Origin of the sequence: Gracilimonas sp. (assembly GCF_031581265.1) — a bacterium.
In the GTDB taxonomy this organism is placed as follows: Bacteria; Bacteroidota; Rhodothermia; order Balneolales; family Balneolaceae; genus Gracilimonas.
This window is the reverse complement of sequence record NZ_JAVLBQ010000001.1, coordinates 115344-173014: the sequence shown is the minus strand read 5'-3', so window position 1 is coordinate 173014 and position 57671 is coordinate 115344. Positions and strand designations below refer to the sequence as shown.

Annotated in this window: 56 protein-coding genes and 1 tRNA gene (2 of these 57 cut by a window edge); 38 read left to right on the top strand and 19 right to left on the bottom strand. The window is 39.6% G+C overall.

Features of this window, described 5'->3' with window-relative positions; all coding sequences use genetic code 11:
- The 3 genes in view from RI561_RS00700 to RI561_RS00690 are tightly spaced (at most 2 nt apart) and all read right to left on the bottom strand, a layout consistent with a single transcriptional unit that may run on beyond the window.
- Positions 1 to 206 carry the start of a class I adenylate-forming enzyme family protein gene (locus tag RI561_RS00700; RefSeq protein ID WP_395078286.1) on the bottom strand. 1300 nt of this gene lie to the left of the window's left edge, so 206 of the gene's 1506 nt are visible here — the first part of the coding sequence; the start codon lies at positions 204 to 206; its stop codon lies off the left edge, out of view.
- A gap of 2 nt (positions 207 to 208) precedes the next feature.
- Positions 209 to 1279 carry an o-succinylbenzoate synthase gene (menC, locus tag RI561_RS00695; protein ID WP_395078285.1) on the bottom strand — a complete coding sequence of 357 codons (1071 nt, stop codon included), beginning with the start codon at positions 1277 to 1279 and terminating at the stop codon, positions 209 to 211.
- Positions 1279 to 2166 (bottom strand): 1,4-dihydroxy-2-naphthoate polyprenyltransferase, encoded by an 888-nt coding sequence (locus RI561_RS00690; RefSeq protein WP_395078284.1) that lies wholly within the window; start codon positions 2164 to 2166, stop codon positions 1279 to 1281. Before RI561_RS00690 ends, menC begins: the two co-directional genes overlap by 1 nt.
- Before the next feature lie 280 nt (positions 2167 to 2446).
- Between RI561_RS00690 and RI561_RS00685 the strand changes: the two genes are divergently transcribed.
- The 3 genes from RI561_RS00685 to RI561_RS00675 all read left to right on the top strand — a co-directional run bounded on the left by RI561_RS00685 (position 2447) and on the right by RI561_RS00675 (position 5546).
- Positions 2447 to 4621, top strand: coding sequence for a glutamine synthetase III (locus RI561_RS00685; RefSeq protein ID WP_395078283.1), 2175 nt, complete (start codon positions 2447 to 2449; stop codon positions 4619 to 4621).
- A 70-nt stretch (positions 4622 to 4691) separates the two neighbouring features.
- On the top strand, positions 4692 to 5030 hold the full coding sequence (locus RI561_RS00680; RefSeq protein ID WP_395078282.1) for a tRNA-binding protein: 339 nt from the start codon (positions 4692 to 4694) through the stop codon (positions 5028 to 5030).
- Between the two features lie 63 nt (positions 5031 to 5093).
- Positions 5094 to 5546: a DUF2141 domain-containing protein gene (locus RI561_RS00675; protein WP_395078281.1), complete on the top strand. Its 453-nt coding sequence runs from the start codon at positions 5094 to 5096 to the stop codon at positions 5544 to 5546.
- Here the strand turns inward: RI561_RS00675 and RI561_RS00670 are convergent.
- From RI561_RS00670 to RI561_RS00660, 3 genes are read right to left on the bottom strand one after another with little or no spacing between them, the layout of a single operon-like run.
- Positions 5539 to 6915, bottom strand: coding sequence for a DUF4097 family beta strand repeat-containing protein (locus RI561_RS00670; protein WP_395078280.1), 1377 nt, complete (start codon positions 6913 to 6915; stop codon positions 5539 to 5541). The genes RI561_RS00675 and RI561_RS00670 overlap by 8 nt on opposite strands.
- Complete coding sequence (locus tag RI561_RS00665) at positions 6912 to 7406, bottom strand: hypothetical protein (protein ID WP_395078279.1); 495 nt, start codon at positions 7404 to 7406, stop codon at positions 6912 to 6914. Before RI561_RS00665 ends, RI561_RS00670 begins: the two co-directional genes overlap by 4 nt.
- Positions 7403 to 7927: an RNA polymerase sigma factor gene (locus RI561_RS00660; RefSeq protein ID WP_395078278.1), complete on the bottom strand. Its 525-nt coding sequence runs from the start codon at positions 7925 to 7927 to the stop codon at positions 7403 to 7405. Before RI561_RS00660 ends, RI561_RS00665 begins: the two co-directional genes overlap by 4 nt.
- 168 nt (positions 7928 to 8095) lie before the next feature.
- On the opposite strand from RI561_RS00660, the gene RI561_RS00655 reads away from it, so the two are divergent.
- On the top strand, positions 8096 to 9307 hold the full coding sequence (locus tag RI561_RS00655; protein ID WP_395078277.1) for an ABC transporter permease: 1212 nt from the start codon (positions 8096 to 8098) through the stop codon (positions 9305 to 9307).
- Between the two features lie 201 nt (positions 9308 to 9508).
- Here the strand turns inward: RI561_RS00655 and RI561_RS00650 are convergent, their stop codons facing one another.
- The gene (locus RI561_RS00650; RefSeq protein ID WP_395078346.1) at positions 9509 to 9820 is read right to left on the bottom strand and encodes a GNAT family N-acetyltransferase; all 312 of its coding nucleotides are present in this window, start codon (positions 9818 to 9820) and stop codon (positions 9509 to 9511) included.
- A gap of 34 nt (positions 9821 to 9854) precedes the next feature.
- Between RI561_RS00650 and RI561_RS00645 the strand changes: the two genes are divergently transcribed.
- Positions 9855 to 10748 (top strand): hypothetical protein, encoded by an 894-nt coding sequence (locus tag RI561_RS00645; protein ID WP_395078276.1) that lies wholly within the window; start codon positions 9855 to 9857, stop codon positions 10746 to 10748.
- Here RI561_RS00645 and RI561_RS00640 read toward each other — a convergent pair.
- The 3 genes from RI561_RS00640 to RI561_RS00630 all read right to left on the bottom strand — a co-directional run bounded on the left by RI561_RS00640 (position 10745) and on the right by RI561_RS00630 (position 14862).
- On the bottom strand, positions 10745 to 11581 hold the full coding sequence (locus tag RI561_RS00640) for a 1,4-dihydroxy-2-naphthoyl-CoA synthase (RefSeq protein WP_395078275.1): 837 nt from the start codon (positions 11579 to 11581) through the stop codon (positions 10745 to 10747). The two genes, RI561_RS00645 and RI561_RS00640, sit on opposite strands and share 4 nt — an antisense overlap.
- A gap of 322 nt (positions 11582 to 11903) precedes the next feature.
- The gene (locus RI561_RS00635; RefSeq protein ID WP_395078274.1) at positions 11904 to 14261 is read right to left on the bottom strand and encodes a DPP IV N-terminal domain-containing protein; all 2358 of its coding nucleotides are present in this window, start codon (positions 14259 to 14261) and stop codon (positions 11904 to 11906) included.
- Between the two features lie 88 nt (positions 14262 to 14349).
- Complete coding sequence (locus tag RI561_RS00630; RefSeq protein WP_395078273.1) at positions 14350 to 14862, bottom strand: hypothetical protein; 513 nt, start codon at positions 14860 to 14862, stop codon at positions 14350 to 14352.
- Positions 14863 to 14957: 95 nt separating this feature from the next.
- Between RI561_RS00630 and ccsA the strand changes: the two genes are divergently transcribed.
- The 6 genes from ccsA (at position 14958) to RI561_RS00600 (ending at position 20511) form a co-directional block, all read left to right on the top strand.
- A complete protein-coding gene (ccsA, locus tag RI561_RS00625; RefSeq protein WP_395078272.1) occupies positions 14958 to 15614 on the top strand; it encodes a cytochrome c biogenesis protein CcsA in 657 nt (218 codons plus the stop codon).
- Between the two features lie 51 nt (positions 15615 to 15665).
- Entirely contained in the window at positions 15666 to 15908 is a 243-nt protein-coding gene (locus RI561_RS00620; protein WP_395078271.1) for a CcmD family protein, read from the top strand.
- Complete coding sequence (locus RI561_RS00615) at positions 15905 to 16300, top strand: cytochrome c maturation protein CcmE (protein ID WP_395078270.1); 396 nt, start codon at positions 15905 to 15907, stop codon at positions 16298 to 16300. The genes RI561_RS00620 and RI561_RS00615 overlap by 4 nt, the downstream gene beginning before the upstream one ends.
- A gap of 72 nt (positions 16301 to 16372) precedes the next feature.
- The gene (locus tag RI561_RS00610; RefSeq protein ID WP_395078269.1) at positions 16373 to 18856 is read left to right on the top strand and encodes a heme lyase CcmF/NrfE family subunit; all 2484 of its coding nucleotides are present in this window, start codon (positions 16373 to 16375) and stop codon (positions 18854 to 18856) included.
- Between the two features lie 65 nt (positions 18857 to 18921).
- Positions 18922 to 19587 carry a hypothetical protein gene (locus tag RI561_RS00605; RefSeq protein ID WP_395078268.1) on the top strand — a complete coding sequence of 222 codons (666 nt, stop codon included), beginning with the start codon at positions 18922 to 18924 and terminating at the stop codon, positions 19585 to 19587.
- 69 nt (positions 19588 to 19656) lie between these two features.
- The gene (locus RI561_RS00600; RefSeq protein ID WP_395078267.1) at positions 19657 to 20511 is read left to right on the top strand and encodes a 3-hydroxyacyl-CoA dehydrogenase family protein; all 855 of its coding nucleotides are present in this window, start codon (positions 19657 to 19659) and stop codon (positions 20509 to 20511) included.
- Positions 20512 to 20577: 66 nt separating this feature from the next.
- Here RI561_RS00600 and RI561_RS00595 read toward each other — a convergent pair whose 3' ends face one another.
- Entirely contained in the window at positions 20578 to 21231 is a 654-nt protein-coding gene (locus RI561_RS00595; RefSeq protein WP_395078266.1) for a hypothetical protein, read from the bottom strand.
- Between the two features lie 30 nt (positions 21232 to 21261).
- Here RI561_RS00595 and RI561_RS00590 point away from each other — a divergent pair, with 30 nt between their 5' ends.
- The 6 genes from RI561_RS00590 to RI561_RS00565 are packed head-to-tail and all read left to right on the top strand — an operon-like array spanning position 21262 to position 34706.
- Positions 21262 to 22842 (top strand): NFACT RNA binding domain-containing protein, encoded by a 1581-nt coding sequence (locus RI561_RS00590; RefSeq protein ID WP_395078265.1) that lies wholly within the window; start codon positions 21262 to 21264, stop codon positions 22840 to 22842.
- 2 nt (positions 22843 to 22844) lie between these two features.
- Positions 22845 to 23408 carry a shikimate kinase gene (locus tag RI561_RS00585; protein ID WP_395078264.1) on the top strand — a complete coding sequence of 188 codons (564 nt, stop codon included), beginning with the start codon at positions 22845 to 22847 and terminating at the stop codon, positions 23406 to 23408.
- Positions 23401 to 24492, top strand: coding sequence for a 3-dehydroquinate synthase (gene aroB, locus RI561_RS00580; protein WP_395078263.1), 1092 nt, complete (start codon positions 23401 to 23403; stop codon positions 24490 to 24492). The genes RI561_RS00585 and aroB overlap by 8 nt, the downstream gene beginning before the upstream one ends.
- Positions 24493 to 24527: 35 nt before the next feature.
- A complete protein-coding gene (locus tag RI561_RS00575; RefSeq protein ID WP_395078262.1) occupies positions 24528 to 29183 on the top strand; it encodes a hypothetical protein in 4656 nt (1551 codons plus the stop codon).
- A gap of 24 nt (positions 29184 to 29207) precedes the next feature.
- Positions 29208 to 31373 carry a ribonuclease R gene (rnr, locus tag RI561_RS00570; RefSeq protein ID WP_395078261.1) on the top strand — a complete coding sequence of 722 codons (2166 nt, stop codon included), beginning with the start codon at positions 29208 to 29210 and terminating at the stop codon, positions 31371 to 31373.
- 18 nt (positions 31374 to 31391) lie between these two features.
- Positions 31392 to 34706 carry a peptidase MA family metallohydrolase gene (locus RI561_RS00565; RefSeq protein WP_395078260.1) on the top strand — a complete coding sequence of 1105 codons (3315 nt, stop codon included), beginning with the start codon at positions 31392 to 31394 and terminating at the stop codon, positions 34704 to 34706.
- A 2-nt stretch (positions 34707 to 34708) separates the two neighbouring features.
- On the opposite strand, the gene RI561_RS00560 is transcribed toward RI561_RS00565, so the two are convergent.
- Genes RI561_RS00560 through RI561_RS00545 form a run of 4 tightly spaced genes read right to left on the bottom strand, consistent with a single transcriptional unit; the run spans position 34709 to position 38672 of the window.
- Complete coding sequence (locus RI561_RS00560; protein ID WP_395078259.1) at positions 34709 to 36010, bottom strand: type IX secretion system plug protein domain-containing protein; 1302 nt, start codon at positions 36008 to 36010, stop codon at positions 34709 to 34711.
- A complete protein-coding gene (gene dapF / locus RI561_RS00555) occupies positions 36000 to 36824 on the bottom strand; it encodes a diaminopimelate epimerase (protein ID WP_395078258.1) in 825 nt (274 codons plus the stop codon). Before dapF ends, RI561_RS00560 begins: the two co-directional genes overlap by 11 nt.
- Positions 36821 to 38005, bottom strand: a complete 1185-nt coding sequence (locus RI561_RS00550; protein WP_395078257.1) for an ATP-binding protein — start codon at positions 38003 to 38005, stop codon at positions 36821 to 36823. Before RI561_RS00550 ends, dapF begins: the two co-directional genes overlap by 4 nt.
- A 1-nt stretch (position 38006) precedes the next feature.
- Positions 38007 to 38672 carry a heme exporter protein CcmB gene (locus tag RI561_RS00545; RefSeq protein WP_395078256.1) on the bottom strand — a complete coding sequence of 222 codons (666 nt, stop codon included), beginning with the start codon at positions 38670 to 38672 and terminating at the stop codon, positions 38007 to 38009.
- Positions 38673 to 38843: 171 nt separating this feature from the next.
- Here RI561_RS00545 and RI561_RS00540 point away from each other — a divergent pair, with 171 nt between their 5' ends.
- From RI561_RS00540 to folD, 4 genes are all read left to right on the top strand, one after another.
- Positions 38844 to 39317 carry a PTS sugar transporter subunit IIA gene (locus tag RI561_RS00540; RefSeq protein ID WP_395078255.1) on the top strand — a complete coding sequence of 158 codons (474 nt, stop codon included), beginning with the start codon at positions 38844 to 38846 and terminating at the stop codon, positions 39315 to 39317.
- Positions 39318 to 40754, top strand: coding sequence for a D-alanyl-D-alanine carboxypeptidase/D-alanyl-D-alanine-endopeptidase (gene dacB, locus RI561_RS00535; protein WP_395078254.1), 1437 nt, complete (start codon positions 39318 to 39320; stop codon positions 40752 to 40754). It begins immediately after the preceding gene.
- 66 nt (positions 40755 to 40820) lie between these two features.
- Positions 40821 to 42194 carry a sigma-54-dependent transcriptional regulator gene (locus RI561_RS00530; RefSeq protein WP_395078253.1) on the top strand — a complete coding sequence of 458 codons (1374 nt, stop codon included), beginning with the start codon at positions 40821 to 40823 and terminating at the stop codon, positions 42192 to 42194.
- Between the two features lies 1 nt (position 42195).
- On the top strand, positions 42196 to 43086 hold the full coding sequence (gene folD / locus RI561_RS00525) for a bifunctional methylenetetrahydrofolate dehydrogenase/methenyltetrahydrofolate cyclohydrolase FolD (RefSeq protein ID WP_395078252.1): 891 nt from the start codon (positions 42196 to 42198) through the stop codon (positions 43084 to 43086).
- 2 nt (positions 43087 to 43088) lie between these two features.
- On the opposite strand, the gene RI561_RS00520 is transcribed toward folD, so the two are convergent.
- Positions 43089 to 43532, bottom strand: coding sequence for a type II toxin-antitoxin system VapC family toxin (locus RI561_RS00520; RefSeq protein WP_395078251.1), 444 nt, complete (start codon positions 43530 to 43532; stop codon positions 43089 to 43091).
- The gene (locus tag RI561_RS00515) at positions 43507 to 43755 is read right to left on the bottom strand and encodes a type II toxin-antitoxin system Phd/YefM family antitoxin (RefSeq protein ID WP_395078250.1); all 249 of its coding nucleotides are present in this window, start codon (positions 43753 to 43755) and stop codon (positions 43507 to 43509) included. Before RI561_RS00515 ends, RI561_RS00520 begins: the two co-directional genes overlap by 26 nt.
- Before the next feature lie 297 nt (positions 43756 to 44052).
- Here RI561_RS00515 and RI561_RS00510 point away from each other — a divergent pair, with 297 nt between their 5' ends.
- The gene (locus RI561_RS00510; protein ID WP_395078249.1) at positions 44053 to 44394 is read left to right on the top strand and encodes a hypothetical protein; all 342 of its coding nucleotides are present in this window, start codon (positions 44053 to 44055) and stop codon (positions 44392 to 44394) included.
- Between the two features lie 26 nt (positions 44395 to 44420).
- Here the strand turns inward: RI561_RS00510 and RI561_RS00505 are convergent, their stop codons facing one another.
- Together RI561_RS00505 and RI561_RS00500 are read right to left on the bottom strand one after the other, a co-directional pair.
- Positions 44421 to 44843 (bottom strand): hypothetical protein, encoded by a 423-nt coding sequence (locus RI561_RS00505; protein WP_395078248.1) that lies wholly within the window; start codon positions 44841 to 44843, stop codon positions 44421 to 44423.
- A 123-nt stretch (positions 44844 to 44966) separates the two neighbouring features.
- Entirely contained in the window at positions 44967 to 45179 is a 213-nt protein-coding gene (locus tag RI561_RS00500; protein WP_395078247.1) for a hypothetical protein, read from the bottom strand.
- A gap of 142 nt (positions 45180 to 45321) precedes the next feature.
- Between RI561_RS00500 and guaB the strand changes: the two genes are divergently transcribed.
- The 16 genes from guaB to RI561_RS00420 form a co-directional block, all read left to right on the top strand.
- Complete coding sequence (gene guaB, locus RI561_RS00495) at positions 45322 to 46809, top strand: IMP dehydrogenase (protein ID WP_395078246.1); 1488 nt, start codon at positions 45322 to 45324, stop codon at positions 46807 to 46809.
- 17 nt (positions 46810 to 46826) lie between these two features.
- Positions 46827 to 48095 carry a glycosyltransferase gene (locus tag RI561_RS00490; RefSeq protein ID WP_395078245.1) on the top strand — a complete coding sequence of 423 codons (1269 nt, stop codon included), beginning with the start codon at positions 46827 to 46829 and terminating at the stop codon, positions 48093 to 48095.
- 30 nt (positions 48096 to 48125) lie between these two features.
- Entirely contained in the window at positions 48126 to 48983 is an 858-nt protein-coding gene (locus RI561_RS00485) for a M23 family metallopeptidase (protein WP_395078244.1), read from the top strand.
- 41 nt (positions 48984 to 49024) lie between these two features.
- A complete protein-coding gene (locus tag RI561_RS00480; RefSeq protein ID WP_395078243.1) occupies positions 49025 to 49417 on the top strand; it encodes a polymer-forming cytoskeletal protein in 393 nt (130 codons plus the stop codon).
- Between the two features lie 18 nt (positions 49418 to 49435).
- A complete protein-coding gene (locus RI561_RS00475) occupies positions 49436 to 49666 on the top strand; it encodes an AtpZ/AtpI family protein (RefSeq protein ID WP_395078242.1) in 231 nt (76 codons plus the stop codon).
- Entirely contained in the window at positions 49663 to 50031 is a 369-nt protein-coding gene (locus RI561_RS00470; protein WP_395078241.1) for a hypothetical protein, read from the top strand. Before RI561_RS00475 ends, RI561_RS00470 begins: the two co-directional genes overlap by 4 nt.
- An 8-nt stretch (positions 50032 to 50039) precedes the next feature.
- Positions 50040 to 51107 carry a F0F1 ATP synthase subunit A gene (gene atpB, locus RI561_RS00465; protein WP_395078240.1) on the top strand — a complete coding sequence of 356 codons (1068 nt, stop codon included), beginning with the start codon at positions 50040 to 50042 and terminating at the stop codon, positions 51105 to 51107.
- Positions 51108 to 51150: 43 nt separating this feature from the next.
- Complete coding sequence (gene atpE, locus RI561_RS00460) at positions 51151 to 51372, top strand: ATP synthase F0 subunit C (protein WP_082894083.1); 222 nt, start codon at positions 51151 to 51153, stop codon at positions 51370 to 51372.
- Between the two features lie 15 nt (positions 51373 to 51387).
- On the top strand, positions 51388 to 51903 hold the full coding sequence (gene atpF, locus RI561_RS00455) for a F0F1 ATP synthase subunit B (protein WP_395078239.1): 516 nt from the start codon (positions 51388 to 51390) through the stop codon (positions 51901 to 51903).
- 12 nt (positions 51904 to 51915) lie between these two features.
- Positions 51916 to 52464: an ATP synthase F1 subunit delta gene (gene atpH / locus RI561_RS00450; RefSeq protein WP_395078238.1), complete on the top strand. Its 549-nt coding sequence runs from the start codon at positions 51916 to 51918 to the stop codon at positions 52462 to 52464.
- A 30-nt stretch (positions 52465 to 52494) separates the two neighbouring features.
- A complete protein-coding gene (atpA, locus tag RI561_RS00445) occupies positions 52495 to 54105 on the top strand; it encodes a F0F1 ATP synthase subunit alpha (protein ID WP_395078237.1) in 1611 nt (536 codons plus the stop codon).
- Positions 54106 to 54115: 10 nt separating this feature from the next.
- Complete coding sequence (gene atpG, locus RI561_RS00440) at positions 54116 to 55012, top strand: ATP synthase F1 subunit gamma (RefSeq protein WP_395078236.1); 897 nt, start codon at positions 54116 to 54118, stop codon at positions 55010 to 55012.
- Positions 55012 to 55098, top strand: a tRNA-Ser gene (locus RI561_RS00435). The genes atpG and RI561_RS00435 overlap by 1 nt, the downstream gene beginning before the upstream one ends.
- Positions 55099 to 55200: 102 nt before the next feature.
- A complete protein-coding gene (locus RI561_RS00430; protein WP_395078235.1) occupies positions 55201 to 56586 on the top strand; it encodes a TolC family protein in 1386 nt (461 codons plus the stop codon).
- A 5-nt stretch (positions 56587 to 56591) separates the two neighbouring features.
- Complete coding sequence (locus tag RI561_RS00425; protein WP_395078234.1) at positions 56592 to 57185, top strand: phospholipid-binding protein MlaC; 594 nt, start codon at positions 56592 to 56594, stop codon at positions 57183 to 57185.
- Between the two features lie 128 nt (positions 57186 to 57313).
- A protein-coding gene (locus tag RI561_RS00420; RefSeq protein ID WP_395078233.1) for a CDP-glycerol glycerophosphotransferase family protein crosses the window boundary here: on the top strand, positions 57314 to 57671 show its 5' end (the start). It continues 818 nt past the right edge of the window; the window shows 358 of its 1176 coding nt (coding positions 1-358); it begins with the start codon at positions 57314 to 57316; its stop codon lies off the right edge, out of view.

Genomic DNA, 57671 nt, shown 5'->3' with positions numbered 1-57671 from the left:
CTAAAGACCAGAGGATCACTCGAACTGGAAATAAAAGCTACAGGCTGTTCTAAGTAACCCGTCTTTTCTTTTACTAAATCTTTTATAAAAGCCGTAAACCGATTTAAATCACTGTAGGTGTACAATCCATCCTGAGAGGATAAAAAGACCTGTTGAGGCTTTTTATTCTTTTTGAATTCAAATCTATGTAGTCGTGATTTTAGCATGGTCAAACTTCAGTAAGCTTTTGTAGGTCCGGAACAACGCCAATGCCCGGTTGATTGGGAAAGTTTATTATAGCATGATCCAACCAATCCTCTTTCACAATATCGTTTTTTAATAATGAACCGGTTGCAAGTCCTTGAGCATATTTTGGACTTCCAAGTCCGGCAGCCAATGCTGCAATAGCCGCTCTGCCAATAGCCGTTTCCAAGGATGTAGTAAACACCGTATCAATTAAATGAGTATCTACGATTTCCTTTGTTACAAAAAAATCATCGAAAGCCCCGTATAACATAGGTTTTATAATAAAGATGTCTGCTGATTCAGCCTCTGATAGTTCCTTAGCATCCTGAATGTTCCGAATTGATTCATCAGCTGCGACAGGAATGTTTGTACTATCAGAAACCCTTTTTAAGGATTCAGGATTTCCTGCAGGAATCGGTTGTTCACAATACTCTATACTTAGATTTTCCAGTTCTTTCAGGTTACGGATTGCTTCTGTTTCATCCCAGGACTGATTGGCATCCACTCTAATCTTAATATTTGGATACCCCTTTCTTATGGCCTTGAGGTGATCGATTTCCTCTTCAATATTTTGGCCAATTTTTATTTTTATGGTTTCAAAGCCATTATTTGAGAGGTGTTCAACATCAGCCAGAGTTCCAGATTTTGACTTAAGCCCAACGACTCCATTTGCTTTCAATGTGCCATCCCAATCAGGGAATAGGTATTTCAAAAGAGATGTATTTTCTCGTTTTGCTTCAAGATCATAAATCAAAGTACCCAGGCCAAAACTGAGTGAAGGGAACCGGTGGATTTGATGAAGCAGCTTCAAAGTTTCTTTGGCATTACCACTTTTTATGCTTTCTTCAAGATGCTCTTTGTTTACAGACAACACTTGTTCAACTTCATTCAGAGACTCCGTGGAAAACCCGGGAAGAGGGGCCACTTCTCCATAAGCTTCAATCCCTTGTTCATCGGTATAACAAACGATGATTCCTTCCCGATGCGTAAATTGATTGCCTGCAGAACTGAAAGTCCGCTTAAAAGGTATGCGATATTTAAAATATCTTAGCATCAGTTGAAGATAATTCCAACGGAAAAAAGAAAACCGAAGATGACCATAAATTGTGCCGTTTTTTCCAACATAGGATTTAGCTGGGTTTTATCTGTTTCCGTCCAAATTCGATATACATAATAAGCAGCAAGTGGTAGTGAGATCATAGGAATAAGAATCCAAATAGAATAATTAAGCTGCACATAGAAATGAGGAGGAATGGCGAAAGCCAAAAGCACCATTATAAGATATTCGATTTTTAGTGCAGTCTCTCCAAATAGCACGCCCAAGGTTTTCTTACCTGATTTTTTATCCTGTTCAACATCTCTCAAATTATTTACTACAAGAATATTTACGCACAATGCCCCAACAGCAAGAGAAGCCCAAAATGAGGCTTCAGACCACTCAAGGGTATTTATGTAATAGGTGGTCATAACAGCGACTATTCCAAAAAAAAGGAACACAAAAATATCACCAAGACCATTATAGCCAAGAGGGAAAGGCCCACCGGTATATAAAATTCCGAAAACAAGTGATAGTATTCCGATCCATAGTACAACCAGTCCGGCTGACCATACCAAATACAATCCCAAGAAAAAAGCCATTGCCATTGTAATGATGGTAGCATTTAACATGGTTTTTGGAGAAATGAGCCCCGCTGCAGTAGCCCGCCTGAAACCAATTCGCTCCTCTGTATCAGAGCCTTTTACGAAATCAAAATAGTCGTTGGCAAAATTGGTACCTATTTGAATTAAAAATGCACAGATTAGAGCAACTGTGGTATTAACTAAGATTAAGGCATCTGCCTGGTAGGCGAGTGATGCCCCAACCAAAACAGGTACAAGAGCTGCAGCGAGAGTTTGAGGGCGTGCTGCCTCGATCCATAATCTCAATTTGGAAGATTTCAAAAGCAAAAAAATTGGGTTAAAACTGTGGATAACATCGGCGACCAAGATACTACTTTTGGAAGCGGCTTAAAAAATGAAGTAAATATTCAGAATGAGAAAAATTTTTAGGAAAATTCGATAATGGAACCTTTTTCATGAAAATAATTAAGATGAAGATTTATTTATCCTTTTTAACTTAATTGTTAAAAAGTTTTTGATTAAAAAAGTTGAGTAAAATTGAAATATAGCTTTATATTTGGACGTCATTTTTAATTAAGAACAAAACTTATTTAACAATACTATGGCCAAAGCTATTCAACGATACGATAATTTAGCAGCTGCCCGGAATTATAAGCCCGGCAAGACGAATAACTCATCTATGGAAATTTCCGAAATTTTCGGAAAGAATACGCTTACACTCGATAAGCTGGAAGAACGGTTGCCCAAAGCAGCCTGGAAAGACCTTCAAAAAACTATTGACGAAGGTGAAACACTAAATAACGACGTAGCAGATGCAGTCGCTCTGGCGATGAAAGATTGGGCTACCGAAAAAGGAGCCACACATTTTACGCACTGGTTTCAGCCACTCACCGGCTCAACAGCGGAAAAGCACGATAGCTTTATTACACCAAATCAAGGGGGTGGGGCAATGGCCGTGTTTTCCGGAAAAGATCTTATTCAGGGTGAACCGGACGCCTCCAGTTTCCCAAGCGGTGGCCTACGACCCACCTTTGAAGCTCGCGGATATACAGCCTGGGATCCAACATCTCCGGCTTTTTTAATTGAAAATGAAAACGGGACGTATCTTTGTATCCCAACGGCTTTTGCATCCTGGAAAGGGGAGGCTTTGGATCATAAAACACCATTGCTTCGATCTAATGATGCTCTTGACAAAGCAGCCAAGGTAGCTTTGGAATTATTTGGCGTAGAAACAAAACGAGCCGTATCAACGGTGGGGTGTGAACAGGAGTACTTTCTGATTGATCAAGAGTTTGTGTACCGACGCCCTGATATTTTGACTTCCGGAAGAACTTTGGTGGGAGCAAAACCTCCCCGTGGACAAGAATTGGATGACCATTATTTCGGTTCCATTCCAGAGCGAGTGTTGTCCTTTATGCTGGAGGCAGAAAGGGAATTATATAAGCTGGGTATTCCGGTTAAAACCCGCCATAACGAAGTAGCTCCGAGCCAATATGAATTGGCTCCAATATTTGAAATGGCCAACGTTGCTGCAGATCATCAGCAATTGACGATGATGGTGCTTAAAAAAACGGCTAAAAAATATGGCCTTGAATGCCTCATCCATGAAAAACCCTTTGATGGGCTTAATGGAAGTGGTAAACACTTGAACTGGTCGTTATCAACAATTGAAGGAAATAATTTGTTGGAACCGGGTGAAAGTCCCCACGAGAATATGAAGTTTTTGTTTTTCTTCACAGCAGTGTTGCTTGGGGTATATCGCCATCAGGATTTAATGCGAATTGCTGTAGCCCATGCCGGTAACGATCATCGTTTGGGGGCTAATGAGGCACCACCGGCAATAATCTCCTCCTTTATTGGAGATCAGCTGCATGATATCGTTGAGCAGTTGGTGAATGGAGGTGCAAAAAGCTCAAAACAGGGCGGACTTCTTGGTTTAGGAACTCCGGTACTGCCACATCTTCCCAAGCATGCGGGAGATCGAAACCGAACGTCTCCATTTGCTTTTACCGGCAATAAATTTGAATTCAGAGCTTTAGGTTCCAGTCAGTCGCCTTCATTCCCAATTGTGGTACTAAATACGGTAGTTGCTGAGGCCATCGAGGACATGACAAATGATCTCAAGAAAGCCAAGAAAGGGGAGTCCATTGAGAAAGCTCTCGGTAAAGTGTTGAGAGATCGACTTAAAGAATGTCGCAATGTGATATTCAATGGTGACGGATATTCTGATGAATGGCAACAGGAGGCAGAAAAGCGTGGTTTGCTTAATTTGAAGACTACCCCGGATGCCATTCCATATTTAGCTAAAAAAGAAAACATTGAGTTTTTTGAACATTTCAAAGTACTGAATGAGCGGGAAGTTCTTTCTCGCAAAGAGATTTGGACAGAACAATATATCACAACACGAACCATTGAGGTAGATACGATAGAATCAATTGCGAAGACGATGATCTATCCTGCCACGGTTAGATATATAAGTGAATTAAGCAAGGCAGCTAAACAAGCTGAAAAAATGGGATTAGAGAATTCCGGCTCCAAAAACATGCTCGAAAAAGTAAACAACGGACTCAATAAATTGGGTGACGCTTTAGATAAACTGGCTGATGTTCAGTCAAAACTTGAATACAGTGATTCGTCTGAACATGCCTCGAAAGTGGAATCAGAAGTACTGCCGGTGATGACGGAAATCCGGGATGCCATCGACTTCCTGGAGCGATACGTGGCCGATGACTACTGGCCTCTTCCGGTATATAGAGAAATGTTGTTTATTAAATAACATTATACATTTCATTACAAACCCTGTTTTCGAAAGGAGGCAGGGTTTTTTAATTTCAAGCCAAAAATGAATGAAAGAAATAAGTTGGACTGAATTTGAAGAAGTAGAGCTGCGGACAGGAACCATTATAGAGGTTCATGATTTCCCTGAAGCGCATAAACCGGCCTATAAATTGACCATAGATTTTGGGGACGAGATTGGGATCAAAAAATCATCTGCACAAATAACAGATTTATATTCCAAAGAAGATTTGAAAGAAAAACAGGTGGTAGCCGTTGTAAATTTTCCACCGAAACAAATAGGCCCTTTTATGTCGGAATGTTTGGTAACCGGTTTCCCGGATGCCGACGGAAATGTGGTTTTAGCGATACCCGATCGAAAAGTGGAAAACGGTAAGAAACTTTTTTGAGTTTATTTAACTTTCAATCACAACTAACAGCCATTGAATATCATCCATTTTGGTCACTCGTTCATGAAAATATTTTTTGTTTCCCTAATAATTTCCCTCATCAGTATTAGTGCATTTGCACAAGAGATAGCCTATCCGGAAAAAGAAAATCTGCGCTCAGAGTTTGAACTTAAAATCAATAATATTCCTAAAGTTGAGGGAGAAGTACGTGTGGCAGTTTTTGATAGTAAAGAGAATTATGACTCAAAAGAAAATCCACTGCACGCTTTTGTTTTAACAGTTGAGGGAGATTCCCTGACCTGGAAACATGATGAACTGCCTTATGGTGAATATGCCATTGCCGTTTATCACGATGAAAATGAAAACGGGGAACTGGATACCAATCTGCTGGGAATACCTAAAGAGGCCTATGGCTTTTCGAATAATGCACGTGGGCGGTTTGGCCCGGCTTCTTGGAAAGATGCAGTTTTTGAAATTTCAGAAAGCCGGACTACTCACCAAATTACCATTAATTAGCCTGTACGGTTATATCTCCATTCCTGACTTCCAGGAAAATTCCATGAGAAGAGTTTTTTCCTGAATCGCCTACAATACCGGATATTCTTCGTGAATTATTATCACTAGTCAATTGCTTATTGCTTAAGGTAAGGTTGTGATTGATTGTACCGTAAGTGGCCGTTGCTTCAAAACTGCCATTAAACGCATTCGGTATCTTCAGTTCTATATTTCCATATTCAGTGCCGATGTCAGCATTTAAATTATTTGAAAGTGCATCAACGGATACACTCCCTGATTTTGACCTGATCTGAAGCTCATTTCCTTGAAATTTAGTGAGTTCCAAATCCGTGTATTCACCGTTAAAATCAAACCGTTCAGAAATATTAGCAGCTTCAACGGTTCCTGACCGATTCATTATGGAAAGTCTGCGGCTGATGTTTGAGGCTTTCACGTTCATGTATTCTCCGGTGATGGAAGTATTGGCTTCGATATTAGAAACTGTGATATCGGCGGAACGTCCATTTATCATGACCATAGCAGCATTCCTGACGTTATTAACCCTCACATCGGTATAGTCTCCGGCGAAGTTAAATCCACGGACAGCCTCCACATATACATTTCCACTTTGAGAACGGAGGTCAACTGCACCCTCTATATTTGTGATTTCAAACTCAGAGTAATCAGCTTCTGCCTGTAACTTTCCTCGAATCTCAAAGGCGTTTATGGCACCACTCTTGTTTTGTATTTCTACATCGCCATCAATATTAGAGATATTCAGTTTTGAATAACTGCTTCTTACAGAAACCATGCCGGTTATGTTAGCAACATCAATAGTAGAAGAACGGCCGTTTATGTTTGTTCTGCCACGTACGTTTCTTACGCTGATGTCACCATATTCATTGGTGACTTCTACAGACTGCCCAACATCTTCTACAGTAACAGAGCCGCTGCGATTGTAAACCGAAACATCTCTTCCAATATTTTGAATGCCGATGGTGGCATATTCTGTTGTTAGGTGAAGCCTGACTTGCTCAGGAATTTGCAGTGTCAGGAGATTTTTTTCTATTTCATAGGAAACATTATTATTCTTTTCTTCGGGATATTCAATTTCCAATTCAGCTCTCCCGGCTCGTTTATTGAAGCGAGGGTTAAATTCCTCAAAGTATTTTTGATAGGCTTCATCGTTTCCTTCAAATGAGTAGGTGTACGAGATCTGATTTGTTGCAGTTCCTTCAATTTCGATATCTATTCCAGAATTAACTTTGATGAAAAATTCATCCAGGCCAGCTGCATCGAAGGTTCCATCTTTTGTCCCGCTTTGGGAGAAAGCTAATGTAGTTGAAAGGACTACTATAATAATTGGTAAAAAGTATCTTAGATATTTCATGACTGTTCACGGTTTATGAGTAAAAGTTCTTTGTAGAAATCGAGTTTGGTTGCATAAAGCCGGTTCAGGCTTTTCTTTTTTGAAGGGGTGATTCCATTGACGAGTATTTCATTTTTAATTTCTGCTATCAATCGGTCAATTTCTCTAATGGCAGAAAGAGTTGATTCCATGGAAGGACGTGAGCGACTACCGGCTTGCTTTATCAAGGAAGGAGCCACTTCATCCAGCTGTTGGGTAGCTGCATTTAAGCCCCGGTAAACCTGATCTTGATCTGAGGGAGTAGGTGTTAGTAGGCCCATTCCGGTTTGATACATACCGATGGAAGCAAAAATCAGTAAAATGGCTGCGGCATTTCCAATCCAAAAACTCTTCCAGTGAAATTGCATATTTGCCTTTGAGGTGTTCGGCAATGAGTGGTTTATATTTTTCCACAGTTCATTTTTTTCTGCAGAAGTAGGAAAATCGTTTGGTTTATAAAAAGGATTATTCATGATAAGAGTACTTGTTGTAATTCTTTTTTGGCACGGTGAAGGATTACTCTTGAATGGCCTTCCGGGATATTCAGAATACTTCCTATCTCTTTATGAGTGTATTCTTCAGCTATGCTGAGCAAAAAGACAATTCGTTTATCCGGCTCAAGTTGCTTGATGGCATGTTTGGCCTTAAGCCACTTCTCCGGTTTCTCGGTTTCAGGTTCGGTGATTAATTCAGAGTCTGCATCATCGAGCTGCTGGAAATGAAATTCACTTCTTTTATCCATCCGCATTTCATTCAATGCAATAGAAAAAAGCCAGGTTTTGAATCGCGAGTCCTTATTGAAAGAATGAAGATTCTGAAAAGCTTTCATAAAAGCTCGTTGTGTCCAGTCTTTCACTTGCCCTCTTTCATCAGAAAACTGATGCAGGAAAGCAAACAAAGCATCAATATGTTCATCATATAATACTTTAAAAGAACTCTGATCTCCTTGAATAGCTCTTGTAATAATGTTGTTTTCTTCGCCTTTTGAAAGCAAATTGAATCTATGTTTTATGGGTTAGATGCAAGAAATAGGGTAAACGTTACAAGAAAAATAAAAAAAGTGTTTAAATGCTATTCATAAGATGATATAGGCCTTTTTTATGAAAATGAAACATGGGTTCTAACCCCCCGTACATTAGGCGGTCAACCTAAAAATGATGGTATGCAACAAATATTTAAATCGGTATCAATAGCACTTCAAAATATTCGGGCTAATCTTTTACACTCCGTTTTATCGATGTTGGGAATTATTATTGGGGTAGCTGCTTTAGTCGCAATTCTATCATTGGGAGATGGCCTTGAGGAAACCGGTCGGCAGCAAATTGAATCTACGACTTCAGTTCAAATGCTTACAGTTAGTCCCAGAAGATTTAATATAGTCAATGATGTTCGCATCCCAAGAGATACGGTCTATTCAATTGGTATGGCTGAAACAAGGTCTATACATGAGTTGATATCAGCGTTGGGGAATGCGGAGTTACTTGCTCAAAGCAATCGTGTTGTTAAATACAGAGATTCAAGTATTGCTGTGACTGTAAGTGCGTCACTTGAAAATCTTTCTGCATTCAGAGAGATGGAGTTATCAGGTAGGTTTTTCAATAAGCAAGAGGTAGAAGAAGCTTCACAAAAAATGGTGCTCTCCCATGAATTAGCTCAAAAATGGGGAGGTGACAGGGAGAGTCTGTTAGGTAAAGAAATGAGTTTAGAGGGAGTTCCATATGAAATTATTGGAATTACAGGAACTGAGGTACCCGGACTTCAGGCATTGATACCTTTTACCACTTATCGAGAACATGTTAAAAACGGGAATTCACCTTCATTAATCATAAAGAGTAATAAAGTGGAAGATGTCCCGATTATTAAAGCTGAAGTGGAGTCATGGATGGAAAAGAGCTACCAAGAGGGAGCGGAAGCTTTTATCATTTCAACCTACGAAGGAAGAGTAGAGCAACTTAGCCAGGGTATTCTGATCTTTAAATTAGTGATGGGAGCAATTACCGGGATTGCTGTATTGGTTGGAGGCATCGGCATAATGAATGTGCTGCTGATATCAGTCACAGAAAGAACCAAAGAAATAGGAATTCGAAAAGCCGCCGGTGCCCGCAAAAAGGATATTGTGCTCCAGTTTCTATCAGAATCTGTAACGGTTTCGTTGGTTGGCTCTATAATGGGTTGGGTAGTGGGAGTGATTGGTGTATTCGGAATAGTTAAACTTATCAATAGCTTTACAGATTTAACCTTCCATGCTGCTTTGAGTACAAATACAGCACTTTTTGTTTTAGCGGTCGCAATTTTAATTGGGATTATATTTGGCACTTACCCCGCTTGGAAAGCCGCCAACCTAACCCCTGTTGATGCAATAAGACATGAATAACACGTTTACCGGTTGGAAGGATAGACAGAGAACCCCCGAGCGTCCGTAGGTCCTCGGAGCGTTCGCCTTTTCAGCTTTATTGCCCGTAACGCTCGCAGGTCCTTCGGACGCCCCAAGGTTACTTTACTCAGAGATTGTTTCAAGCTATTTTCTAACCGGTAAACGCGTATAAATAAGCTATTCCTGCATAGCCAAATTTTGTTACAACACATCCTGGAATTCAGGTGTTTTTTGAATAATTGACTTGGCAAAAGGACAAAGAGGCAATACCGTCAGCTCATTCTCCCTTGCAAATTCAACCCCGCGTTTAACCAGTTGTTTTCCCAAACCTTTACCGCGCCCTTCATCAGTCACCTCTGTATGATCAATGATTATTTTATCAGAGCCGGCCTTGGAATAAGTCATTTCTGCTATTCGGGTTCCATTATCTTCCATAAAAAATTCGCCTTTTGAATCTGATTCCTGATGCTGAATATTCATTGTACTATTGGTTTTTGATTTAAAACAAGGTATATATTTGTTCGAGCTAATTCCCTAAATTTCCAACATGATATTACAAAAACTGCTTTCCAATTTCTCCGTACTAATTCTTCTGGTAGTTTCGACTTTCATTTTCAATTCCTGTAAGGGAGAGAACAATAAAGATAAAACTATTAGCCTTGAGCCTTACGCTATTGTTGATGAAGATATAGATGTAGAAGTTTCCGGTTTGGTTCAAAGCCCTTCTTTTGAAAACATATTCTGGCTCCACGGTGATGCCGGGGATGAGGCTACCATATATCCCATTGATAAGGAAGGTGAACGGCCTGAAAATTCTAATGACGATGGCGTAAAACTCATGGCGACAGATAACGAAGACTGGGAGGATATCGCAGCGGATGATGAGGGAAATATCTACATCGGTGATATCGGTAACAATTGTTTGTGCAGGGATGAGTTGGCTATACTGGGTTTTAGGGAGCCAAATATTTCCTCACAACGTATATTTACAATAGACAGGTACCGGTTTAAGTATTCAGGTTCTTTTAAAAACAAAAAAGGAAAGGAGATTGTACCAAATGCGGAAGCCTTATTTTATTTTGAAGGTACTTTTTACATCATTACCAAAGAAGCAAAAGGAACAAATACCAAGTTGTTCAAAATGTCTAATCCCAGTGCCTCCCAAATGAACTCGGTGGACTTATTAGATACCATCAACTTTGATGACAAGGTGACCGGAGCGGATATTTCTTCTTCCGGAGATTCAGTGGCTATACTGACTTTTTCCTCGATATGGCTTTTGCAAGAGTTTACCGATGATAATTTTTTCTCGGGGACCATCCAGAAAGTCTTTTTTGAAGCAAACCAAGTGGAATCCATAGCTTTTACCAACGACAGCTCTCTTATTATTGCTGAAGAAACCGGAGAACTCTATGAAATTCCTTTTTCAGCTTTTAACTAAGAAGGGGAACGGTCAAAATCATCCCAGTTCGGCTTTCGTTTTTCGAGAAAGGCATTGCGACCTTCTTCAGCTTCATCGGTCATATAAGCTAAACGTGTAGCTTCTCCGGCAAACACCTGTTGACCCACCATGCCATCATCAATGGCATTGAACGCAAACTTGATCATTTTTATAGCTGTAGGACTTTTCGCCAGGATTTCCTGTGCCCATTCATAAGCTGTTTCTTCCAGTTCATCATGAGGTACCACTTTATTCACCATGCCCATTTCAAAAGCCTCCTGAGCAGAATAATTGGCTCCCAAGAAGAAAATTTCCCTGGCTCGTTTTTGGCCAACTTGTCGGGCAAGCAGGGCAGAGCCAAATCCACCATCAAAACTTGCTACATCGGCATCGGTTTGTTTGAAGATGGCGTGTTCTTTACTGGCCAATGTGAGATCACAAACTACATGGAGGCTATGTCCGCCGCCAACTGCCCAGCCGGGAACTACGGCAATGACAACTTTAGGTATGAAACGTATAAGCCGCTGTACTTCTAAAATATTGAGTCGGGCAATTCCGTCATCAGCTTTATAACCGGTTTTGGATCGCACATTTTGGTCACCGCCTGAACAAAAAGCCCATTTACCATCTTTGGGAGAGGGACCTTCACCGCTTAATAGCACCACGCCAATACTATTGTCTTCTTTCGCATCGCTAAGTGCTTCATACAGTTCAAATACCGTTTTGGGCCGAAATGCATTGCGGATTTCCGGACGATTAAATGCAATTCTGGCAACGCCATTCAACTTTTTATAGGTGATGTCTTCGTAGTCTTTTACGGTTTTCCAATCCATGTATTTGAAATGCTTTATTGGTATTTGAATGTATCCCAAGATAAGGGAAGAGATGCATGTTTTCCTGTCTATCTTATCGAAAGATATTTGGCCATACGGAAATGGTTATAAGAAGAACGACTCGTTACCAAACTCTGTTTGGTAATGCCTACCAGGAAGCTCCGCTTCCGTTGGTTTAATGTTTCAAATAAATTGTGCTAATCTACAATGGTTTAAGAGTGCCATCCCCGTATATTCCTTTTCTTTATAGGCTATTACATAAAAAACGCCGAAGCATTTAACCCACTTCGGCGTTGAACGTTAACAATTCCAGTTTCAATTCTTACTCATCTTCAGGAATGTTGAAATCAATATTGGTTCGATAATCTCCAAGCAGATGCTCGGCAAAGTAATACCATTTTTGTCGTTCAAAATAGGGTTGATAGGGGCCGAATCCGTGACGGCGGCCGGGCAGTATCATCATATCAAAACGCTTACCTGCTTTGATGAGAGCATCAGCAAGACGAAGAGTGTTGGCGGGATGCACATTGTTATCAATGTTTCCATGAACAAGCAGTAATCGTCCTTGCAGGTTTTTAGCTAATTCTGCATTGGCTTCACTGCTACCGTCAAAGGTGACGATTTCTTTTTCAACTTCAACACTATCTTCGTTCATCTCGGTAACCGTTTTCCGGTTCTCTTTCACGCCATGATGGGTTTCACTCCACCAGGTGTTGTAAATATTATTGTCATGATTACCGGCTGAAGAAACAGCAACGTCATAAAATTCAGGGTAGGTGAGAAGGGCTGCCGTACTCATAAAGCCACCACCGGAGTGACCGAATATTCCCACTTTATCCTGATCAATAAAGGAATGTCGGGCGGCAAGTTGCTCAATTCCATATTTGTTATCAGCTAATGGATAATCACGTAAATCTCCATATCCGTAGGTGTGATAATAGCGAGAGCGCTCAGGACTACCACCACGCTGACCGAAAGCTACTACCACAAATCCAAGTTGGGATAGTGCCTGATTTCGTCCGGTCATACCGGATACTGAAAAGCTGGTTGGAAATGGTTCAGTTTGCGGCCCCGGATAGACGTAGGAGATAATGGGATAGTTCTTGGTTGAATCAAAATCAAAAGGTTTCCACATTACTCCATAGAGGTCGGTAAATCCATCCGCTGCTTTGATCTTAAATTCCTCCGGCGTTTGCCAGCCAATTTCTTCGGCTTTGGTTACATCTACTTCTTGTAAATTAAGGATGATATCTCCGTCTTCATCTCGTAATACAGATTTTGTAGGCTGATCGACCGTAGAATAATTATCTACAAAATAATTGTCTTCATCTGATTCATACACACTATGGTTGGCATTCTCGGGGGTCAGGTGTTTAAAATCTGATCCGTTGAATTTTACGCTGTACAAGTGTTCGTAGTAAGGATTATCTCCGTCCCTGCCATATCCTTCAAAATAAATGGTTTTAGCAGTCGTATCGACTTTTACCACATTGCCGACTACAAAATTTCCGGAAGTAATTTGGTTTTTGAGGTTACCTTCGCTGTCATAAAGATAGAGTTGTCCCCAACCGGTGCGCTCACTCCACCACAGATATTCTTCTCCATCGTTGATCACTCCAAAGTACTGATAGCTCCAATTGAAATACGGCTCACTGGTTTCGCTCAATAAAACTTCTGTTTCACCGGTTTCAGTATCCCCAATCAGGATATCAACTTTGTCAGATTTTCTGTTTTCGCGATAGATATACAGTTTATCAGAACTGTTGGCTTTGTAATCACCGGTTTGATGTCCACCATAATTAGCCCGCAAATCCTGATCTTCCCATTTATCAGTATCCATTCGGGTACGTTCCCGACTTTCGATATCGAAGACTTCAACATGATCAATGCCAATTTCGTCATCACCGGGCATTCCGTACTTATAAGTTTCCAGTTCCGGGCGCTTACCAAGGGTATTGATAACCCAAAGCTCTTCTACTTCACGGTTGTCTGTTCTCTGAACCCAAAGCTTCGTTTCATCATCAAAAAATTGTACTCTTGAACGTAATCTTTCATCACTGGTAGTGTCACCTTGGCTAGCTTGATAGCTAAACCATCTCTCACCGTCATCAGTAAGCTGAATTTCTGTGCTGTCAGGGTCATCTGCTCTCATCAAATACAAGTTGTGGTTTTTGGCAAAGGCGATATAGGTACTGTCAGGGGAGTAGGTAGCCCATCTTTCTCGTTCTTCACTTTCAAGGGAGTCACCTTTAATCAACTCATTCCCATCAATATTATAAGTAAACTTAATACTGTCTACATGGAAGGTGAAGCGTTCCTTATCTGCGTCGTATTCAAATCCTTCCAAATCTAAATCCAAGGCATTGAAGGGACGTTCAAAAATTTCGGTAAGTTGAGAAGCCATTTCATTCTGGTCAAATAAAAGACGCTGACGTGGTCTTTCGCTATCTACGTAATACCACTGTTTACCTTCATTATTCTCGTAGGTGTACCAAAAATTATCGGTGTCTTCGATCCAACGGGGATAAACGGAAGTGCTGCCTACGATTTTACTCATTTTATCACCGGTAAATCGTTCAGCGGCTTCAAAATTTGCATTCTGTGCGTTACTGACCGGGCTCATTATAAAGGTCATTAATACCGCAGAGAGCACGGATTTAACTATAGTAGAAGTATTCATATAAAAAAGTTAGGATTTAGGTTAGGGGAGTAATAAAAGGGATATTTTTGTAAAACGATGGAAAACTATAGTAAAGAATAGTTGTAAGTCAGCTGCCTTCGAATTTTTTACGTTCGATTTCAAAATCTTCTTCACTGACGAGCCCTTGCTGCCAAAGCCCGGTTAAGTAATCAAGTCGATCCATGGAGCCGGGATCATATTCAGATTCACGCGGTTTAGCTAGTCTTTTTGATTCCAGTCTTTTGAGTTCAGCTTCAACAGCTTTTTCAATTGATTTGGCAATGCCCTCAGGGTTTTCTAAGCCAATTAATTCAATTTCTCGTGCCTGAGTCTTTAGGGTTACGGAGCCAACGCCAAAACGAATTTCGCCCGGTTCTGCTTTACGAATGTCTTTCAGATCAATATTCTGGGAATACTTACTTTCAACAACAGTGATAAGTCGATCCTTAATTTCATAGTAAATCCCTTTATGTTTTTGACGTGTTTTCCACAGTATAATAAAGCCAATGAGTAGAGGGAGTAAAAGAATTCCAAAAAAGTAACTCCAGAAAAAGGCTTTCCAGGAAGGTGTCAAAGTGATGGATTTGTTGTGTTCAGGCATAATATATTTTACCGATTAATGACTCAGAAAAACGAGCTTAAATTCGTATATTTTCAATTCAAAACATACCCATAGTTAATAAAATTCATACTCTCTTGAAAGTCTGGAAATATGTAATTGCGGTGTGGATGACAATCGTCATTGCTGCCGGTTTTTTGATTTATATTCCTGAGATTCCCATCCTGGAGCAGACGGCACGAAATATATTTTTCCATGTACCTATGTGGATGACCATGTTTGTACTGTTCTTGATAAGTTTATGGTACAGCATAAAATACCTGAATGATGCTAATCTCCAGGATGATGTCAAAGCTTCTTCGGCAGCTACGGTAGGAGTTGTTTTTGGAATATGTGGCTTGTTAACCGGTTCACTTTGGGCTCGTTTTACCTGGGGTTCCTGGTGGACTTTTGCAGAGCCAAAAATGAATTTGGCAGCCTTGGCTCTGATGATTTATGTTGCCTATTTCGTGCTCCGTTCAGCTTTCGATGATCGCGCAAAACGCGCAAAATTATCGGCAGTTTATAATATTTTTGCAGTTACCACGGTTCCTTTTTTGCTGTATATTGTTCCGCGGCAGTTGACAAGTTTACATCCCGGGGCCGATGGAAACCCTGCTTTTAGTGAAATTACGGCGGATGAATTACGGTTTATTTTATACCCGGCTTTTATCGGATTCATCGCAATGGGATATTGGATCTATGAAATTTATACTCGTTACAACATTCTGAAATTGAAGGCAGAGAATTCGTAATTTACAGGCCGAATATTTTTTAGACTCAATACTTAAGAAATTCAATATTTGATGCAAGAAGATTCACTCGCAATCGTTGATACGCTGACCGAAGCTTATTCTGACCAATGGGCGGGTGCCCCGGGTGCTGAAGAAGCCGGAGTATTCGTGCAATTTATGTCGTCGAACGACTTAATTTATGTAGTGTTGGGAGTGAGTCTAATAATATGGCTGGTTCTGCTTTTCTTTCTATTCCGTGTAGATAAGAAAGTGGCGAAGTTGGAAGAACAAATTAATTCAAACCAAGAAGAATGAAACCGAAACTAATTATTGGCATTGTCGCCATCGTGGGATTTACTTCCCTGTTAATGTATAACTTTGGTGAAAGTATAAGTACTTATACCACTTTTGAACAGGCTGAAACCCAAACTACAGCTCACATACCGGGTGTATGGGATAAGGAAAAAGAAGCTGAGTTTTCTATGGAAACAAAGCGCTTTACTTTTTACATGAAAGATGAAGATGGTGTTTCCAAAAAGGTTGTATATCCTAAACCCAAGCCAAATAACTTTGAAGCTGCTGACCAGTTAGTGGTGATAGGAGAGATGCGTGGCGATACTTTTTACGCCAACGAAATGCTGATGAAATGCCCATCTAAATATAATGACAGCGATCCCGGCAGGTTTCAAAATGCAGCAGAAGGATAATAGGTTTTAACTACCCTGCTGAATCAGCTCATTAATACAGAATACAGATTCAATCGTTTATTTTAAGCTCTTATGTTAGGAATTCTTGGTAAGGCGTTAATTTCAGCTTCCTTTGTAGCCTCCATCTTTGCCATGGTCATATACTTTATCTCCGCAAAAAGAGATGGATATCGACTTTACAAAGTTGGGAATTGGTTATTTGCTGCCAAAGCTGCTTTTTTGGTTGTAGCTTCCGGAATATTGATCTACCTGATCTTTCAGCACCAGTTTCAGTACTACTATGTGTACAACTACACCAGTTTAGATCTCACTCCGCGATACTTGTTTTCAGCCTTTTATGGCGGTCAGGAGGGGAGCTTCATGTTGTGGATACTGATCTCTGCATTTTTTGGTTTTGGGTTGATGAAATGGACTCGTCCGCCATATAAAGCTCCTGTTCTATTCTTCCTGACTTTGACACAAGTATTCCTGCTTTCCATGTTGTTGGGATGGGATATTTTTGGGCTGAAATTAGGAGCATCTCCATTCCGAACTATTGCCCAAGAGATGCCAAACGCTCCTTTCATTCAGGCAAATCCTGATTTTATACCTTCTGATGGAAGTGGTCTCAATGATCTTTTAAAGAGTCCGTGGATGATGATCCATCCACCGATACTATTTGTCGGTTTCGCCATGATGACAATCCCATATTGTTTTGCGATGGCAGCCTTATGGAAGCGTAAGTATAATGAATGGGTTGGCCCGGCTTTGCCCTGGACATTAAGTGCAAATGTAGCATTGCTGACAGCTATTTTCTTAGGCGGCTATTGGGCTTATGTAACCCTTTCTTTTGGTGGTTATTGGGCCTGGGATCCGGTTGAAAATGCATCATTGGTTCCATGGCTGATTGGTACAGCGGGGATTCATACCATGATCATTCAACGTAAAAGTTCTGTCGCCCAAAAGTCTTCTATTTTGTTTGCCATATTGGCTTACGTGGCAGTGGTTTACGAAACATTTCTAACCAGATCAGGAATACTTGGAAGCTCCTCTGTACACAGCTTTGTTGATCTTGGATTATACAACCAACTGCTGGCTTTTATGCTGGTGGTTACCCTTGTTGGGCTGGGGTTATTTTTCTGGAGATATAAAGAGCTGCCTTCGCCTGAGAAGGAATCAAAAATTTTGAGTCGCGAATTTATGACGGTTACCGGCGCTATGCTGCTATTGATTTTAGGACTCGTAATCATTCTTGGTACCAGCTCGCCAATAATTGGTCGTTTATTTGTAGAAAACCCTACTCCACCGGAAATTAGTTTCTATAACAACTGGAGTATGCCTATCGCTATGATTATGGCAATTTTTACGGTACTTGGTCAGTATTTATTTTGGAAAAAATACGACGCTGAAAGCCTTGCAGCTGCCCTTATAAATCCACTTTTAGTGACAAGTGTGATTACGATTTCTTCAATCATTATAGGGGATGTCCGGAATTTGTATTACATGGTGTACCTGTTTTGCGGATTTTTTGCCATTGTAGGTAATGGTTGGGTATTGGTGCGCCTTGCCAAACAAAAACCAAAATTGATTGGTGGATCTCTCACGCATATTGGTTTTGGGCTATTATTGGTAGGTATAATTGCCTCTTCAGCTTACAATGAAGTTCTGGTTGATCAAAGAACGGCTAATTATAACGCAGCGGTTGAACGGGGGGAGGTTACTGACGAACAAGGTTTTACTGTGACCCAAAAAGAAGAAATGCTTTCGCTGAATCTGAATGAACCGGTTTTAGTGGATGGCCGATACATGGTTACCTACGAAGGGTATGAACTGGATAACAGCGTTCGCAGAGGGCAACAGAATTATAAGATCAGGTTTGAACCGGTTGATGGAGGTAAACCTTTTTATATGGTTCCTGAGGTGTACCCAATGTTGACCTCATCAACCCAAGAAAATATTCAATGGTCCGTTGATCCTGATGTAAGAACCGGACTCTTGAGTGATATTTATTTATATGCTGGTGGAAGTTCTTATGTACAAGAACAAAATGAGCGTGTTGCTGAGCGTGGTAGTCCTGAAGCAGTTCAAGATACTACAGTTGATGAACCCATCGTACAAAAGCTGGAATTGAGCCCGGGGCAAACCATTGATGTCGGGAAATATAAAATCCGGTTTGTGAATTATGCCCGTACCGACAGTACAGAATTACCTCCAAATACCTCAATTGGGGTTCGGGCTGAAGTTGAACTTATTCATCCGGCCAGTGACAGAATTATGACCTTAAGTCCGCTCTTCGCAGTTTACAGTCAGGAGGGACAAAGTTATATCTACTCACCGCCTGCTTTTGCCCAAGAATTTGATTTAGAATTCCAGTTCACACAGATATTTCCACAAGAAAATAGCATTGAGTTAACAGTAACCGGACTGGAGGAAGAATACGAACCCGAGTGGGTGCTCATTGTGGCAGAAGAAAAACCATTTATATCTGTAGTTTGGGTCGGTACGTTTGTTTTGATGGCCGGATTCAGTATCTCTATTTTCAGGCATTGGGGCAGAGAAAGAAAAAAGAATTCCTAAAATTAAGATCTTAGAATCGAGAGTCAGACATAATGAAATATCTTAATCATACAATATCACCGTTTATGAAACTGGTTCTGAAAACATTGGCATTTTTGATTCTGCTACCTGCGATTTCTGTTTTTCAGGTTCAGGCTCAAACTGCACAAAATGAGGACTTACCCAACCCACGAAATGCTTTTTTGCGTTCATTAGCCATGCCCGGCTGGGGACACTATTATGTGGACAATAACAACTGGAACAGAGGCAAGTATCATATGGCCGGAGAAGTAGTTTTGATTCTCTCGTACTTTGGTTTAGATGCCAGGGCCAATAGCCTTGAAAATGATTTTTATACCTTGGCCCTGAGTAAAGCCGGAACAGAACTCTCGGACAAATCCAGGGAATACCTGATTGCAATTGGAAGTTTTGATAATCTTGATGCATACAACCAGGAACAACTACGCCTCAGAAATTGGGACAATGTGTTTCCGGATACTCCCGAGTACAGATGGAATTGGGAAAACAGAGATCTCAGAAATAGTTATGAAAGTGCCCGCGAAAAAGTAGATCGTAATAGAAGTCAGCTCCCGGCTCTTGTTGCCCTTATGGTGTCTAACAGATTGGTGAGCGGTTTAAGCGCATTTATCCGAGCCAGAGATATGGGTAAGAATTTGCCTGAAGCCAGTTTTTCGTATGTGAATGGTCTTGGTGAACCGGGAGCAACATTAAACCTGCGATTCAATTTTTGATGGGCATTTGAAAAGAGATTAGTAGACCAAACCGGATTTTAATTTAAACTATAAAATACACGAACTGATATGGATGTTAAAAAAGTAGCGGTAATTGGCGGTGGAACCATGGGCAATGGAATAGCGCATGTGTTTGCCATGAACGATATCTCCGTTAATCTCATCGAAACGAAACAAGAATTTGCTGATCGTGCAGTCTCAACCATTGAGAAAAACCTGGATCGCATGGTTAAAAAAGAGAAGATTGACGAAGCAAAAAAATCAGCCAGCTTAGATAATATTTCTGTCTTTTTAGATATAAAAGACGGTGTTAAAGATGTAGATCTTGTGGTAGAAGCCGTTCCCGAAAACTTTGACATCAAGAAAAGCGTGTGGCAGCAAGTGGACGAAGCGGCACCGGATCACGCTATCCTGGGATCAAACACATCCTCCATTTCAATAACGAAATTAGCGGCACTAACATCGCGACCTGAAAAGTTTATTGGGATGCACTTTTTCAACCCGGTGCCTGTAATGAAATTGGTAGAAATTGTGCGTGGGCTTCAAACCGATGACGAAAGTTATCAAGTGGTTGAAGAAACGGCCAAGAACCTAAAAAAAGTACCGGTTCCTGTTAATGACAGCCCCGGTTTTGTAAGTAATCGTGTACTCATGCCTATGATCAACGAAGCTATATTCTGTGTGGGAGAAGGAGTGGCAGAGCCTGAGCACGTAGATGAAGTAATGAAACTTGGAATGGCACACCCAATGGGTCCTCTACGACTTGCAGATTTCATTGGACTGGATGTATGCCTTGATATCCTGAACGTACTTTATGAAGGGTTTAAAGATCCTAAATACCGACCGGCTCCTTTACTTGTACAAATGGTAGATGCAGGTAAGCTCGGAAATAAAACCGGAGAAGGATTCTATAAGTACAACTAAGATTTATCAATATTGATTTGGTTCCCTGCGGGTGCTTGAGTCATTCGCGGGGCATCAATGAAATTCTTAAGCGGCTATCGATTCGTCCAAAACCTGATTAGAAGTAAAGATTACTTTGTTGGCTTTGAGCAACAGGTCATGAAGTTTGCGGCTTACTAAATGCTGAACTTCATTCAAACTTTTGGGTGCACTTAATTCATATTGGAAATATGAAATTAAATTGATGGCAGAAAGGTAGCGACCGTTTTCGTCCCCATCAATTTCGATATGCCACCGAGTTATAATATCGTCATCAGCTAATAATTCATTTACTTTGTTGCTGATGGCTTCCATCCAGCGACTTGCTTGTTCAATTCGGTAATTACCTGCTTCTCCCGGCACTTCAGGCTGACAAGTTTCAATATCAAATAACCAGCTTAACTCTACATCAATGGTTGGATTTACAGAAGATTTGGTGAGTGTTTCAACTTTAAGAAATGGATGATTCTCCATACCCTCTAATTCTCTGGCAATAGTTGTTTCCCGAAAACTGTCCCAGTCAAAATTGATAGAAAGTGATTCCATATAATCTGAGGTGTCACTCAGGGGAATCATAAACTCTAAACCCGTGGCGTGAATCTTATTATCTTCCCAAGTCTTAAACTTATTCGTTTTAATACCTCTTTTTTCCAATTGTGTTTCTAAAGTATTAACAATAGAATTAAATATTGGATAATGCATGAACGTTATTAATCTCCCGCTTTCTTCTTTATGAATTATTACGAACTAATATATCTAAATCGCCGGTTCAAAAACAAGTTGATTGGGGGGTATATCGATCAGTCAGTCAGCCCTTACAAAAACTATATTGAATTTTTTATTCAAGCTGGAGATGAAAAACTGCGGTTATGTTACAGTTCAGCTCCAGGGAATACAGCTCTCTTTTTGGACAGCTATCGGGGAGCAAAAAAAAGCAACACTATCGATTTTTTTGAAGCGATTTATAGCACTGAAATTAAGGAGGTACATATCCCTGAAACGGACCGGTGGTTATGTATTGATTTTGAAAATGGGTACAGGCTTTCGTTTCGGTTGTTCAGTAACCGTGCTAATGTATTTTTGTCAAAAGATGGTGTAATCACAGAGGTTTTTAAAGAGTACGATAAACCCGGAGATCAAACTCCTGAACCCCAATGGTTAGATCTTTATGAAGTTGAGGGAGATATAAGCCGTAAAAGCACTAAGAATAAATTAACGGCTTTAAACCCGATGCTTCCCCGCCAAAATCTCAAAGACCTGATAGAGATCCATGAACTTGAGGATGCTTCACAAGAAGAACTCAAAAAATTCGTGAAATCTATCTGTGAAGAAATGGAAGAGAATGCAACTTTTCGCCTGCTTGAGAATGGAGAAACTACATTGTTATCAAAAGAAACATTGCCTTTGAAAACGGAGAAAATATTTGATGATGTCAATGATCTTATTCGCTACCGGTATAAGAATTATTCAAGAAGTCAGCGATTAAAGCAGCGTAAATCATCTTTGATTAAAAGCCTGAAACGGAAGATAAAGCGCAAGAAATCCGGATTACAGAATTTGGACCAGGCTGAAAAAGGTCTTGAGAGAGCTGAGAAATATGAAAAATGGGGTCATATTTTGATGGCAAATGCACATTTGGGTCATGTTAACAAGGAAGAAATTGAAGTAGAAGATCTATACGATGAAGGAAAAAAAGTAAAAATTCCTTTGAAGCGTGAACTGGATATAGCCCAAAATGCCGAACGCTATTATGATAAATCAGCCGGCGCAGAAAAATCGTATGAAGAAGCCCAGAAACGCATCCCGAAAATGCAGAAGGAATTAGAGGAAGCAGAACAATTATTAGAAGAGGCTCAAAACATAACCAACTTGTGGGATTTTCAAGACTGGGAAAAAGAAAAGGAACAAGAACTACAGCCATATCGCGACCAAGGAGGGAACAGTGATGAAGGAGATCAGCTTCCGTTTCATACCCTCGAGATAAAAGGCTACCCGGTTTGGATTGGGAAGAATGCTAAAAGTAATGACCAATTAGTACAACAGGCTCATAAAGAAGATGTGTGGATGCACGCAAGAAAAGTAGCCGGATCACACTTGGTAATTAGAATGGCGAATGATAAGGGGATGCCCCCCAAAGATGTATTGCTTGAGGCGGCATCGTACGCTGCGTACAATTCGAAGGCCAGGGGATCAAAATTAGCTCCTGTTATCATCACCAAAACAAAATATGTACGGAAGCCTAAAGGATCGCCACCGGGGGCTGTTGTTGTTGACAAGGAAGATGTTGAAATGGTCACCCCCAAAAAACCATAAGTATGAACACCAATAGACTAAATAACTTTAAAGGAAGCATTTATATATGTGGATTTATGGCCTCCGGAAAAAGTACGCTTGGTAAAAAGTTAGCCCAAAAATTGGATTGGGAATTCCGTGATCTTGATACTGTAATTGAAGAAAAGGAGAATAAAGTCATCAAGGATATTTTTGAAGATCGTGGGGAAGAGTATTTCAGGGAAAAGGAATGGGAATATTTACTGGAACTATCAAGAGATTTTAAAGGGATTGTTTCCTTGGGTGGGGGTGCACTGCAGAATCAACAAGTAGTAGATCACCTAAAAGTGAACGGGATTTTATTATTTCTGGAAGTACCACTGAAGGAAATTACAAAAAGGGTGGCAAGGAGAAATCATCGGCCGATTTTGTTTGATGAGGAGGGGGAAATAAAATCTCGAGAACAACTTTTTGAAGAGCTCAAAGCCTTATATTCAGACCGTGAAAAATATTATAAACAAGCTGAAATAAACATACACAGTTCGGAATATAATTCTATCAAAGAAATGGCTGACATAGCAATTGATAAAATAAAGCGACATGTCTAATACTATATTGGTCCAAACTTCTACAGCTAAAAACTACGAATTACACTTTGGCTTTAACTTGTCTGATGAGATTGAACATCACAACAAGAAATACAGCTCTGTTACGGCATTTGCTTTAGTAGACGCCTTTGTGCTGGAGCACCATAAAACACATTTTGAATCGGTTTTAAGAAGTCAGTTTCCCAATCTCCACATCCTGGAAATTCCGCGAGGGGAAGAAGCCAAGCGTTTTGAGGTATATCAAAATGCAGTCGATTTTGTACTTCAGAATGGCGTTGAACGGGGAACTCCACTGTTTGCTATTGGAGGCGGAGTAACCGGAGATTTAGCTGGATTTGTGGCAGCTACTGTGCTGCGTGGCATTCCCTTGGTTCATATTCCTACTACATTGCTTGCCATGGTGGATAGTTCTATTGGGGGAAAGACAGGGATTAATCATGCCACAGGCAAAAACCTGGTAGGTAGTTTTTATCAGCCGGATGCGGTTTTTGCTGATGTCGCCTATCTAAAAACGTTGGAACGAAAAGAATGGGTAAACGGACTCAGTGAAGTATTGAAATACGGAATGATTCACAGTCCCGAAATTTTAGAACAAGTTAATTCGTTGGTGAAGAAAGATGCATTTAAGGATATAAAATCTTGGTTACCGCTCATTCAAAAAAGTGCACAGATTAAAACGGATATAGTAGCGGAAGATGTTTTGGAAGCAGGGAAAAGAGCTTACCTGAATTTTGGCCATACTTTTGGTCACGTTATCGAAAATGAAGGAAGCTATTCAACATACTCGCACGGAGAAGGAGTGTACGCCGGGATGATAGCAGCTTTGCATGCTTCCAATGCGTTAGGTTCTGATATTGAGCTCTCCAATTTATTGCAGTTCAAATCGTTGTATAATTTCTCGTTAGGTCAACTCAATTCAGATCCGGCAACATTGGTTAATAAAATGCGAAATGATAAAAAAGTGAAGGACGGAATAATCCACCTTATCTTGTTAAAGTCCAAGGGACAACCTTATATCCATAAAGTGACTAATCCGGATATTGTTGAGAAGTCTTGGCAGCATACATTAAATGAATTTTCATAGTGGCATATTTACGCTGGTTACATAAATCCTGGAATGTGATTTGGACCTTTATTGGGGTCTTAGTACTAACAGTATGTATTGTAGGCGTTGGTTTATTTGGAGCTCTTCAATTACAGCCTGTAAAAGATCAGGTGGCTCATGTCATTCAGAATCAATTTAGCAAAGAGTATGAAGGTGTGCTTCATATTGGATCTATCAATGGTTTTTTACCCTTCCAGGTGCAGCTCAATGATGTTAAAATTTATCCTGACTCATCCGCTTTACAACCTGTTTTTGAATCTTCTGATATTTCGGCTTCTGTGGATGTATTATCCGTTTTTAGAAAGCAGTTTGTTATGAATTCATTGGAAATTCAGAACCCGGTATCCGCAGTCGATTTTTCTGAGGGTGCTTCATTAGCAAGTGCTTTTAAATCTGTTGAAGCTGATATATCCAGTACCGATTCAGTAGAAAATGTTAGTGAAGATTTTGGATTTCAAATTATTATCCCTTCTGTAAAGGTTTTTAATGGAAACATGGTATTCAGGAATATTCCTGATACCGAGAAATTCATTTCTTCAGGAGATAGCCTTCGTATTACCGGACTCAATATCGATTTATTCTTTGAATATACCGAAGTGCAAAGATTCATGGATATCAATTCTATTCGGTTCAATGCACCTGAAGCGCAGTTATATGATGTGGAATTGTTTGGGCAGTTTTATAATGACGATCGCTTTTTTGAGCTCAATGCATTCAATATAAATGTTGACAATTCTACAATCAGATTTAGTGGGGAAGCGGACGGTATTAACTTGTTATCAGGCAATATCAGAGATCAATTTGTCAACTCAAATTTGAGTTTTTCTGTTGATCGGTTTCTGCTATCTCCCGGTTTTATAAGGCGATTTAACCCGGATTTAACTTCCCTGAATACATCTTTAGAAACTACACTGAATGGTGAGGGAACAGTAGAATTATTTACCATAGAAACGGGAGAATTTGTATTTGGTGACAGTTACGGTCGTTTTAATGCAGAACTTACAGAGTTAAAATCTTTATCCAGCATTGGGTATGATGTAGACATCCAATCATTGACTGTAGGAGAGGAACAGCTTTACGAAGTTCAATCGGTGCTAACAGAAAATCAGGCAATAGGAATTGCTTCAGGAAATTATGAAGCCTCGATTTCCGGGAACCGAGAAGAGACTGCACTCGATTTCAGTATGGAAGGGGAAAGAGGGACTATAAGAGTTAATGGCGATGTAAATTGGACTGACCAAATGGCCTATAATTTTTCTTTCACAACGGATTCGTTAGATATAGGAAATATATTCACTCCAAATATCCAGCAATTAAATTTAACTGTTGAAGGTGAAATTAATAGTACAGGAATGGATTTCAAGAACAGCAGAGGCGGGCTTGTTATTAGGTCCTCCAACGGAGAATTTGATAATCGTTCCTATGAACAATTTTCGTTTTTAGCTAATTGGGAAAACGGAATAATAACACCTGAAATACGAGCCAATATGTATGGCTCATCCATTGCACTAAATGGTGAAATAGATATTAATGACAACAACCCCCGCTACTTTTTAACCGGGAGTGCTCAAGAACTACAACTGCAGAATATCATCCAACACCCGAATTTTCGTTCTGTCACTGCGGATATTGAATATGAGCTGGATTTAAGAGGTAATAATTTAAATGAGCTTTATGGTCAGGCGAGTTTTGATGTGTTGCAGGCCGTGGCCGGAACAGATACGCTGGATCGCCATCAACTTTATTTTGACCTCAACGGTCCGGAAGAAGCAAACAGGATGCTGCGATTCACCTCTACAGCTTTTGATGCTACAGTAGAAGGGTCATACAATATTTCTTCGTTGATAGATTTGTCAAATCATTGGGCTTCGTATTTAAAAACACAAGTAGATCGGGAATTCAGGTTCAAATCCGTTAATACTTTGGATAGTGCCCTTGAGATTTCAGAAAATCAAAATATTACCTTGAATGGAAGGATCAAGAGTCCAAATATTATCAACTTTTATTTAGACCGATTTCCTGAATTGAAATCATCGGCTCGCATTAATTCATCGGTAAATGTAAACTCCCGACAGCTATTATTTAATGCCTCTTTTGTAGATCAGGAAACTACATTTGGAAATTTTTCAGCTGACTCACTGTCTTTACAGGCTACGGGAAGTTTCAGGTATGAAGTACCGTTTAAAGAATTTTCAAGCTTGGAAGTACAGGCAAATGCTTCAAGTATTTTAATAAATGATATTCCGGGTCAGGGAATGAATTTTTCGGCTAATTTAGATCGGGATTCTCTCTACTTCAGTAACACGTTGTCGCGCCTTTCTGATGAATCCTCTTTCCGGATATCGGGAAACGGAAAACTTATGGATGAAGCTGTTCAGATTTTAATTGAGGAATTTTCCTTAGGAACGGAGAGCTATCAATGGGAGAATAATGAAAAAGCCGGCATTACCTACCGTGCGGATGAAAGACTTTCATTGGAGAATTTTGTGTTCGAAAATCAAGATCAATTTTTGCAAGTGGAGGGAACATTTAGCGCTGCTCCGGAAGATTCTGTAAACTACCGTATCGAAAACCTAAACTTACAAGAAGTATCCACTTTGTTAGGGGGAAGACTTAGTTTTGGCGGGAGATTAAATGGAGAATTCACAACCAGAACCCTTACCACTGTACCAACAGTGCTGGGAAATGTAGATATTGATACGCTCACTTTTGGTGGAACACTGGTAGGAGACTTGAATTTATCAAGTAGATACAATAATCAATTTGACCGTTTTGATACGAATATTTCAGTGTACACCGATTCTACTAAATACCCGGAGTATTTTGAAAATACGGGAAGAAAAGGCCAAAATTTCACCATTGATGGATACGTGTTAGCCCCCCAAGACGGACAGTTTCCTGACACGGACTCCTTGTATCAGTTCAATGTAGATTTTGAAAATATAGACTTATGGATACTTCCGCTGATAGCTCCTAAAGTATTTTCCGACGGTTCTGGTTTAGCACAAGGGTCAGGTGTAATATGGGGAAATGCCGATGATTATGATTTTAACGCAGACTTAATGGTAGGTTCAACAGATGCGGCCTATTTAAGACCTCAATTCCTGGATACTTATTATTATGCACAGGGAGGACTTTCTTTTACCAGGGATGACGGGCTTAGTTTCAACGACATTTATTTGCTCGACCCCTCCGGCGGTAACGCAATTTTAAGCGGATATTATGATTTTAATGACTTCACCCCCACTGATAGTCTTTACATTCGTCTTGAGATGGATGAATTTCAATTTCTGAACAGTACCTTTGATCCGACCTTACCTTTTTTCGGCACGGCATTCGGGTCAAGTACGGTCACAATCTCCGGAACTAATTTTGCTCCCGTTCTTAGGACAGAGGAACCTATGCAGGTATCTGATTTCTCTGGAATTTCGATTCCACTGCTGGAAGAGACCGAACTTAACGAAGATAACCGATTTATTCGGTTTGTAGAATCATTTGAAGACTATAACTTAAATTCTCGCAGGCGGTTTTCATCACGAAATAGGAATACAACTGAAAACGAAGAAGATGAGGTAGATTTATCGTTTGCCGAACGGTTTACGCTCGATCTTCAGTTTGTGACCGATAACCCAATGACCGTTCGGCTTATTTTTGACCCCGTTACCGGTGATATTGTTACAGCAGAGGGAACAGGAAGACTCAGGATATTATTAGAAGACCAAGACTTCTCAATGTTTGGAAGGTTTGATATTGAGGGTGGACGGTATCAGTTTGTAAGTGGAGATATTTTTACCCGAAGATTTGAACTGGAATCGGGAGGTTCTATCGTATGGGAGGGTGATCCCGCGAATGCAAGCTTAAACTTAAATGCTGTTTACACTGCCCGTCCCGATATTAATACCTTGAGTGCAGCCAGAAGCAATGATCCTGAAAATGCCCAAAGAGTTCCGGTTGAGTTAGTGTATACAATCGGGGGGACTATTTACAGCATTGAAAACGATTTCTTTTTCCGCTTACCTAATACCTTTGAATCTCAACAAAGTTCAACCCTATCAACGCAACTTGCAGCTATTAACAGAGATGAAAACATGAAATTGATTCAGGCTGCAAACTTCATGTTGATGGGGGATTTCATACCGGTGTCATCAGCAGGAACCACACAAGGGAACTTTTTTGGAGATAATATATCGGGCAGTGCAGCACTGTTAAATCCGTTACTTTCCAGTCAGGTTATTAATCCATTGTTATCAAATCAGATAAATTCGTTATTGAATAGCGATTTGAGTAGTTTAGATGTAGATTTTAACTTAAATACCTACAATCAAGTAGATCTTGGAGTGGCACTCCGGCTATATAACGACAAACTAATATTACGCAGGGAAGGACAGATTACAGGCAGGCAATCTAACATTGGAGATTTAGGGGCCACGTACAGAATTAATCAAACGTTTGCACTAACCGCTTTTCACAGACAAGATTTAACCTTTGGTACATTGAACAGTACCGAGCAGTCGCAACAATCCCAAGACATCAATGGAGTAGGACTTGAAGCCAAAGTAGGCTTCAATACCTGGAAAGAATTTTTTGATCGGATTTTATCGCCTTTCAGAAAGTTATTTGGAACCAGGGACGGCAAAAATCAAGAAGAAATAACACAGAATCAGGGATAACACAATCCCAACAAAGAGTTTTTAATGAGTAAAAGACAACGACAAAAAAATTTAGAAGAACTGATCATTGACCTGATCAAAAACAGCCCAAAAAATAGACTAACCAGAGAGCAAATCATTAGTGTGCTTCGTTTAGAGAGTGACAATGAGGTTAACCGATTGGACAAAACCCTCCAAAAACTTACGGCTGACAATAGGGTAGAAAGAGAAGATAATTACGTGTTGTTGAACACGAACAATATCTCCAAGAGATCATCCCAAGAAAACTCAAGTATTGTAGAGGGGAAATTAGATATTTCAGCTCGTGGTACAGGATATGTAATTTCTGAGCAAAGTGAGCAAGATGTAATGATTTCTTCCAGGGATATCGGAACGGCCTTGAATGATGATATTGTCAGAGTTAAGATTACCGGAAAGAATAAGAAAAGCGGTCAGCCAAGAGGTAAAATTCTTGAAATCGTAGAAAGAGGTAAGGATTTCTATGTTGGTACCCTCAAAAAGGTAACCAAAGAGAATTACATTATTGAAACCGATACGAAATCGGCTCATACCAATTTTTACGTATTGCCGGAATTTATTGGCAAAGCTGAGGATGGAGACAAAGTAGTGTTTGAACTGGAAAATTGGGTTCACCCCAACGCTTTACCTGAAGCCCGGATTACTTCTGTATTAGGTAAATCAGGTTCTAATGATGCCAATATGCTTTCTATACTGGCTGAAAATGACATGGTTGCTGAATTTCCTAAAGAAGTTGAAGAATATGCCCACCAAATTCCGCTCGAGATCCCTGAAGAAGAGTGTAAAAGAAGAAGAGATCTAAGAGACCAAAACGTATTTACTATTGATCCGGCTGATGCCAAAGACTTCGATGATGCCTTAAGTATTAAGAAGCTGGATAATGGAAATTATTACCTGGGAGTGCACATTGCTGACGTAACGCATTACCTGACTCCAAAATCAGTATTAGATGAGGAAGCACACAACCGCGGAACCAGCGTTTATTTAGTAGATCGTGTGATACCTATGCTTCCTGAAGTATTGAGTAATGGAGTTTGCAGTTTGCGTCCTAATGAAGATAAGTTGACGTATAGCTGTTTTATGGAAATAGCGCCCAATGGAAAACTCGTTGACTATACTATTGAGGAAACGGTTATCCATTCCAAGCAGCGATTTACTTATGAAGAAGCGCAAGCTATAGTAGATGGAAAGAAGCATAAGTTTAGTAAAGAGGTTCAGCTTTCGGCCGAACTTGCAAGAATCTTGCACGATAAGAGATTTCGGGAGGGTGCCATAGATTTTGATACTCCTGAGCCAAAGTTTGTACTGGATGATGACGGAGTTCCACAAGAAGTTATTATTAAAGAGCGAATATTTGCACATCGTTTAATTGAGGAATGCATGCTGATGGCCAACAAAACAGTTGCTACGCATGTAGAAGAAATGCGGAAAGAATCGAACAAAAAACGCTCAAAAAATCTATTTCCATTTTTCTATCGAGTACATGACAGACCGGATGAAGAAAAATTAACAGGCATCGCAGAGCAGGTTAAACCCATAGGAATCAAGTTTGAAGTGGGTGACAATATCAGCCCCAAAAGAATTAACAATCTTCTTGAAAAAGTAAAAAATACAAGCCTGGAGTACATCGTTAATGGTTTGATGCTTAGGGCAATGGCAAAAGCAGAGTATTCACCGAATAACATCGGTCACTTTGGTTTGGGATTTGGTCATTATGCACACTTTACGAGTCCCATTAGACGTTACCCGGATGTAATTGTTCATCGTTTATTGAAAGGTTACAATTCCGGTGCTCAAGTTTACACTCACGATCAACTAATTAAAGATGGTGAGCATTGCAGCGCGCGAGAAAGAGTAGCTGTAGATGCTGAAAGAGATTCCGTAAAACTGAAACAGGTTGAATTTTTAAGTAAAAAAACCGGTGAAAAATTTGATGGAATTATTAGTGGTGTAATGGAGCGGGGAATTTTTATAACCCTAAAAGACATTTATTGTGAAGGAATGGTTAGAATAAGTGATCTTAAAGGAGATTATTTTGTATATAATGACAAAAGACATGCATTGGTCGGTCGTAAAAGCGGAAAGCAATTTCAGCTTGGCGATGAAATCAAAGTGTATGTTAAAAGTACTGATATGCAAAAAAGACAAATTGATTTTGGATTAGCCAAATAACAAAACTCATGTAATATTATGTATTCAAGATTTATATCATTTTTTACTTTTCTGTTGATAGTATTAATAGCCGGCAGTGAGGCAGTACAAGCTCAATATTATACGTTTGGCAAAAACAGGGTACAATATGAAGATTTTGAATGGAGATTTATCCAGTCTAAGCACTTCGATGTGTATTACTATGGGGAAAAGAATTATGAATTAGCTGAATTTGCCACAAAAAGTATTGAATCGGCCTACAAGCAATTAGCGGATGATTTCAATCATGAAATTTCGAGTCGTATTTCATTGATTGTATATGATTCTCACAATGATTTCTCTCAAACTAATGTAGTTAACCTGCCAACCAGTGCAGAAGGAATAGGTGGGGTAACCGATAAACTAAAAAATAGAATGACGGTTCCTTTTGACGGCAATTATGCTGATTTCAGAAGAACACTGCATCACGAACTTGTGCATGCCGTATTTAACGATATGTTTTACGGGGGCACTATTAATTCGATAATTCGAAATAATATACAGTTACAGTTCCCACTGTGGTTTGAAGAAGGTTTGGCTGAATACACAGCACTTGGATGGGATACAAATACTGATATGTATATCCGTGATGCGGTAATAAATAATTACCTGGCAGACATACCAATGCTGAGCGGTTACTATGCGTATAGGGGAGGCCAATCAGTTTGGAATTACATTGTAGAGGAATATGGGCGTCAAAAAATTGCTGAAATTCTTCAGCGGATCAGGACTTCACGGAGTGTTGAACTTGGAATGCAACAATCGTTAGGGGTAAGCATAGAAGAACTCTCAAAATTATGGAAAGATGCCTTGCAAGAAAGATATTATCCTGAAGTGGCAGAAAGGGAAAGAATTGATATAATTGCCAATTATCTTACCGAAAGGGGTGAATTCGGAACGTATAATACCAGTCCGGCTATTTCTCCCCAAGGAGACAAAATCGCATTTATCACCAATAAGAGAGGATACTTTGATGTTATTGCCATTAGTGCAATTGATGGTAGTAAATTAAAAACGCTGATCAGGGGAGAAGATAACCCGGAATTTGAAGAGCTTAATATTTTAAATCCCAATATCACCTGGTCTCCGGATGGACGTAAAATTGCCATTTCAACAAAATCAAAAGGTAAGGATGATATTGCCTTAATTGATTACGAAACAAAAGAGACCACTAAAATAAAGTTCAAAGATTTAGATGCTATTGCCTCCATCTCTTGGTCCCCTGATGGTAAGAAGTTAGCTTTTGATGGTAATGTAGGCCCATACCAAGATATATTTGTGTATAATATTGAATATAAAGAACTTACAAATTTAACCGGTGATTTCTTTTCCGATACTGAGCCGGTTTGGAGTCCCGATTCTGAATCTATTTATTTTGTTTCAAACAGAGGAGGAGAAACTCAGCTTCACTCGTATAATGTGGGGTATGACCTGCTAAGTGATGAGAATTTATATCAACAAGATATATTCAGGATTGATCTCGATTCTCGTAAAGCCGTTAGACTTACTGAAACTCCATTATGGAATGAAAATTCTCCAAAATTGACTCCAGATGGCCGAATGATCTTTGTTTCAGATGAGAATGGGATACAAAATATCTACGAATTTGATTTAGAAACAAGAACCAGAACTCCGCTTACCAACTTGCAAACCGGCGTTTTCCAAATGTCAATCAGTAACGACGGCTCCCGCGTTGCTTTGAATTCAATTAATGAAGGCTACTTAGATATATTTGTGCTTCGCTCCCCATTCGAAAAAAAGAAAAGTGAGAGTCTATCCAAAAATTACTGGGCTCAGCGACGTGCTAACGAAACCTATGCAGAGCGAGTACCTGCAAGAAAATATGCAGCCGAAATGTTTGCGAATGGAATAGATCTAAATGATCCTCAAATAGTGGAAGCACAGGCAGCAGAGGAAGAAGCAGAAAACCAGGAAGAAGATTCTTCCGAAATTGATTTTAGAAATTACGTATTCAGTACGGAAGTGATGGAGGATACCACGCTAAGATTAGAAGATGTGGAAAGCTTTACTCCCGATAACAATATAACCGAAGACGGACGCTTTCAACCCAAAAATTATCGACTGAAGTTCTCTACAGATATAGCTTATAATCCTACTTTCGTGGCATCAACCTACGGTTCTTACGCCACCACTCAGTTTATTGTAAGTGACTTATTGGGTGATCACCAAATTGCACTTGGAACTAATTTTGTGTCAGATCTTCGTAACAGTGATTATTCACTGCAGTACGGCTACCTGAAAAACCGAACGAACTGGTTTTTTTCTTATTTCCATTCATCGCGCAGATATCAAACCTTCTTTGGAGAAAGCATCCGTTTCAGGACTTTTGGAGGAGGAGCTAAAGCTCAATATCCAATCGATAAATTTAAGCGCATTGATGGTGGAATATCGGCTTTAGGTATTACCAGAGACTATAGCACGGTCAGTGATTTATATGCAGGATATACGTTTGGACAGAATCAATCAGGTAATGAAAGTAGTATATTTCTGTATCCGGAATTTATTTTTACCAACGATCAAACACTACCGGGTTTCTTAACACCAAGGGGAGGAAATAGATATTCAATAGGTCTCTCCGGTAGTCCCGGTGTGGGGAATAATGCCCCATTATTTGCTTCTGTACTCGCAGATTTTAGAAAATATTTCAACCTGGGACAGAATTATAGCTTTGCATTGCGAGCTTCAGGCGCAGCTTCTGTAGGACCTGATAAACAAACTTATTTTATGGGAGGAAGGCTCGGCTGGATTAATCAACGATTCAATCAAAACGGGCTGTCATACGATAAATTGACCGATAGCTTTTTTACCGTACCTGCCTTACCGGTTCGCGGCTATGCATACAACACCACCTATGGAAGTAATTTCTCATTGATAAATGCTGAGTTTAGATTCCCATTATTTGCAGCTGTCATACCCGGAGCTATCCCAATTTTACCCCTGTATAATATCACAGGTGCTGCCTTTTTAGATGTCGGTTCTGCATGGGGTGAACGAATTGATTATGGACTTTATGAAACTCAGGATCGGCAAAATACAGTTGTAAATGAAGCAAAATTAGATTTTAAAGTAGCTGAAGAGCGAACCGGGTATTACGAGATAAGAGATCAGGATGGGCAAGTTAGTGAACTTGGACAAGCTCCTTATGTGGACGGAGATATGTTAATTGGTGGTGGCTTTGGCCTTAGGACAATCGTTTTTGGGCTTCCGCTGAGATATGATGTTGGCTGGCCTTATGAGCGCTCAGGATTTAAATCTAAACCAATCCACTATTTTTCCATTGGGATAGATTTTTAAAATTACCGGGAAGCAGAAGACCTGAACACTTGTACATTTAGTAAGCGCTGATACCTGTAATCCGGATCTTGGAAATACACAAAGCTTGTGTATTCCTGATTACTTCGGGTTACGGCATCACTTAGTATTAAGTCATCAATACCATCTCGGCCAGATTTAATGGCATATTTATAAGTGTAAGTCCCTTCTTTAATGAGTTCAGATGTTTCCCAATATCCAGTTTGATTGTTGTATTTTAGCTTATTGTCTTCGGAAAGAACCCATTGATTAAAGTCTCCAACCAGGTATACGCCTTGATTGCTTGAAAAATCACCTCCATCCTGAAACCTGAATCGAATATTGGCATATCTTGACTCTACGCCCGTTTCAGGATTACCGAAGGATGTTCTCCAGCCTGATGATGGGGTGGCAGAAAAATTTAAAATATCACGGCGCAGGATTACTTCAGGAGGATTTCTTTCAGGAAACCAGTCAATTATTTGGGAACCATCTACAGAAAAATTATTTAGGTTCAATCCTATAAAATCAAAATTGGCCGGGAATGCATTATCCTCAGAAAGGTGAAATTGAGTTCGATCTTCTTCAGAAAAATCAAAATGTTCCGATTGTTTAATATCACCCCAAAACCGGTTTTGGGCAAAATAGAAGCTCAAATCAAATTGAGGAAACTCGATAAAATCCGGGTAGATATATTCGCTAAAGGGGCGATCTAAGGCTCCGAATCTGCGTCCGGCATTGTATTTTGTCTCAACCCATGATGTCATTTCACCGGCTTCTTCGGTAACAAAAAAGGGCAGCGAAAAAAGCCGCGTTCCGGAAGAGAAATCAATAACATGAAGCATAAAATTTCCACTTGTTTCAAAAGAAAGCTGATCATTTGGAAACTCTGTTGAGTAGTGGAAATAGTCCGGTTCCGAAAGTTGATTTTTTTTACCTCCACCTACAATCACTTCATTCATACCTGCCAAATACCAATCCTGAGGAATATTACTTGGATTCCATTGCTGGTCATGATGGGTAAAAGTAATTCGAAATTGTCCGGATGCATTAGAAAGCTCATCGAACGAAAGAACAAGCTGCTCAGACGATCCAAGTTTTATGACCGGTGGACTGTTGGTATTTCCCTTTCTGTAAAGTTGAACACTTTTGATGGTTGCCGGTGCTGGGAGCTGATTAGGAACAAGATATCTGCTTATGTAATTTTGTCCAACATCGTAATTGTTATTAGATGAATTAGAAAGATTTACAGAACAACCATGAAGAGTTAAAATAAAACCCGTTAATAATAAGAGTTTAAAGATCAATTGAGCCTTCGAATACAAAATGTGCTGGTCCTTTAAGAATTAAACGGTGATAAGTATTGGTATTAGATGAAAAATCAAAAGAGGCTTGTAACGTTCCTCCTTTTACATGTATGGTATAACTGGCATGTTTGTTTTGATTATCAGAGTGGTGATGAGTTGCAATAGCTGAAGCCAAAGCACCGGTTCCGCAAGCAAGTGTCAGGTTCTCGACGCCTCTTTCATAAGTTTGAAGGTTGATGGTGCTTTCATCTTCAACGTGAACAAAGTTTACATTGGTTCCCGGAGGGTCAAGTTCTTGATGATACCGTAATTTTCTCGCGACCTGGACTAATTTCTCCTCTTCTTCCAAGGTCGGCTTTTCAACAAAAGTGACAATATGCTCTGTGGCGGAATCAGCTTTTACAAGATCAAAACCTTGCAGTTCAAAATCAGTTGCTTTTACTTCTACAGGAAAATGAATACTTACTAAGTCATTCTGATCTACTTCAGCTTTGTAGATGTTATCATGAACATTGAATGTTTGGGTTTCTTTAAACCCATTTTTAAAAGCAAAATATACCAGGCATCGAGCTCCATTACCACACATTCCCGCATCACTTCCATCTGCATTTCTATAGATCATGGTATAATCGACTTCGGTTTTTTGCGGCTCTTCGAGTACCAATATTCCATCAGCTCCAATTCCGAACTTTCGGTCACATAATGCTGGAGTAAAATCTATGATTTCATCGAGCTTGAAATCGTACTGCCGGTTATCAATAACAATAAAATCGTTACCGGCACCCTCCATTTTATAAAACTTTAAATTCTTCATCTTGAAACAAATGCAGGTATATGATTCCAGTTGTCTTGAGTGGAAATTTCGGGATCCAATCCACGCATTAAAGTAGAAAAGCGTAAGGCAATGACGATGAAAATAAGTTTTGGGTTAACATTTTGCTTCAGAGCGGGACGAAACTCATCTAAGTGCTCAATCATTTCTTCCAGACGAGCTTTCTCTAATGATTGCACAAACTTTTGAATGGACTGAAGTTGATCAATATTCGTAATGAATTTCTTGTTTTGGGTTTCACGATATACCATGAGGTCGCGGATATACATTTCAATCAAATTGGTAATTGCAATCAGGCCTTCAATATTATTTGAACTTTGCCAGTCTTGCACTAAGGTAGATAACCCGTTTGCATCTTGGCTAAAAGCCATCCGTAGGTACTGAACGACCATTTCCCGGTTTTCTTTCAACTTTGAAATATCGAAGAAACGAGTCATGGCATAATTCCCATTTGATACTCGGGCCAGGTAGGCAGCATCCTCAGCATCAAGCCCATCCACTTCAATTAAACCTTGCTCCACTTCTTTGTCTCTTAAAGCCCCCAATGGAATATGTTGACATCTTGAGGTGATGGTAGGGAGGAGGTTTTCGTAGTTTTCGGTGGTCAAAATAAACATGAGTCGGTCAGATGGTTCCTCCAAAAGATTCAAAAAAGCATTTGCAGTTTCTTTTCTCATAGTTTCAACATGTGTCAAAATAATGACAATACGGTCACCTTCATTCGGTTTCAATTTTGCGATGGGCCTTATGTCATCCCTAAAATAATCTATGGGATAAAAAGCCTGTAAATTCTTGGAAGAATCATCATCAAGGGAAGGACGTTGGGAAAAATCGATAATTTCATAAGGATCTTTTGCCAATAGCTCTAACCGTCCCCTGAGTTCTTCGGTATCCACTTTTGTGGGTTTGGGTATGAATACGTGTATATCAGGATGGGTAAACCAAGATGATTTTTTTGAGGATTTATGTTCTCCCAAATCGCTTAAATGCTCAACTCCATTTATCGCTTCTGCCATGGCCAGGGCAAACGCCGTTTTACCAACTCCTTTTGGACCAGACAATAGGTAAGCATGGCTCACCCGGTCAGCGGCAAGCATTCGCTCAACCTGCTCTTTTGCTCTCTGTTGACCAATAATTCGTCTGTTGCCAAATTTGATATCCATTTTACTCCTCCCAGATATAATCAAACAATAAAATTCCTGTGGTTATGGTGACTCCTGCAAAACCAATTAGAGCCATAATGTTATTCATCGATTCACTATCACCGGTAATGAAAGCAGTTTCGCTAACTTCAGCCAAAAGTAAAATCAAAGGAACAAATAATGGGATGCTCAATACTGAAAAAATAGCGCCTTTACGATCGGCCTGAGAAACAATAGCGGCCGTCATGGTAGCTACTCCTGATAGTCCTGCGGTTCCGATAAATAAAACAAACAGGAAAGCAGACCAAGATTGAATTTGAAGGTTCATTAGAAATATATAGGCGGCGAAAGTAGCTGCATTTATAAATAAGGTGAATAAAAAATTATAGAGTAATTTACCGGAATACAAAGTCGATCCATCAGCATAAATACGAAGCAGATCAAACGTTTTTTTATCGGTTTCGGATATAAAACTTCGACTTAGTGCAGAAAGTGCTGCAAACAAGATTATAATCCATACCAAACCGGATTTGGGTCCCGGTTCCAGTTGATCGGCACGAAGAGTGAAAAGAACTAAAAGCATTGCCGCTGCTACAAAGGCAAGTACCATATTGAATGCGAAACGGGTACGCAATTCAATTTGTAGATCTTTTCTTAAAACAGTGATTGTGCTTCTAATCCATTGCATGCCCAAGTTTAAGGATTTTGTAAGCTTATTGCAGATTATATAATTAGAGAGGAGGGAAATTTTATTGAATTTAAATAAGAGGATAAGCTTCTTAATTAATCTTTGATTGATTGTCTAAAGGGTGCCTATATTCGGGTGCTGATGAATTTTCACTTTTGTTAAAGAAATTACATGAATTTATTTTCGCTGTTAGATGAGGTTACAGTATTATGTAACTTTGAAATTGAGTCCAAGGAAGACCTTATTAACGCTTTAGTTGATACACTACAAGATAAAGTTGAAACGGAGGAACAATTAGAAGAAGTTCGAAAAGCAGTTTTTGAACGTGAAGAAATAATGTCAACCGGAGTAGGGAAAGGACTTGCCATTCCGCACGCAAAAACTCAAGCTGTTGATGAAAACCTCGCAGCATTTGCGTTACTTAAGAAACCTCTTGATTTTGAATCTATTGATAAGGCCCCTGTTAGGTTAGTTTTTCTTTTGGTAGGCCCTGAAGCCAATAATAAACAGCATATCAAGCTTTTGAGCAGGATATCGAGGTTAATGAACAGTGGCTCATTCAGAGAAAAAATTCTGGCCTGTGATGTAACTGAGGAAATTTTGTCAGCATTCAGAGAAGAGGAAGAAAAATATTTTGTGAGCTAAATGAGCTTAATTATCCGCTTTACTTACCTGTTATGCTTTGCGATTCTTGCGGAAGTATCTGTAGCTCAAAACGTGCAATCCATAATAGGCAATGCTCCAAATCAGGAAGCCTTTTGGTCAGTTACGGTTCGGGATGCAAACGGTAAAATTCTTGAAAGCCTCAATTCACATAAAACCATCATACCCGCATCTAACCAAAAACTAATATCCTCCGCGGCCATTCTGGATCATTTTGGTTCGGACTATCGGTTCACCACAAATATTTATGGAGATGGTGAATTACAGGGTAACACCTGGGTTGGAGATCTAATCATAAAGGGAAGCGGAGATCCGTCCATCAGCGGAGATTTGTATGAAGAAGATCGATATTATGCTTTTAAGATCTTTTTGGAGCAGTTGCAGGATCTTGGAATTCAGCGCATTGAGGGCAATTTGATGGCTGATATTTCTTTGTTTGATAATCAATATTATCCAAAGGGCTGGGATTGGTACGACATGTCATTTTATTATGGTGTGCAAATTAGCCCACTTTCTTTCAATAATAATGCGGTAGATTTGGAAGTGTTTGCAGAGGGAAAGATTGGTGGTACACCAAGAATCACCTGGTTCCCCGACAGCACTGATTACGTGACATTTAAAAATCAGCAGGTGATTACCCATCCGGCTACAGAATATGATGAGTACTATAGACGTGAGATGGGAGGGAATACCATAATTTTGGGCAGTACACTTCCGCAAGGGTATTATGAGGACGAGTCGCTTGCTATCAACGATCCCGCTATGTTTTTCCTCGATTCCTTCAAAGATTTTTTAAATGAAAATGGAATCAAATTCAGTAGACCAATCATCGTCCCCGATCAGGCTTTTTCTTACGATACTACCAATGTGATAGCTACCTATCGTTCCAAACCGTTGAGAGAATTGGTTCAGTGGCTCAATAAGGAAAGTGACAATTTTTACACCGAAATGTTGGTGAAAAGGCTTTCTGCAGATGCCGGAAATCAGCCCGGTTCGTTTGAGCATGGAATCGATCAGGTAAGAACATTCTTAGCTAATTTTGGAATTGATACGACTTATGTAGTCATGAATGATGCTTCAGGGATGGCGCAGGGCAATTTCAACAAAACAGCGTATTTGTCTGAATTCCTTCACAAAATGCAGGATCATCCGGAGTTTGAAGCTTACTTCAACAGCATGTCGGTGGCCGGAATTGATGGAACATTGGCACATCGAATGAAGGGCACGCCTTTGTATAAAAACTTTAAAGGGAAATCAGGATTTGTAACAGGCGTTCGAACGCTGAGTGGTTATATGGAAACGGAATCCGGGAAAAAACTGATCGTGAGCCTGGCAACCAATAATTTTATTTCCGAGAAAGTAAGTTCTATCGATGCCGTCCATGAACAAATTTTGATGTACCTTTACGAAAAGTATTGAATTGCTTAATGGTTATTTGTTCATCGTTTATGAAACAAATAACCATTTCCCATTAACCAATAACGAATGCCTGACCAAAAAGCCCACATATTAGTCACGGATGATGAAAAATCTATCCGAAATGCCCTGCAGGAGATCCTGGAGTTTGAAGACTACGAGGTTTCAACCGTAGATGGCGGTCAGGCTGCACTGGACTTTTTAGCCGAAAACGATATCGACCTGATGTTTCTGGATATAAAAATGCAGGGTATGGACGGCCTCGAAACATTAAAAGCCATTCGTGAAAAGGGATATGACTTTCCGGTGATTATGATATCCGGTCATGGTACCATCGAAATTGCCGTGGAGGCTACTAAAATGGGTGCCTATGATTTTCTCGAAAAACCCCCGGATTTGAATCGGTTACTTATAGCAGTACGTAATGCACTCTCTCAAAAAAGTTTGGAGAAAGAAAACAAGCAAATCAAAAAGAAGCTGCCTAAAATACAGGAGATCATAGGCGAGAGTAAGGCCATTGAAGAGATTAAAAATCTGATTGAGAAAGTAGCACCAACACAATCGCGTGTTCTCATCACCGGTGAAAATGGCACCGGAAAAGAGTTGGTAGCCAAATGGATTCATGAAAAAAGTTCGCGCAGTGCAGGACCATTTGTAGAAGTAAACTGTGCAGCCATTCCATCTGATTTATTAGAAAGTGAGCTATTTGGGCACGAAAAGGGAGCCTTTACCGGGGCTTCCGACCAACGAATTGGAAAGTTTGAACAAGCTGATGGCGGTTCGTTGTTTTTGGATGAGATTGGAGATATGAGTTTAGAAGCCCAGGCCAAAGTATTACGGGCACTACAGGAAAGTACGATTACACGTGTAGGAGGAAGTGAACCCATAAAAATTGATGTGCGGATTTTGGCCGCTACCAACAAAAATCTGGAAGAAGAAATAAAAGAAGGAAATTTTCGGGAAGATTTGTTTCACCGCATTAGCGTAATTCCCATTGAAGTACCGCCGCTTCGGAAGCGAAATAAAGATATTCCATTGATTGCTGAAGCTTGCCTTCAGAATTTAAAAAAACGTGATATTAGTTTTTCTTCGATTTCTTTTTCAGATGAGGCGCTCGAGGCCCTTCAGCAAAAAGAACGGAGAGGGAATGTACGGGAGCTTCAGAATGCGGTAGAGCGTTTGGGAATTTTGGCTTCGAGTGATGAAATCACAGAGGAAACCGTACGTGACGTTCTCAAAACAAGAGACCTGAAAGCTGAGCATTTGGGTAAATTGGCGGATGAAACCGAAGATTTCCAAGACTTCAAAGAAACGGCAGAACGCTTATTTTTGGTGAAGCAGTTGGAAAAGAACGACTGGAATATAAGTCAGACTGCTGAGGCCATCGGAATTCAGCGAAGCCATATGTACAACAAAATGAAAAAATACAATATAGAGCGATAGCATGAGTGCAGAGATAATTGACGGAAAACAAGTAGCAGAATTAGTACGAAATCGCGTTCGGGAGGATGTGGAGGATTGGACAGCCAAGGGGAACCGGCCTCCGTTCCTGCAAGTTATTTTAGTGGGTGATGATCCTGCTTCAAAAGTATATACCGGGGCCAAAACCCGGGCATGTGAGGACGTTGGGATTGAAACCCATACAGAGATCCTGCAGGATACTATTTCTGCCAGAGAACTTAAGTCCATCATTAAAAATTATAATGAAGATGATTCGGTAGATGGAATCTTGGTTCAGCTGCCATTGCCTTCCCACTTATCTTCTCATGATGTGATTGAAAGTATAGACCACCGCAAAGATGTGGATGGGTTTCACCCCATGAATGTTGGTCGGTTGACGGTAGATCAACCTTGTTTTAAAAGTTGTACTCCGGCGGGAATCATGGAGCTTTTTAAGCATTACAGCATCCCGGTGAAATCTAAACATGCTGTAGTTGTGGGAGCGAGTAACATCGTGGGTTCCCCGATGGCAATTATGTTATCAAGAGAAAACTCATCAGGAAAAGCTACGACCACCATTTGCCATAAATACACTAAAGACCTTACACAACACACCATATCTGCTGATATTTTGATTGCTGCAGCCGGGCAGCCTCATCTTATCAAAGCCGAGATGATCAAAGAAGGGGCTGTGATTATTGATGTGGGTATCAACAGAATTGCCGATGAAACTTCTAAAAAAGGCTATAAACTGGTAGGCGATGTAGATTTTGAATCGGTGAAAAAGAAAGCCAGCTGGATTACACCCGTTCCCGGTGGGGTTGGGCCCATGACGGTAGCAATGTTAATGAAGAATACATTGCTGGCGGCGAAGAAGAGTATTTATCCGGAGTAGGCTTATTCAGGATATACACTGATGCCAAATTCTATGGCGGTTTGATTGAAAATTGTGTCATAACTGAAGACTGAATAATTTTCTGAATAGGCTATTCCAAGATGCAGAGCGTCCAGACTTCTCAAAGAATTTTCAGTTGATCTTATGATGTTTGAGGCTGCATCAAAATGTATTCCATCTAACTTAATGATCGAGTATAGCTTTTGCTGGATATGTGAATCAAATATCCGAAACACTTTTCTTACTTCTGATTCAGTAGTGTGTCCGATTCTTACTTTCTTTCGGGCTGCTGAATAGAATTCTACCTTTGAAAGTTCACTGATTAGGAAATTATTATCAGACTCAAAGAAATCTTGGACTTTGGAGCTTAGTGTTTCATTGAAATAGTAGGGTATTAGGCAACTGGTGTCTATGTAGATATTATTCTGTACCAAACCTTTCTTCATTTCTGGTTTCCAACAAGGTATCTAACACAGAGCCTTCTACATTCAGGCTTTTCCGAAACTCCGTCATATCCGGGAATTTCTTCTTTTTCTTTGGCTCCTTATAATTCACCAACTTGGCAATGGGATTGTTGTGTTTGGTAATGATGACCTCTTCGCCACGCTCAGCCTCAGTGAGGTATTTAGCTAACTGCTCTCTGACTTTATTTACGGGTACTTTCTTCATCTTTTTGAATTTGAATTATGTACATAAATAAATGTACATAATTTGCTTCCCTAATTCCACATAGTGTGTACTTTCGTTTAGTACTGCCATGAAAACTCTAAAGCACTAAATAGGATCGTTATCGTTTGGTATTAAAACCTAATCCATTCCTAAATATCTGAGGCACAATATTTCATACAATCAATGCTTATTCTTTTGTGATTTTGATCTTCAGAATAAATTATTTTTCGGGGTGACACTATGTTGTCACTTGGTATGAGTATCATTGAGTAAATCAAAAAACAAAACTCAATGACCATGATGAATCAAGCACTATCAATTACTTCAAAGCAAAACAAAGCAACAGCATTATTTGCCGTTCCGGTACTAAAACGCATTCAGAAAGAAAGCATCGAAGAGTACAACGAGATGCAGGAAGCCTTCAATTTAATGGGCTGGGGAAATCTACCTGATGAGTTAAAGATCGAAATTCATCAAGATGTGAAATTTATGGTAGAAGAACTCAAAGGGCGTTTTTCTTCCTGCGATCCTTTTGTAAAAAGAAGAAGAGACTCTATTCACTACTGGGTAAGCTGCTTTCAGGATGGAATTTGCAGTTTGGATACGGCGATTGATGCATTAAAAGTAAAATCTCTGTAGTGAAAATGCTTTATTGAGAATATGACTCAGGATCTGGTTTTATATTTCTGAGTCTTATTTTCTTCTAAATTTTTAGGGATATCATCAGTACTAATGCGGTGTTGTGCCGGCTGTTCCAGTACATCTGTTATTAACTGCATGATAGACTCAAATTTCTTTTTCTGTTTGTTGAAATAATATTTGAGACCGCCCATGAAACCGAAATAACCGGCTAAAGCACCAATAGAAGAGAGAAGCAAATAAGAGGTCTTTGGAATGCCGAATGCTTTTAAAATAAGAGCGACCCCAAGTGCCCCGAAAAATGTAGAAAGAAATAATCCTGCACCTCTAAATTCATCCCAGTTTACATATTGTGTGATTTTTGTCTTTCCATCTTTTGGCACTACAGTGACACGCCTGATACTTTCAAGTTTGTTCTCAACTTGCTCCCAGTCATAGCTGTTCCTCATTTGTTCTACAGTACCTTTTTGGCCGGTATACGCGTTCAGTTCAGGGAACAACCGATCAAGCTGAAGATCTGTAATTTCTTGATTAATAATGGTTGATGACTGTAATTCACCTGTGCCAATTAATCAATTAAACTCCTGTTTAGCCCGGCTTTCTACACTTTGAATAGCTTTAATTAAAACTTCTTTTGATATACCAACTTCACTTGCAATTTCCTGCAGTTCTGCAGAAGTGATACCCCGTTCTTCAGATTCCAAATCATTCTTTGATTGCTGAATTTCTGAAGCTTTTGCCAGGATATCACGAATCTGATTTTGTGTAAATTCTTTTTCTGCCATTTTCAGGATTATTGATTAAAAGCTTCAAATATTTTAATCGGTTATAAGACAATATATTATATATAATTTTAGGGAATCTCATTAAGTAGTTCCAACCGAAAGTTCGTATCTTTGAAAAACTGCAAGTTAAATTTTTTTATTGATGCCTATAATGAATGATTCCTCTCCCTTCAAAAAAATTACACGCCAAGGGCTTACCTACGATGACGTGCTATTGGTGCCCAATTACTCGAAGGTACTACCAAGAGATGTCGATACCACGGTAAATCTGACCCCAACGCTCAAACTAAATGTTCCTATCATTAGCTCGGCTATGGATACGGTATCTGAGTACCGTTTAGCAATTGCATTAGCTCGCGAAGGTGGAATTGCCATGCTTCATAAAAATATGAGTATCGAAGATCAGGCGGAGCATGTTCGGTTAGTGAAGCGAAGTGAAAGTGGTATGATCGTAGATCCGGTTACACTGAAAGAAGATGCTACCGTTCGGGAAGCACGGGCACTTATGAAAAAGCAGAAAATCGGAGGAATTCCAATTGTTGATGACGCAGGAATTTTGGTAGGTATCGTAACAAATAGAGATCTTCGCTTTGAGTCTGAGATGGGCAAGAAGCTTGGAGATATCATGACGCATGAAAATTTGTACACTGCAAAAGAAGGGACAAACCTAAAACAAGCAGAACAAATTCTACAGCATTATAAAGTAGAGAAATTACCCATCGTTGATGCGAATAATAAGTTAGTGGGATTAATCACCTTTAAAGACATTGAGAAGAAAAAGAACTTCCCAAATGCATGTAAAGATGAAATGGGACGCTTGAGAGTTGGAGCCGCAGTGGGTGTAACAGCTGATACTATGGATCGTGTTGATGCTTTAGTTGCTACAAGCGTAGATGCAATCACAGTAGATACCGCACATGGCCATTCCCAAGGTGTTCTTGATACGATCAGAAAAATCAAAGAGTCTTACCCTGATCTAAATGTAATTGGTGGAAATATTGCTACCAAAGCTGCCGCCGAAGCCTTAGTTGAAGCCGGTGCAGATGTGGTAAAAGTTGGAGTTGGCCCAGGCTCTATTTGTACAACGCGAGTGGTAACCGGGGTTGGAGTTCCTCAATTAAGTGCAATTATGGAAGTTGCCGAGTATACCAATCAAAAAGGAATTGGCCTTATTGCCGATGGAGGTATAAAGCAAACCGGAGATATTCCAAAAGCGATTACCGGTGGAGCAGATGCGGTTATGATGGGATCAATGTTTGCCGGGGTTGATGAAAGCCCCGGTGAGACGATCATCTATGAATCTCGTAAATATAAATCGTATCGGGGAATGGGAAGTATTGGCGCAATGAATAAAGGATCTAAAGACCGATATTTCCAAGATGTTGAAGACGATATCAACAAATTAGTACCGGAAGGAATTGAAGGACGTGTTCCCTACAAAGGACATTTAAGTGAAGTTGTACATCAAATGTCTGGCGGACTTCGGGCAGCCATGGGATATGCAGGTGCTGCAAATATCGAGGAAATGAAAAAAGCTGAGTTTGTGCAGATTTCAGCTGCGGCTTACAGAGAAAGTCACCCACATTCGGTTCAAATCACGAAGGAAGCGCCGAATTATTCGGTCTCCTGATCGCCTCAACCCGAAATATGAAGAACGTTCTTTTCATTGTCTATTATTTCCCTCCCATGGGAGGGAGTGGGGTCCAACGTCCTCTTAAATTCGTAAAGTATTTGCGTGAATTTGGGTGGAACCCCATTGTGTTGTGTCCTGAGCCTGGGGCATATCACACCTTTGACGAATCGTTAAATGAGGAGCTGCAGAATTTAAATATTGATGTTTTTCGGGTTGAAGCAGATACCCCTTTTCACAAAATTAGCCAAAGAAAGAAAGATGTAAACATCCCTGAGCCATTAGGACAAGTGCTTCGGTGGATTTCAAATTTCATATACCTGCCAGATAATAAAAAAAAGTGGATAGGGCCCGGGTTCAAAAAAGCCCTGGAGATAATTGATTCTAAAAAGATTGATCTTATTTTTTCAACTGCCCCTCCATACAGTAATTTAATGCTGGCTAAACGAATTAAGGATAAAACAGGAATTCCTGTTGTCATGGATTTGAGGGATGATTGGGTTGGGAGTCACCTTTTGAGATATCCTACCCGCTGGCACCGTAAAAAAATGGAAGCGCTGGAAATTGAAACTCTATCAAAAGCAGATGAGTTGTTGACCGTGAATGAGCATATAGCTGACAGTATCAATTCACGGGTTTTGAAAAAACCAAAAGTGATTGGCCATGGATATGATCCACAGGATTTTGAAGATGCAAATGCAATAGCCCCTTCATCTCCCAATAAAATTAGTTTCCTTTATAGTGGTGTATTCTATCCTGACAGTACCCCAAAAGTTTTTTTACAAGCTATGGCAAAGCTATTTCAAAAAAAGCCACATCTCAGAGGTAGAATAGAATTACAATTTCAGGGAGGCTTAAATGCTACACACTGGAAAACAATAAATAAACTCAATCTCACTTCTCTAATTGTTGACTACGGATATGTAGATCATAAAACTGCCACAAAAAACTTGCTTAAAGCGAATATTTTATGGCTTAATATTGGGCAAAAGAAAAATCCTGAAATCATATCATTAGGTAAAACAAGTGAATATTTTGCGACTAAAAAACCCATCCTTGGACTCGTGCCCGAGGGCAGTGCTAAGGAATTATTGTTAAATTATGGCAGAGCTTATTTAGCAAAACCCTATGATGTTGATGAAGTATCTTCACAGTTAGGTCATTTGATAAAAGACTTTGAGGACGATAACATCCCAGATTATTCAGCTGAATTTGTAGAATTATTTAACAGAAAGTATTTAACGCAAGAGTTGACCAAAATCTTCAATGAAATTTCAACTCAATAATTAGTTTTTGTTGTAGTAACTTGAAATACAATGATTGAACTACTCAAAAAATTATTTGAACAACGCCATAAAAGGCTGACTGTAATGTTGTTGGATGATTCCAAACCTGACAAGGATAATTCCTACAAGCTTCGTCCTAATAGTCTTTTTGTGGGCATTACATTTTTGGGAATAATGGTGATTCTTGTCACTGCCGGTATATTTATGATCACTCCATTAGGTAACTTAATAAATGGTGGATCGGATTCGGATATAAGATCTCAAGTACTTGAAATTACCAACAAAGCAATAGCGTTGGAAGATTCTCTGCTAAAGAGAGACCGTCAGCTTCAAGAAATGAAGGAAATTATACGTTTGAATGTGGATACTACCCTCACTCCGGACCAAAGGTTTGATCAGCTATTTAGTGGAGGTGAGGGGCTTTCCAACCCGGATTTTGTAAATTTCGATCAGACTGCAACTTTTGAGCGTTTAAGTCAAAATGAGATTCTTTTTTCGAATATTGTTAATTCAGCTCCCGAATTTCCTGCTAAGTTTCCGGTTCAGGGAACCCTGACCAGGAGATATGAACCTGAACAGGAACATTTTGGATTAGATATTGCTACTCAAACCAATGAATTAGTTATTAATATCGCCGACGGCGTCATTGTAAACAGTAATTGGACCATGAACAATGGATACACTATTTCTGTTCAGCACAGTGGTGGTATCCTTGCTATTTATAAGCACCTCTCCAAGATTAATAAAAGAGATGGTGATTTAGTCTTGAAGGGTGATATCTTAGGAGAAGCAGGAAATATTGGTGTTTTAAGTACAGGTCTTCACCTCCATTTTGAAATATGGAAAGATGGTACCCCTCAAAATCCGGAATTTTATTTAATCAAATAGAGCTATTAAGTATGTTAAATTCAAAAACGAAAGAACGTAAAATGTCTAAGCATTCGAAACAGTCTCCATCGGTAAATATTATAAGTGAAGGTACAACTCTAAAAGGAGATATTAGTGCCAAAGCCGACATAAGAGTAGCAGGTATAATTGAAGGTGAGGCTACATCAAAAGGAAAATTGATTATAACAGTTAGTGGCAATATTAAAGGGAATGTAACCACACAGGAAGCAGATATTGCCGGTAAAGTTGAGGGACAGGTAAAAGTATCTGATAAGCTGACCTTAAGAGAAAACGCAATTATTGATGGTGATATTTACGTAAAAACCTTAATTGTTGAAGAAGGGGCTCAAATAAATGGATCTTGCCGAATGGGAAGCGGGAGTGATTCACTACAAGGCAACGAAGATGCTGATTTCGCAAAAATTCCAAAGTAAAGAATTCATAATAGGCTCTTGTCAAAAAATTTTCTCCCTAAAAAATATTCAGAATATCTTGGTCTTGGTGCAGAAATTGCAGCCTCGCTCGTAATCCCCATTTTGGCAGGTTACTATCTTGATGAGTTTTTTGGAACTTCACCTGTTCTAATATTGATTGGAGTGTTGCTGGCAATGATCATTTTTGGATTTACTATGCTGCGAATTTCAACAAATTTCGATTCTAAAGAGGGAGCTGATAACACATGAAAGGAACAGTACTTAAAGGGACGTTAATTTTTTCTCTCATTCTTATGCTCACCTCCACTCTTTTTTTTGTGATAGGGGAACGTGAAGGAGTCGCTGTTGTATCAGGTGTAATGTTAAGTTCCATATTTGTAAGCAGCAGCGCCTGGATATTTGATGCGTTTAGAAATGTTGAAAATAAGCTGTTTATCAAGGTTTTTTTCTTTTCAACAGTGGTCCGTTTTTTACTGGTGCTAATTCTTTTCGGAATTTTAGTTGGAGTGACAAAAATTAATGAAATCTACTTTACAGTTAGTTTTATAATTTCCTATCTTTGCCAATCTGTAACGGAAATGATTTTTATTAACAAAATTCTTCAAAAAGAGTAGCAGTTAAAATGGTCCAAACCCTGCGTCGAGTTTTTCTAACTCTTTTATTTTTATCGATTAGCACATCAAACACATTTGCAGCTAACGCATCTCAGGAAGATGACGGACAGATACTCGATGTTATGGGTACGGTAGCTGATCATGATTACCTGAAAACACCTGCCGGTAAAATCTATTTACCCCGTATTTTTTATTGGGAAAATAGTGAGGGTGAAAAAAGTGTGTCTGTTTTTGCAAATTCAAAAAAAGCTGCTGCATCTGATGATTTTACCCAAAGTGAAGAAGGAGTAATTGTTCCTGCAAACTCAGGCCACATTATCGTGGATTTATCTATTACGTCTCATTTAATTTATTTTTGGTTGGGGATGGGGCTTGCTGTTATACTTACTGTAATGGCTGCAGGGAGATATAAAAAAGGTATAGGTAGAAAGGTGGAGCCTCAAGGAACCTTTCAAAATATTTTTGAGGTGCTATTCATATTTATACGTGATGATGTTGTCCGTGGAAACATTGATGATCACAAAGCTGATAAATACATGCCATTTTTGTTTACCATGTTTATGGGCATCTCTTTCATGAACCTATTTGGATTACTGCCATGGGCAGCAACTGCCACTGCCGACTTAACTGTTACCGCAACCTTAGCATTTCTTACTTTTGTGATCACTCAATTTAGTGGTACTAAAGATTATTGGGGACATATATTTTGGTTCCCAGGTGTTCCAACATGGGTTCGTTTTATCTTAACGCCGGTTGAAATACTCGGTATTTTTACCAAGCCTTTTGCGCTCGCAATTCGACTTTTTGCTAACATGTTATCAGGAAAAATAATGATCATCGCTATACTCGGATTGATCTTTATTTTTGCTGATATATTTGGATCAGTAGCAGGCGTAAGTGTAAGTGTGTTTTCCGTTGCTTTAACGGTTGTCTTGTATGCTCTTAAGGTTTTCGTAGCTTTATTACAGGCATACATTTTTACCCTTCTGTCAGCTGTATTTATTGGAATGGCAGCTGAAGATCATCACCATGCAGAAGAAGGGTATCATACTGAGCACATCGCTGAAGAACTTTAAAATGTATAACTATAACTCAATAATAAACTAAACAAACAGAACTATGGGATTATTAGCAGCTGGTATTGGAGCTGGAATCGTAGCACTTGGTGCCGGAATCGGAATCGGAATGATTGGAAAAGGCGCTACCGAAAGTATTGCACGTCAACCTGAAGCTTCCGGAGATATCCGTGGTGCTATGATTTTGACTGCAGCCTTTATTGAGGGTGTTGCTCTTCTTGGTGCCGTTATTTGTATTCTACTTGCTCTCGGAATTGGTCAATAAAAAGGTAAATAACCTATGACTTTCCTTTTAGCAGGCGGAGGAGGCTTACTTTCGTTCAATACCGGGTTTGCGATCTGGATCTTAGTTTCACTGATCGCATTCCTATTTGTAATGATGAAATACGCCGTACCTCCAATAATGTCGGCACTACAGGAGCGTGAGCAAAATATCAAGGAATCGTTGGAATCTGCTGAAAAAGCTATTGCCAAGGCAGAAAAGATTTCTAAAGATAATGAGAAAGCTCTGCGTGAAGCTGAAGTAAAAGCTCAGCAAATACGCAAAGAGGCCGTTGAGCAAGCGGAACTAATTCGTACAGAACGAATTGGTAAAGCAAAAGAGGAGGCTGATCAAATTATTGAGCAGGCCCGAGCCTCAATTGAACAAGAAAAGAAACAAGCTTTGGTGGAGTTGAGAGAAGAGGTAGCGAAACTTGCTATCCAATCAGCTTCAAAAATAATTGATGCAGAGCTTGATACTAAAAAGAATAACAAGCTGGTAGATAAATTCTTATCTAACCTTTCTAAAAACTAAGCAATTAACCATATGCTGGTAACAAAAGCGGCACATCGCTATGCCACTGCACTCTTGGAGCTTGCAAAAGAACAAGATGTAGTTGAGCAAACACTTGAAGATATCCTTTTAATTAAGGGAACTATTGAAAGTTCACGCGATTTACTTGTTTTCTTAAGAAGCCCGGTTATAAAACCAGATAAAAAGGTTGCAGCTCTTGAAGCTATTTTTGGTGATAAAGTGAGTGAACTTGTACACAGATACATTACCCTCATTGCACGCAAAAACCGGCAGAATTTATTAGACGAAATCGTTTTCGCTTTTGTCGAAAAGTATAATGCTTATAAAGGTATTATTTCTGCTGAAGTTTATGTAGCCAATGAATTAAGTGAAAAACAGCTTAAAGAGGTAAAAGAAAGATTAGAAGAGGTTACTAACAAAACAGTGAACTTATCTACTATTGTTCAGGAAGATCTCAAAGGTGGTATGGCCGTCAAAATTGGAGATACGGTTACTAATGCTACTGTAAAACATAAATTGAAACAGCTTGAGGATGAATTCCTTAGCGCAGCTTCGGAATAAAACCACAACATTTTTTAATCAATATATACAATGAGTCAAGTCAGACCAGACGAAGTTTCAGCCATTTTACGTAAACAATTATCAGGCTTCGATAAAGAAGCAGATACCTATGATGTTGGTACCGTTCTTGAGGTAGGAGACGGTATTGCACGTGTTTACGGACTCTCTAAAGTACAAGCCGGAGAATTAGTTGAACTACCCGATTCTAAAGATCAAAAAGGTAATTCAGTTACCGGTATGGTACTTAACCTCGAAGAAGATAACGTAGGTATCGTTCTCTTCGGTTCATCAAGTGCGGTAGAAGAAGGGCATACAGTAAAAAGAACCAATGATATTGCTTCCATCAATGTAGGAGAAGGATTACTTGGTCGCGTTATTGATCCCCTTGGAAAACCAATTGATGGAAAAGGTGCTGTAACAGGTGATACTGTAAGATTACCACTTGAGCGTAAAGCTCCCGGAGTAATTTATCGTGAGCCTGTAACCGAACCACTTCAAACCGGACTTAAATCAATTGACTCGTTGATACCAATTGGTCGTGGTCAGCGTGAGCTTATTATTGGTGACCGCCAAACGGGTAAAACAGCCGTTGCCATCGATACAATTATAAATCAAAAAGAAACACAGAAGACCGACAAGCCTGTTCATTGTATTTATGTTGCAGTTGGGCAGAAAGGTTCTACTATAGCTAATATTCGAAAGGTATTGGAAGATAACGGTGCTATGGAATACACAACAATTGTTGCTGCTCCTGCCAGTACTAGTGCTCCACTGCGTTATATTGCTCCGTTTGCCGGTGCCGCTATCGGTGAATACTTCCGCGATACCGGTCGACATGCCTTGGTAATTTATGATGATCTTTCCAAGCAAGCTGTTGCTTATCGTGAGCTTTCATTGCTCCTTAAACGACCTCCGGGACGTGAAGCATACCCCGGTGATGTTTTCTACCTTCACAGTCGTTTGCTTGAGCGTGCTGCTAAGATTATTGATAATGATGAAGTAGCCCAGAAAATGAACAACATTCCTGATGGGCTGAAGTCAAAGGTGAAGGGTGGCGGATCATTGACAGCATTACCTGTGATTGAAACTCAGGCCGGTGATGTATCTGCTTATATTCCTACCAACGTAATTTCAATTACTGACGGACAGATATTCCTTGATACCGATTTATTTAACCAAGGTATTCGTCCTGCTATTGATGTTGGTACTTCAGTATCTCGTGTAGGTGGATCTGCACAGGTTAAATCAATGAAGAAGCTTTCAGGTACACTGAAACTTGACTTAGCTCAGTACCGAGAGCTTGAAGCCTTTGCAAAATTTGGTTCAGACCTTGATGCTTCAACTCAAGCTCAGCTTAGAACCGGTGAACGTACCGTTGAACTGCTTAAGCAGGGTGAGTATCAGCCACTTCCCGTTGAGCAGCAGATAGCACTTCTGAAAGTTAATGATGAAGGACTTCTCAATAAGCTGGAAGTAACTCAAATTCAAGAATTTGAGGAGCAATTCCTCGAAACCGTTGGTATTAAGCATGAAGAGGAAATGAATGCACTTTCAGATAGTGGAGTATTAAATGACACCTTCGGTGAGCAAATTATCGAAATTGCTAAATCAGTAATCGATCAAATCAACGCAACCAACTAATTAAGCATCGATGGCGAACCTTCGAGATATACGAAATCGGATATCATCTGTAAATAATACACAGCAGATTACCAAAGCTATGAAAATGGTAGCTGCTGCCAAGCTCAGAAAAGCCCAGGATAGGATGAATGAAACCAGGCCTTATGCCTCTAAAATTGCAGAGGTAGCAGGGCGACTGGCAGAATATAGTAGTTCATCTAACCCGGTGATGAGAAAGCCGGAGACTGTTAAGAATGTATTGTTTATCGTTATAGGTTCCGATCGAGGATTATGTGGAGGTTTCAACAACAACTTATTTAAAGAAGTTGAAAAGCAGTTGAATGAAAATTTCCAGCAATATTTGGAAAATGAAGCTCTGTCAATTGTTGCAATCGGAAAAAAAGCGAATGCTTACTTTAAAAAGAGAAAGTATGACGTAATTGAAGGATTCCCCGGTTTTTTTGATGATATACTATATGATTCGACATCATCTATCATGGAGAAGGCAACGTCACAATTTATAGGTGGACAGTTTGACGAAGTGTATATAGCATTTAACGAATTTAAATCTGTGATAGCTCAAACCCGGAAGGTTCAAAAAGTATTGCCGATTGATACTGCAAATTTAAAAAATGACGATTCAGATAATGCATCTGAACAAGCTATTGATTACCTTTACGAGCCAAATTCTCAGGCTATATTAGAACGACTATTACCGTTATACCTTAATATGCAATTATGGCGAGCGGTTCTGGAATCAAATGCTTCTGAACAGGGAGCACGAATGACAGCGATGGACAGTGCTACTGAAAATGCTAAAGATTTAGAAAAAGAGCTTAGGTTGAAGTATAATCAAGCTCGCCAAAGTGCTATTACTACTGAGATTTCTGAAATTGTTTCAGGTGCGCAAGCACTGAGTGAAAATTAGGAGAGCTGGCAGAGTGGTCGAATGCGGTGGTCTTGAAAACCATTGAGGCCTCACGGTCTCCGGGGGTTCGAATCCCTCGCTCTCCGCATTAATAAAATAGCCCCATTTTGGGGCTATTTTTGTTTTAAACAACAGTTTTTAAATATTATCAGCGTGCGTACGTTTATGTCTCAAATTAAATATAATATATGACAGCACGATCACTATATATTTTTCTCGCCCTAATTTTCTCTGTAAATATAAGTGCCTTTGCTCAGGATACACTTAAAATTGATGTTAATACGTTTATGGAGGTGGCTAAAGACAATTCCGGGCAGATGGATTACAATCAACAAAATGTTGAATTGGCTGAAAACAGAATTGAACTTGCTAAAGCACAGCGTATACTACCTAATCTTCGCTTTGAAAGTCAGCATGGTTTAGTACCTGGAGTGAAGAGTAATAATCCAAACTTATCTGAAAATGAATATTATTTGGATCCAAACCTTGAGAATGACTGGGAAGATTGGGCGGTATTTACTCGGTTTTCTATAACTGCTGCGCAACCTGTTTTTACTTGGGGTGCTATTAGTAAAGCAATTGAGGCTGCGAAGTTAGGAGTAGAAGCTGCTCAATATGAATTTGATGCTAAACAATCTGATTTTGAGATACGTCTCTTTGAACTTTATTACAGCTATGTATTGGCATTAGAAGTTGAGCAACTTCTGAATGAAGCTCAAGAGAAGATTATTGAAGTAGACAAAAAGATTGAAAAAATGCGGGAAGAGGGAGACACCAGCCTTGATGAATCTGAAATTTTCAAGTTCGAGATCTACAAATCAGAATTTGAAATTCAAAAGGCGGAAGTTTTTGAAAATCTGAATTTTGTTCGAGAAACCTGGAATTATGTACTACGGAACGAAGAAGATATTATCTATGAACCTGAAATTCGGTTTCTCGATCCTATTGCATCAGAAATAGAACCCATTGACTTCTACCAGAGTGCAGCATTCAATAATCGTCCTGAGCTAAAAGCTCTTGATATCGGAAAAGAAGCCACTGAAACCTATATGTCTTCTCTGAAAAGCCAAAATCTTCCAGGTCTTTATTTAGGGGGGTATTTTAATTTTGCGAATACACCCAATCGTCCACGTCAGTCCAATCCTTTTATTATAAACAACACAAATAAATTGGGTGGTGGATTTGGGTTAACGATACGTCAGGATTTAAACTTTTTCTCCATTCGTTCATCATTAGAGAGAAGCAGAATAGAACTAAGAAAAGTAACCTATGCTAAGGATGCGGCCAAAGACGGAATTATGTTAGAAGTAAATGACAGTTACCGAAAAGCTTCACTGGCAGATGTTAAAGTAAAGCAAACTGATAGTGCTTTGGTAACTTCAAAAAGATGGCTAAGACAGGAACAACTTGACTATGATTTTGGTATGGGAGAGGTAAAAGATTTAGTTGATGCAATGAAAAAAGAACTGGAGTTAAAGCTTCAATTAAAGCAACGCATTTTTGAATTTAACACCTCGTTGGCAAAGCTCAATAAAACAGCAGGTATTCCACTAACCACTTTTATTACAAATTAACGGCTATGAAAATACTCAGATTTAAAACCATATTACTTTTCTTCACAGTTTTTGCAACCGGCATTTCTTTTGCACAAAATGCTGAAGAAGAAATTCGAGCAATGATGCAAGAACGTGATCAACAAATTAAAGAACTGGTGGGGCCTGAAGGAACAGAATACACCGATGAGCAAAGAGCTGAGCTGAAAGAAATTATTAATGGGGTCATTGATTTTGAAGCCATGGCAAGGGAAGCACTGGCTGAAACCTTTGATACCATTTCAACAGAACAAAGAACCGAATTTGTGGAACTCTTTTCTACCATTGTAAGTGATCAGTCCCTTAATAAACTTGATATTTATCGCGCTAAAGTAAGCTACAATACTATTGAAAGCGATGGTGAGTCAGCTAGAGTAGAAACGCTCGCCGAACTTGAAAATGTAAGAACTCCGGTCAATTATGAAATGGAAAAGAAAAATGGCAACTGGGTAATCGTAGATATGGAAATTGATGATGTTTCCACGGCTTCTTCCTACAACCGGCAGTTTCAACGAATCATAAATCAGCGTGGTTTTGATACTTTAATGGAAAGCTTGCGTAAAAGAGCATCCAGAAGTTAAATGAAGATCATATTCAGCGAATAAAGATGCTGCAAAACCCTATATCTCAATTTTTTAACTGAATTGTTTTTTGGTGAATTGGGGATTTCTTACTTTAAAAATTAAGTACTTCATTAAATAGAAAGTTTATGAAAATTTTGATCTACGCCACTACATTTGGCGCAGATATGCTCAGTTTTACTAAGTATTTGACAGAAGAAACAGATGCTGAAGTAAAAGTGCTCCTGGACGAAGTCGAGAAGTTTAAGAGCGAGGGGATATATAAGTTTTGGGACTTGGATTTAGAACTTCATGAGACCAATAACATCTCATTGCTTAGGGGTATCAAAGGTTTTTCTCCGGATATCACTATTATGGATAATAATATTCCCCTCCGCAAACTCAGTCCCAAAGCTCTGATTTTATGGCACGGTTACGGTTGGAAAGGTCCGAATGATGAGGAAGAATTTAAGTGGCTCCATCGAAATATAAAACTGACTTGGGGAA

Coding starts and splice junctions, on each gene's coding strand:
- RI561_RS00680 (WP_395078282.1), top strand. CDS start 4,692: ATGAAAGAAATAAGTTGGACTGAATTTGAAGAAGTAGAGCTGCGGACA.
- RI561_RS00510 (WP_395078249.1), top strand. CDS start 44,053: ATGATGAATCAAGCACTATCAATTACTTCAAAGCAAAACAAAGCAACA.
- atpH (WP_395078238.1), top strand. CDS start 51,916: ATGCTGGTAACAAAAGCGGCACATCGCTATGCCACTGCACTCTTGGAG.
- RI561_RS00500 (WP_395078247.1), bottom strand. CDS start 45,179: ATGGCAGAAAAAGAATTTACACAAAATCAGATTCGTGATATCCTGGCA.
- menC (WP_395078285.1), bottom strand. CDS start 1,279: ATGCTAAGATATTTTAAATATCGCATACCTTTTAAGCGGACTTTCAGT.
- RI561_RS00540 (WP_395078255.1), top strand. CDS start 38,844: ATGAATTTATTTTCGCTGTTAGATGAGGTTACAGTATTATGTAACTTT.
- RI561_RS00430 (WP_395078235.1), top strand. CDS start 55,201: ATGACAGCACGATCACTATATATTTTTCTCGCCCTAATTTTCTCTGTA.
- RI561_RS00530 (WP_395078253.1), top strand. CDS start 40,821: ATGCCTGACCAAAAAGCCCACATATTAGTCACGGATGATGAAAAATCT.
- RI561_RS00485 (WP_395078244.1), top strand. CDS start 48,126: ATGATTGAACTACTCAAAAAATTATTTGAACAACGCCATAAAAGGCTG.
- RI561_RS00610 (WP_395078269.1), top strand. CDS start 16,373: ATGTTAGGAATTCTTGGTAAGGCGTTAATTTCAGCTTCCTTTGTAGCC.
- RI561_RS00635 (WP_395078274.1), bottom strand. CDS start 14,261: ATGAATACTTCTACTATAGTTAAATCCGTGCTCTCTGCGGTATTAATG.
- atpF (WP_395078239.1), top strand. CDS start 51,388: ATGACTTTCCTTTTAGCAGGCGGAGGAGGCTTACTTTCGTTCAATACC.
- RI561_RS00655 (WP_395078277.1), top strand. CDS start 8,096: ATGCAACAAATATTTAAATCGGTATCAATAGCACTTCAAAATATTCGG.
- RI561_RS00675 (WP_395078281.1), top strand. CDS start 5,094: ATGAAAATATTTTTTGTTTCCCTAATAATTTCCCTCATCAGTATTAGT.
- dapF (WP_395078258.1), bottom strand. CDS start 36,824: ATGAAGAATTTAAAGTTTTATAAAATGGAGGGTGCCGGTAACGATTTT.
- RI561_RS00520 (WP_395078251.1), bottom strand. CDS start 43,532: ATGAAGAAAGGTTTGGTACAGAATAATATCTACATAGACACCAGTTGC.
- RI561_RS00640 (WP_395078275.1), bottom strand. CDS start 11,581: ATGGATTGGAAAACCGTAAAAGACTACGAAGACATCACCTATAAAAAG.
- RI561_RS00515 (WP_395078250.1), bottom strand. CDS start 43,755: ATGAAGAAAGTACCCGTAAATAAAGTCAGAGAGCAGTTAGCTAAATAC.
- aroB (WP_395078263.1), top strand. CDS start 23,401: ATGTCTAATACTATATTGGTCCAAACTTCTACAGCTAAAAACTACGAA.
- RI561_RS00565 (WP_395078260.1), top strand. CDS start 31,392: ATGTATTCAAGATTTATATCATTTTTTACTTTTCTGTTGATAGTATTA.
- dacB (WP_395078254.1), top strand. CDS start 39,318: ATGAGCTTAATTATCCGCTTTACTTACCTGTTATGCTTTGCGATTCTT.
- RI561_RS00585 (WP_395078264.1), top strand. CDS start 22,845: ATGAACACCAATAGACTAAATAACTTTAAAGGAAGCATTTATATATGT.
- RI561_RS00480 (WP_395078243.1), top strand. CDS start 49,025: ATGTCTAAGCATTCGAAACAGTCTCCATCGGTAAATATTATAAGTGAA.
- RI561_RS00545 (WP_395078256.1), bottom strand. CDS start 38,672: ATGCAATGGATTAGAAGCACAATCACTGTTTTAAGAAAAGATCTACAA.
- RI561_RS00600 (WP_395078267.1), top strand. CDS start 19,657: ATGGATGTTAAAAAAGTAGCGGTAATTGGCGGTGGAACCATGGGCAAT.
- RI561_RS00645 (WP_395078276.1), top strand. CDS start 9,855: ATGATATTACAAAAACTGCTTTCCAATTTCTCCGTACTAATTCTTCTG.
- RI561_RS00595 (WP_395078266.1), bottom strand. CDS start 21,231: ATGCATTATCCAATATTTAATTCTATTGTTAATACTTTAGAAACACAA.
- atpE (WP_082894083.1), top strand. CDS start 51,151: ATGGGATTATTAGCAGCTGGTATTGGAGCTGGAATCGTAGCACTTGGT.
- RI561_RS00620 (WP_395078271.1), top strand. CDS start 15,666: ATGCAAGAAGATTCACTCGCAATCGTTGATACGCTGACCGAAGCTTAT.
- RI561_RS00550 (WP_395078257.1), bottom strand. CDS start 38,005: ATGGATATCAAATTTGGCAACAGACGAATTATTGGTCAACAGAGAGCA.
- RI561_RS00670 (WP_395078280.1), bottom strand. CDS start 6,915: ATGAAATATCTAAGATACTTTTTACCAATTATTATAGTAGTCCTTTCA.
- RI561_RS00665 (WP_395078279.1), bottom strand. CDS start 7,406: ATGAATAATCCTTTTTATAAACCAAACGATTTTCCTACTTCTGCAGAA.
- atpB (WP_395078240.1), top strand. CDS start 50,040: ATGGTCCAAACCCTGCGTCGAGTTTTTCTAACTCTTTTATTTTTATCG.
- RI561_RS00425 (WP_395078234.1), top strand. CDS start 56,592: ATGAAAATACTCAGATTTAAAACCATATTACTTTTCTTCACAGTTTTT.
- RI561_RS00505 (WP_395078248.1), bottom strand. CDS start 44,843: ATGAGGAACAGCTATGACTGGGAGCAAGTTGAGAACAAACTTGAAAGT.
- RI561_RS00490 (WP_395078245.1), top strand. CDS start 46,827: ATGAAGAACGTTCTTTTCATTGTCTATTATTTCCCTCCCATGGGAGGG.
- atpG (WP_395078236.1), top strand. CDS start 54,116: ATGGCGAACCTTCGAGATATACGAAATCGGATATCATCTGTAAATAAT.
- guaB (WP_395078246.1), top strand. CDS start 45,322: ATGCCTATAATGAATGATTCCTCTCCCTTCAAAAAAATTACACGCCAA.
- RI561_RS00605 (WP_395078268.1), top strand. CDS start 18,922: ATGAAACTGGTTCTGAAAACATTGGCATTTTTGATTCTGCTACCTGCG.
- RI561_RS00470 (WP_395078241.1), top strand. CDS start 49,663: ATGAAAGGAACAGTACTTAAAGGGACGTTAATTTTTTCTCTCATTCTT.
- RI561_RS00590 (WP_395078265.1), top strand. CDS start 21,262: ATGAATTATTACGAACTAATATATCTAAATCGCCGGTTCAAAAACAAG.
- RI561_RS00630 (WP_395078273.1), bottom strand. CDS start 14,862: ATGCCTGAACACAACAAATCCATCACTTTGACACCTTCCTGGAAAGCC.
- rnr (WP_395078261.1), top strand. CDS start 29,208: ATGAGTAAAAGACAACGACAAAAAAATTTAGAAGAACTGATCATTGAC.
- RI561_RS00615 (WP_395078270.1), top strand. CDS start 15,905: ATGAAACCGAAACTAATTATTGGCATTGTCGCCATCGTGGGATTTACT.
- atpA (WP_395078237.1), top strand. CDS start 52,495: ATGAGTCAAGTCAGACCAGACGAAGTTTCAGCCATTTTACGTAAACAA.
- folD (WP_395078252.1), top strand. CDS start 42,196: ATGAGTGCAGAGATAATTGACGGAAAACAAGTAGCAGAATTAGTACGA.
- RI561_RS00685 (WP_395078283.1), top strand. CDS start 2,447: ATGGCCAAAGCTATTCAACGATACGATAATTTAGCAGCTGCCCGGAAT.